The sequence below is a fragment of the Methylocaldum sp. GT1TLB genome (assembly GCF_051027445.1).
Lineage (GTDB): Bacteria > Pseudomonadota > Gammaproteobacteria > Methylococcales > Methylococcaceae > Methylocaldum.
This window is the reverse complement of record NZ_CP194898.1, coordinates 3,287,501-3,345,171: the sequence shown is the minus strand read 5'-3', so window position 1 is coordinate 3,345,171 and position 57,671 is coordinate 3,287,501. Positions and strand designations below refer to the sequence as shown.

The 57,671-nt window shown below is 59.0% G+C and carries 48 protein-coding genes (2 of these 48 running past the window's edge); 19 read left to right on the top strand and 29 right to left on the bottom strand.

Annotated features, from left to right (window positions below; all coding sequences use genetic code 11):
* Positions 1-1,000, top strand: partial view of a group II intron reverse transcriptase/maturase gene (ltrA, locus tag ACR2R1_RS14530; RefSeq protein ID WP_205780748.1) — the 3' portion only. 335 nt of this gene lie to the left of the window's left edge; only the last 1,000 of its 1,335 coding nucleotides appear in the window; its start codon lies beyond the left edge, outside the window; its stop codon occupies positions 998-1,000.
* 230 nt (positions 1,001-1,230) lie between these two features.
* A complete protein-coding gene (locus ACR2R1_RS14525) occupies positions 1,231-2,376 on the top strand; it encodes an IS701 family transposase (RefSeq protein ID WP_434110624.1) in 1,146 nt (381 codons plus the stop codon).
* Positions 2,377-2,561: 185 nt separating this feature from the next.
* Here the strand turns inward: ACR2R1_RS14525 and ACR2R1_RS14520 are convergent.
* The 3 genes from ACR2R1_RS14520 to ACR2R1_RS14510 form a co-directional block, all read right to left on the bottom strand.
* Positions 2,562-3,400 (bottom strand): IS5 family transposase gene (locus ACR2R1_RS14520; protein WP_139841180.1). Its coding sequence is split into 2 segments (ribosomal slippage): positions 2,562-3,034 and positions 3,034-3,400, totalling 840 coding nucleotides; the frame shifts between segments, so codons are not numbered across the junction.
* A 42-nt stretch (positions 3,401-3,442) separates the two neighbouring features.
* Positions 3,443-3,829 carry a hypothetical protein gene (locus ACR2R1_RS14515; protein WP_434110663.1) on the bottom strand — a complete coding sequence of 129 codons (387 nt, stop codon included), beginning with the start codon at positions 3,827-3,829 and terminating at the stop codon, positions 3,443-3,445.
* Positions 3,830-4,279: 450 nt separating this feature from the next.
* Entirely contained in the window at positions 4,280-5,500 is a 1,221-nt protein-coding gene (locus ACR2R1_RS14510) for a PilT/PilU family type 4a pilus ATPase (RefSeq protein WP_077728181.1), read from the bottom strand.
* A gap of 487 nt (positions 5,501-5,987) precedes the next feature.
* On the opposite strand from ACR2R1_RS14510, the gene ACR2R1_RS14505 reads away from it, so the two are divergent.
* The gene (locus tag ACR2R1_RS14505; protein ID WP_347257754.1) at positions 5,988-6,224 is read left to right on the top strand and encodes a hypothetical protein; all 237 of its coding nucleotides are present in this window, start codon (positions 5,988-5,990) and stop codon (positions 6,222-6,224) included.
* A 47-nt stretch (positions 6,225-6,271) separates the two neighbouring features.
* Here ACR2R1_RS14505 and ACR2R1_RS14500 read toward each other — a convergent pair whose 3' ends face one another.
* From ACR2R1_RS14500 to ACR2R1_RS14455, 10 genes are all read right to left on the bottom strand, one after another.
* Complete coding sequence (locus tag ACR2R1_RS14500) at positions 6,272-10,453, bottom strand: chemotaxis protein CheB (protein ID WP_347257753.1); 4,182 nt, start codon at positions 10,451-10,453, stop codon at positions 6,272-6,274.
* An 11-nt stretch (positions 10,454-10,464) separates the two neighbouring features.
* Entirely contained in the window at positions 10,465-12,279 is a 1,815-nt protein-coding gene (locus ACR2R1_RS14495) for a BatD family protein (protein WP_434110660.1), read from the bottom strand.
* Positions 12,276-14,153: a VWA domain-containing protein gene (locus ACR2R1_RS14490; protein WP_434110658.1), complete on the bottom strand. Its 1,878-nt coding sequence runs from the start codon at positions 14,151-14,153 to the stop codon at positions 12,276-12,278. The genes ACR2R1_RS14495 and ACR2R1_RS14490 overlap by 4 nt, the downstream gene beginning before the upstream one ends.
* A gap of 62 nt (positions 14,154-14,215) precedes the next feature.
* Positions 14,216-15,196 carry a vWA domain-containing protein gene (locus tag ACR2R1_RS14485; protein ID WP_347257750.1) on the bottom strand — a complete coding sequence of 327 codons (981 nt, stop codon included), beginning with the start codon at positions 15,194-15,196 and terminating at the stop codon, positions 14,216-14,218.
* Complete coding sequence (locus tag ACR2R1_RS14480) at positions 15,193-15,702, bottom strand: DUF4381 domain-containing protein (protein WP_434110656.1); 510 nt, start codon at positions 15,700-15,702, stop codon at positions 15,193-15,195. The genes ACR2R1_RS14485 and ACR2R1_RS14480 overlap by 4 nt, the downstream gene beginning before the upstream one ends.
* 2 nt (positions 15,703-15,704) lie before the next feature.
* Positions 15,705-16,628 carry a DUF58 domain-containing protein gene (locus ACR2R1_RS14475; RefSeq protein ID WP_434110654.1) on the bottom strand — a complete coding sequence of 308 codons (924 nt, stop codon included), beginning with the start codon at positions 16,626-16,628 and terminating at the stop codon, positions 15,705-15,707.
* 39 nt (positions 16,629-16,667) lie between these two features.
* Positions 16,668-17,816: a radical SAM family heme chaperone HemW gene (gene hemW, locus ACR2R1_RS14470; protein WP_434110652.1), complete on the bottom strand. Its 1,149-nt coding sequence runs from the start codon at positions 17,814-17,816 to the stop codon at positions 16,668-16,670.
* Positions 17,817-17,906: 90 nt separating this feature from the next.
* Positions 17,907-18,242: a hypothetical protein gene (locus tag ACR2R1_RS14465; RefSeq protein ID WP_077728171.1), complete on the bottom strand. Its 336-nt coding sequence runs from the start codon at positions 18,240-18,242 to the stop codon at positions 17,907-17,909.
* Positions 18,243-18,333: 91 nt separating this feature from the next.
* On the bottom strand, positions 18,334-18,858 hold the full coding sequence (locus ACR2R1_RS14460; RefSeq protein WP_434110650.1) for a gluconokinase: 525 nt from the start codon (positions 18,856-18,858) through the stop codon (positions 18,334-18,336).
* Between the two features lie 75 nt (positions 18,859-18,933).
* Complete coding sequence (locus ACR2R1_RS14455) at positions 18,934-20,277, bottom strand: DUF2254 domain-containing protein (RefSeq protein ID WP_077728169.1); 1,344 nt, start codon at positions 20,275-20,277, stop codon at positions 18,934-18,936.
* A 279-nt stretch (positions 20,278-20,556) separates the two neighbouring features.
* On the opposite strand from ACR2R1_RS14455, the gene ACR2R1_RS14450 reads away from it, so the two are divergent.
* The 3 genes from ACR2R1_RS14450 to ACR2R1_RS14440 all read left to right on the top strand — a co-directional run bounded on the left by ACR2R1_RS14450 (position 20,557) and on the right by ACR2R1_RS14440 (position 25,591).
* Positions 20,557-21,294 carry a tetratricopeptide repeat protein gene (locus ACR2R1_RS14450; RefSeq protein ID WP_077728168.1) on the top strand — a complete coding sequence of 246 codons (738 nt, stop codon included), beginning with the start codon at positions 20,557-20,559 and terminating at the stop codon, positions 21,292-21,294.
* Between the two features lie 373 nt (positions 21,295-21,667).
* A complete protein-coding gene (locus ACR2R1_RS14445) occupies positions 21,668-24,748 on the top strand; it encodes a DEAD/DEAH box helicase (protein ID WP_086134408.1) in 3,081 nt (1,026 codons plus the stop codon).
* A gap of 3 nt (positions 24,749-24,751) precedes the next feature.
* Positions 24,752-25,591, top strand: coding sequence for an SWIM zinc finger family protein (locus tag ACR2R1_RS14440; protein ID WP_434110647.1), 840 nt, complete (start codon positions 24,752-24,754; stop codon positions 25,589-25,591).
* A 924-nt stretch (positions 25,592-26,515) separates the two neighbouring features.
* Here ACR2R1_RS14440 and ACR2R1_RS14435 read toward each other — a convergent pair.
* The 3 genes from ACR2R1_RS14435 to ACR2R1_RS14425 are packed head-to-tail and all read right to left on the bottom strand — an operon-like array spanning position 26,516 to position 29,482.
* Positions 26,516-27,958, bottom strand: a complete 1,443-nt coding sequence (locus tag ACR2R1_RS14435; RefSeq protein ID WP_210024330.1) for a DsbA family protein — start codon at positions 27,956-27,958, stop codon at positions 26,516-26,518.
* 9 nt (positions 27,959-27,967) lie between these two features.
* On the bottom strand, positions 27,968-28,591 hold the full coding sequence (locus ACR2R1_RS14430) for a hypothetical protein (protein WP_434110643.1): 624 nt from the start codon (positions 28,589-28,591) through the stop codon (positions 27,968-27,970).
* 6 nt (positions 28,592-28,597) lie between these two features.
* Positions 28,598-29,482: an SGNH/GDSL hydrolase family protein gene (locus ACR2R1_RS14425; RefSeq protein WP_210024328.1), complete on the bottom strand. Its 885-nt coding sequence runs from the start codon at positions 29,480-29,482 to the stop codon at positions 28,598-28,600.
* Positions 29,483-29,896: 414 nt separating this feature from the next.
* Here ACR2R1_RS14425 and ACR2R1_RS14420 point away from each other — a divergent pair, with 414 nt between their 5' ends.
* Positions 29,897-30,982: a trypsin-like serine protease gene (locus tag ACR2R1_RS14420; protein ID WP_434110641.1), complete on the top strand. Its 1,086-nt coding sequence runs from the start codon at positions 29,897-29,899 to the stop codon at positions 30,980-30,982.
* Positions 30,983-31,012: 30 nt separating this feature from the next.
* The gene (locus tag ACR2R1_RS14415) at positions 31,013-31,351 is read left to right on the top strand and encodes a hypothetical protein (RefSeq protein WP_143735037.1); all 339 of its coding nucleotides are present in this window, start codon (positions 31,013-31,015) and stop codon (positions 31,349-31,351) included.
* A 135-nt stretch (positions 31,352-31,486) separates the two neighbouring features.
* Here the strand turns inward: ACR2R1_RS14415 and ACR2R1_RS14410 are convergent, their stop codons facing one another.
* From ACR2R1_RS14410 to ACR2R1_RS14400, 3 genes are all read right to left on the bottom strand, one after another.
* Entirely contained in the window at positions 31,487-31,996 is a 510-nt protein-coding gene (locus ACR2R1_RS14410; protein WP_210024326.1) for a protein tyrosine phosphatase family protein, read from the bottom strand.
* A 9-nt stretch (positions 31,997-32,005) separates the two neighbouring features.
* Positions 32,006-32,671: an FMN-binding negative transcriptional regulator gene (locus tag ACR2R1_RS14405; RefSeq protein ID WP_077728158.1), complete on the bottom strand. Its 666-nt coding sequence runs from the start codon at positions 32,669-32,671 to the stop codon at positions 32,006-32,008.
* A gap of 72 nt (positions 32,672-32,743) precedes the next feature.
* Positions 32,744-33,340 (bottom strand): PIN domain-containing protein, encoded by a 597-nt coding sequence (locus tag ACR2R1_RS14400; RefSeq protein ID WP_077728157.1) that lies wholly within the window; start codon positions 33,338-33,340, stop codon positions 32,744-32,746.
* A gap of 234 nt (positions 33,341-33,574) precedes the next feature.
* Between ACR2R1_RS14400 and ACR2R1_RS14395 the strand changes: the two genes are divergently transcribed.
* Positions 33,575-34,117, top strand: coding sequence for a hypothetical protein (locus ACR2R1_RS14395; RefSeq protein ID WP_156881352.1), 543 nt, complete (start codon positions 33,575-33,577; stop codon positions 34,115-34,117).
* A gap of 402 nt (positions 34,118-34,519) precedes the next feature.
* Positions 34,520-35,479 (top strand): radical SAM protein, encoded by a 960-nt coding sequence (locus tag ACR2R1_RS14390; RefSeq protein ID WP_077728155.1) that lies wholly within the window; start codon positions 34,520-34,522, stop codon positions 35,477-35,479.
* A gap of 91 nt (positions 35,480-35,570) precedes the next feature.
* Here ACR2R1_RS14390 and ACR2R1_RS14385 read toward each other — a convergent pair whose 3' ends face one another.
* The gene (locus tag ACR2R1_RS14385; RefSeq protein ID WP_086133210.1) at positions 35,571-36,023 is read right to left on the bottom strand and encodes a Kazal-type serine protease inhibitor family protein; all 453 of its coding nucleotides are present in this window, start codon (positions 36,021-36,023) and stop codon (positions 35,571-35,573) included.
* A gap of 815 nt (positions 36,024-36,838) precedes the next feature.
* Here ACR2R1_RS14385 and ACR2R1_RS14380 point away from each other — a divergent pair.
* The 5 genes from ACR2R1_RS14380 to ACR2R1_RS14360 all read left to right on the top strand — a co-directional run bounded on the left by ACR2R1_RS14380 (position 36,839) and on the right by ACR2R1_RS14360 (position 43,450).
* Positions 36,839-37,198 carry a hypothetical protein gene (locus ACR2R1_RS14380; RefSeq protein WP_168175317.1) on the top strand — a complete coding sequence of 120 codons (360 nt, stop codon included), beginning with the start codon at positions 36,839-36,841 and terminating at the stop codon, positions 37,196-37,198.
* A gap of 191 nt (positions 37,199-37,389) precedes the next feature.
* Positions 37,390-38,640 (top strand): TolC family protein, encoded by a 1,251-nt coding sequence (locus ACR2R1_RS14375; RefSeq protein ID WP_434110637.1) that lies wholly within the window; start codon positions 37,390-37,392, stop codon positions 38,638-38,640.
* On the top strand, positions 38,637-39,728 hold the full coding sequence (locus ACR2R1_RS14370) for an efflux RND transporter periplasmic adaptor subunit (protein ID WP_347257542.1): 1,092 nt from the start codon (positions 38,637-38,639) through the stop codon (positions 39,726-39,728). The genes ACR2R1_RS14375 and ACR2R1_RS14370 overlap by 4 nt, the downstream gene beginning before the upstream one ends.
* On the top strand, positions 39,728-42,835 hold the full coding sequence (locus ACR2R1_RS14365) for an efflux RND transporter permease subunit (protein WP_347257547.1): 3,108 nt from the start codon (positions 39,728-39,730) through the stop codon (positions 42,833-42,835). The genes ACR2R1_RS14370 and ACR2R1_RS14365 overlap by 1 nt, the downstream gene beginning before the upstream one ends.
* 312 nt (positions 42,836-43,147) lie before the next feature.
* The gene (locus ACR2R1_RS14360) at positions 43,148-43,450 is read left to right on the top strand and encodes a DUF3240 family protein (protein WP_077728150.1); all 303 of its coding nucleotides are present in this window, start codon (positions 43,148-43,150) and stop codon (positions 43,448-43,450) included.
* A gap of 25 nt (positions 43,451-43,475) precedes the next feature.
* On the opposite strand, the gene ACR2R1_RS14355 is transcribed toward ACR2R1_RS14360, so the two are convergent.
* The 5 genes from ACR2R1_RS14355 to ACR2R1_RS14335 all read right to left on the bottom strand — a co-directional run bounded on the left by ACR2R1_RS14355 (position 43,476) and on the right by ACR2R1_RS14335 (position 49,950).
* Entirely contained in the window at positions 43,476-44,312 is an 837-nt protein-coding gene (locus tag ACR2R1_RS14355) for a lytic transglycosylase domain-containing protein (RefSeq protein WP_240502368.1), read from the bottom strand.
* A 332-nt stretch (positions 44,313-44,644) separates the two neighbouring features.
* Positions 44,645-45,238, bottom strand: coding sequence for a DNA-3-methyladenine glycosylase I (locus ACR2R1_RS14350; RefSeq protein WP_434110634.1), 594 nt, complete (start codon positions 45,236-45,238; stop codon positions 44,645-44,647).
* Positions 45,217-46,050 carry a PHP domain-containing protein gene (locus ACR2R1_RS14345; RefSeq protein WP_434110632.1) on the bottom strand — a complete coding sequence of 278 codons (834 nt, stop codon included), beginning with the start codon at positions 46,048-46,050 and terminating at the stop codon, positions 45,217-45,219. Before ACR2R1_RS14345 ends, ACR2R1_RS14350 begins: the two co-directional genes overlap by 22 nt.
* A 95-nt stretch (positions 46,051-46,145) precedes the next feature.
* On the bottom strand, positions 46,146-47,984 hold the full coding sequence (locus tag ACR2R1_RS14340) for an ATP-binding cassette domain-containing protein (protein WP_156881349.1): 1,839 nt from the start codon (positions 47,982-47,984) through the stop codon (positions 46,146-46,148).
* A 10-nt stretch (positions 47,985-47,994) separates the two neighbouring features.
* Complete coding sequence (locus ACR2R1_RS14335) at positions 47,995-49,950, bottom strand: GumC family protein (RefSeq protein ID WP_434110629.1); 1,956 nt, start codon at positions 49,948-49,950, stop codon at positions 47,995-47,997.
* Between the two features lie 516 nt (positions 49,951-50,466).
* Here ACR2R1_RS14335 and fabA point away from each other — a divergent pair.
* The 4 genes from fabA to ACR2R1_RS14315 all read left to right on the top strand — a co-directional run bounded on the left by fabA (position 50,467) and on the right by ACR2R1_RS14315 (position 55,062).
* Positions 50,467-51,006 carry a 3-hydroxyacyl-[acyl-carrier-protein] dehydratase FabA gene (gene fabA, locus ACR2R1_RS14330; protein WP_077728144.1) on the top strand — a complete coding sequence of 180 codons (540 nt, stop codon included), beginning with the start codon at positions 50,467-50,469 and terminating at the stop codon, positions 51,004-51,006.
* A 15-nt stretch (positions 51,007-51,021) separates the two neighbouring features.
* Complete coding sequence (fabB, locus tag ACR2R1_RS14325; protein ID WP_077728143.1) at positions 51,022-52,239, top strand: beta-ketoacyl-ACP synthase I; 1,218 nt, start codon at positions 51,022-51,024, stop codon at positions 52,237-52,239.
* Complete coding sequence (ttcA, locus tag ACR2R1_RS14320; protein ID WP_077728142.1) at positions 52,229-53,104, top strand: tRNA 2-thiocytidine(32) synthetase TtcA; 876 nt, start codon at positions 52,229-52,231, stop codon at positions 53,102-53,104. The genes fabB and ttcA overlap by 11 nt, the downstream gene beginning before the upstream one ends.
* Before the next feature lie 1,037 nt (positions 53,105-54,141).
* Positions 54,142-55,062 carry a TIGR01777 family oxidoreductase gene (locus tag ACR2R1_RS14315; protein WP_077728141.1) on the top strand — a complete coding sequence of 307 codons (921 nt, stop codon included), beginning with the start codon at positions 54,142-54,144 and terminating at the stop codon, positions 55,060-55,062.
* Between the two features lie 44 nt (positions 55,063-55,106).
* Here the strand turns inward: ACR2R1_RS14315 and ACR2R1_RS14310 are convergent, their stop codons facing one another.
* The 4 genes from ACR2R1_RS14310 to ACR2R1_RS14295 form a co-directional block, all read right to left on the bottom strand.
* Positions 55,107-55,601 (bottom strand): Hsp20/alpha crystallin family protein, encoded by a 495-nt coding sequence (locus tag ACR2R1_RS14310; protein WP_077728140.1) that lies wholly within the window; start codon positions 55,599-55,601, stop codon positions 55,107-55,109.
* 20 nt (positions 55,602-55,621) lie between these two features.
* Positions 55,622-55,891, bottom strand: coding sequence for a chaperone modulator CbpM (locus ACR2R1_RS14305; RefSeq protein WP_347257548.1), 270 nt, complete (start codon positions 55,889-55,891; stop codon positions 55,622-55,624).
* A 35-nt stretch (positions 55,892-55,926) separates the two neighbouring features.
* Positions 55,927-56,880 carry a DnaJ C-terminal domain-containing protein gene (locus ACR2R1_RS14300; RefSeq protein WP_156881346.1) on the bottom strand — a complete coding sequence of 318 codons (954 nt, stop codon included), beginning with the start codon at positions 56,878-56,880 and terminating at the stop codon, positions 55,927-55,929.
* A 211-nt stretch (positions 56,881-57,091) separates the two neighbouring features.
* Positions 57,092-57,671, bottom strand: the 3' portion of a protein-coding gene (locus ACR2R1_RS14295) for an OprO/OprP family phosphate-selective porin (RefSeq protein ID WP_166642736.1). Its footprint extends 968 nt past the window's final position; only the last 580 of its 1,548 coding nucleotides appear in the window; its start codon lies beyond the right edge, outside the window; it ends in the stop codon at positions 57,092-57,094.

The following is a 57,671-nucleotide window of genomic DNA, read 5'->3' as shown; positions in this document are numbered from 1 at the left end:
GATCCAGCAGGCCATCGCGCAAGTATTGACGCCGATCTTCGACCCCGGCTTTTCGGAGTCGAGTTTTGGTTTCCGACCGGGACGCTCCGCCCATGGAGCGTTGAGGCAGGCACAAGGTCATCTTCAGGCCGGCTACCGCATCGCCTGTGACCTGGACTTGGCGAAATTTTTCGACAACGTCCGGCACGATGTCTTGATGGCTCGTGTGGCCCGCAAGGTTGGCGACAAGCGGCTGTTGGCGCTGGTTGGCCGGTATTTGCGGGCGGGTGTTCTGGTCGGCGAGTCCATCCAGGTAACGGCGTTGGGGACGCCGCAAGGCGGACCGCTGTCGCCGTTGCTCGCCAACATCCTGTTGGATGACTTGGACAAGGAACTGGAAGGGCGTGGCCACCGGTTCGTCCGCTATGCGGACGACCTGCTGATCTTGGTCAAAAGTCAGCGGGCCGGCGAGCGGGTGAAGGATAGCGTCACGCGCTTCCTGACCGGCACGCTCAAACTGGTGGTCAACGAGCAGAAGAGCCGGGTGGTCAAAACCGACCAGGCCAAGTTTCTCGGATTCAATTTCCGGGGAACCAAGCTGCGTTGGGGCGACCGGGCATTCGAGGACTTCAAACACAACATCCGGACACTGACCGGGCGTAGCTGGGGTGTCTCGATGGCTCACCGGTTTTACAAGCTCGCCCAGTATATCCGCGGTTGGATGGGCTACTTCGGCATTTCGGACTACTACCGCCCGATCCCCGAACTCGACCACTGGCTTCGACGCCGGGTACGCATGTGCTACTGGAAACAGTGGCGCTACGTGCGTACCAAGGTCAAGAACCTGTTGGGTTTGGGGACGAGCAAGCGCCAGGCAATCCTGACGGCGATCAGCAGCAAGAGCTACTGGCATCTGTCGCGGACGCTGGCGACGCAGACCGGGATGACCAACCAATGGCTGAAGACCCAGGGGCTGATCACTATCCGTGATCTTTGGATGAAGGCCCATGGCTACACCTGACATCGTCGTGTGCTCCCTTTTCGTGAACCGCCCGGTGCGGACCCGCATGCCGTGGTGGTGTGGGGACTGGGGGTTAGAAACCCCTGGTTACCCGATTGGGCGGCTCATCGCTTGAAGAGGATAACGAGTAAGCCTGTCGTAACGATAGCAACACCAACGGCATACCACTTAGTACTACAGCCGCATTTATTTAGGTCTAACAAGCATGGTAATCGACTGAGGAGACTGCCATGCAAGACTCGATACGACAGTGGGACGCGGAGCTGACCGCACTGCATGCGCGGATTGGCTCGCGTTTTCGGCGGGCGGAACCGCGGCAACGCGCGTTGGGGTATCTGCGTGGGCTGTTAAGTCCGGTCGCGCGCAAGAACGGCTGGCAGCTGGCGGAGCACTTGGGGGAGCGGACCCCGGATGGCGTCCAGCGGCTGTTGAATGGCGCTGAGTGGGATGCCGATCGGGTACGGGATGACCTGAGGGCTTACGTGGTGGAGCGGTTGGCCGATCCAGAGGCGGTGTTAGTGGTGGACGAGACGGGTTTTTTGAAGAAAGGCACGCACTCGGTCGGAGTCAAGCGCCAATACAGTGGCACGGCCGGCCGCATCGAGAACAGCCAGGTCGGCGTTTTTCTCGCTTATGCCAGTGTGCACGGGGCGGCTTTTCTCGATCGGGCACTGTACCTGCCCAAGGAGTGGGCCGCCGCCCCCCATCGCCGCGCCGAGGCGCACGTGCCTGAAGGGGTGACGTTTCGCACCAAGCCTGGGTTAGCGTTGGAGATGATCGAACGCGCGTTGGACGCCGGTGTGCCGTGCCGCTGGGTGACCGGTGATGAGGTGTATGGGGGCGATCGGCGGCTGCGGTTTTGGCTGGAGCAACGGCGCCAGCCGTTTGTGCTGGGGGTGGCCTGTAACGTGCCGTTGTGGCGTGATGGTCCGGTGTATCGGCCGGCGCAGGAACTCGCCGCCGAACTACCCGCTTCGGCGTGGCAGCGGCACTCGGCCGGAGACGGTGCCAAGGGGCCACGGGAGTACGACTGGGCGTGGCAGCCTTTGTGGCGGTGGCAACCGACCGCTGAGGAGCGGGCCTGGGGCCATTGGCTGGTGGTGCGCCGGAGTCTTGAGGATCCGAGCAAGCTGGCGTATTACGTAGCGTTTGCCCCGCGGGAGGGCACGACGCTGGAGACCCTGATTCAGGTCGCCGGGCGACGGTGGACCATTGAAGTGGGCTTCGAGAGGGCCAAGCAGGACTGTGGGTTGGACGAGTATGAGGGACGGACGTGGGACGCCTGGCATCGGCATATCACCTTGGCGCTGCTGGCCCAGGCGTTCTTGGTGGCTATGAGCACCCAAGCGAAAAAAGGGGCACTGAGGCCGGCTTGATCCCATTTACTGCCCCGGAAGTCCGCCGCTTGCTGGTCCACGTGCTCTGGACCCGGCGTCCCGAGGCGGCGCATGTGCTGGCCTGGTCACTCTGGCGGCGCCGTCATCAGTGGCGCGCCAGGCAGTGCCATTACCGACGCCGCTGTCGTGGTCGTCCACCATAACTGCGACTGTAGTATTAGAGCCTATCCCAATAGGCCGGTGGCTCGCCAGGTGATGATGCCCAGTGTCAGATGCAACAGAGCGAGATAGGTATCCGCCCGCTTTTCCCAGCGGATGAGAATGCGCCGAAAGCGGTTCATCCAACTGTGCGTGCGCTCTACGACCCAGCGCCGCGCTGCGAATCCCGCGTCCCGCTTGATCGCTTGGGCCTCCTCGCCGCGGGTTCGAAGGTGGGCCGTGAACCCGAACGCGTGGACAATATCCCGCACCTCGTCATAGTCATACCCTTTATCCAAACATAATCCTTGGGGCTGTTCCGGGGTCGGTTCGGGCCGCTGGGCTTGAACCGCCGCCAGCGTCGAACGGACCAGTTTCATGTCGTGGCGGTTGGCACCCTCGACCACTACGGCCAGTGGGATTCCATCCGCCTCGGTCAACAGGCTGCGCTTGACCCCCTGTTTGCCCCTGTCCGTCGGATTTGGCCCCGTTTTTTTGTGCCGGCCAGGGGCGCCTTGGTCGTGGCGCCATCCAGGGATAGCCAACTCCAGTCGATGCCCTTGAGCCGCTCGTATTCGAGCAACCCCTCCTGCCAGAAACGCTCGAAAATACCCGCCTCAACCCATTCCAGGAACCGGCGGTGGGCACTACTGCTGGAGCAGATCCCCGTCGCATTCAGGGCATTCCATTGACACCCGGTACGCAGGACGAACACAATCGCATTCATCGCCACACGGTCGTCGACCCGGCGACGATGACATCCCAGGGGATGCGGCTTGGGCACGTGCACCGGAAGCAGGGGTGACATCTTTTCCCATAAGGCGTCGGGAATCCGCCAGCCATCGTCTTCGGTAATGAGTCCCATGGGTCTTCTCCTCGGTTACCGGTTAAAGACGCTTATTATCGCCTATTGGGATAGGCTCTTAAACCAGTACCGCCGTTGATAGGGAGGGTTAAGTGGTCCGTTGGGAAGATAAAGGCCAGGCTCATCAAACCCAAGTGCTGTGTTGATGTTTTTGATCGTTTCGGCGACCTCCTGACGTCGGCAATGCTGGTTGTGAAGAAGCTTGACGGATAGTGCTGCAAGGACGACGTCAATGACTGCAAGTGCAATGCGAATAGTACATGAAGGAACGGGGTTGGCTGATAACCAGCTTGCTAAGACCAACTGTAGAGTGAAGAAGCCGACGAAAATTTTGAAATCAAACTGGGTCAACGAGCGAAGAAGGCTAACCTGGTCTTCGTAACGAAGTTTTAGTGCGTCAAACTCATGTCCTTCGTAAGCCCTCATCATAGTATGTGCCCCCCCACTGTAATAAGACGTCCAACGTAAATTAAACACCCCAAAAGGCGCAAAACTTTACGCCGTGAAGGTGTATGAAAAACCGCGATCCTAAAGCCGATGCGCTGTTCGAGATAATCAAAGCCATTTTTGCATCCTAAATTCCAAATCAACTGCGCCTTCGGTGTCAGGATGGGAGGCTATGCCCGAGGCCGTTACCCCAGAAAGGCCAGGTTCCGGATTTAGGGCATACAGAGAACCAAGGCGCCGCGATAGTGGATTGATATTGCGATGCCCGTCAAGTCAGAGAAGGCTTACAAGTCGGGCTGGTAAATAATCGGATACGAAGCATGGAAAGCAGCGCCGCCGATCTCCGCGCTACCGTCGGCGGCGAGGAGATGCATCGGGCGGCGAGAAGTGTCCTGGCCTGAAAGCTCTTCCAGGATTCGCGATCAGGAAGACTCAATGGGACTCCTCGGTCTTCTCGCTCTCATCGCCGACGGGCTCCAGGCTCAGATTCATCGTGCCGAATGGCGACTCGCCGGTTTGAGCGCTCTCGGTTTTTTCGCTGCTCTGATCTTGAGGAGACTCCGTATTTTCCGGCGATGTGTCCTTGGGAGCACGCTGCTGGCCCAGGCTGATTTTCAATCTGACGTTGTTGGCCGAGTCCGCATTGCGGATGGCTTCTTCGGCGGTAATCCGGCCGGCCTGGTACAGCTTCACCAAATGGCTGTCGAAAGTTTGCATGCCCAAACCTTCGGATTTCTCCATGACTTCCTTGATCGCGTGGACTTCGCCCTTCCGGATCAAATCGCAGACCAGGGGCGTTCCGAGCAGAATCTCGATGGCGGCGGCTCGCTTGCCGTCCACCGTCGGCACCAGGCGCTGCGAGACGAAAGCCCTCAGGTTGAGGGACAAATCCAATAACAGCTGATTCCGCCGTTCTTCGGGGAAGAAATTGATGATTCGGTCGAGCGCCTGATTCGAGTTGTTGGCGTGCAGGGTCGACAGGCACAGGTGGCCGGTTTCCGCGAAATTGATGGCGTACTCCATCGTGTCCTGGGAACGGATTTCGCCGATCAGGATGACGTCGGGCGCCTGCCGGAGCGTGTTCTTGAGGGCGTCTTCGTAAGTCTGGGTATCGACGCCGACCTCCCGCTGATTCACCAGGCACTTTTTATGGGGGTGCATGAATTCGATCGGGTCTTCGATGGTGATGATGTGCCCGGCGGAGTTGCTGTTGCGATAGTCGATCAGTGCCGCCAGCGAGGTCGATTTGCCGGAACCGGTGGCGCCGACGAACAGAATCAGTCCCCGTTTTTCCATGATGACGTTTTTGAGGACTTCCGGCAGACCCAGATCATCGACCTTGGGAATGTTGACCTTGATATTCCGCACCACCATCGCATGCGCATTGCGCTGTTTGAAGATGTTCACGCGAAAACGCCCCACGCCTTCCTCGCTGATGGCGAGATTCATTTCCGGACGCCGCTCGAAATCCCGCCGCTGGCCTTCGTCCATGACCGAATAGGCGGTCTCTTTGATCATGTCGTCGGTCAGTTCAATGGTATCGACAGGCGTCAGCTTCCCCTGAAATTTGGCTGCGGGGGGAGCGCCAGCGGTGAGATAAAGATCCGAGCCGTCCTTGTAGACCAGGAGCTTGAGGTAATTCTTGAACTTCATAGGCATTCTTCCTCGGCTGAAAGGGTAGTTTGATAACGACCGCGGATTTGCGTCCCGCATCATCGAAACGCTGTCGTTACGCCGAGAACCTCGTTTCATGTATCGCAGTCCGGCGCCGACACTCCAGTGATCCAAGTATAGATACCGAATCCTGCCCGACCGTGAACTGAGCCGCACAAATCAAGCGGCTTCGCGCCTCATTTCAAAAATCAATTCGTAACCGGAATACGGGGGTTGACACCGAAATGAGAACGATTATCATTTGTGGCGTGTTCATTAGTTTCGGGAGTCGTGCCGTGAACTCCGTCGACAGCATGCGACTGCAACGTCCGCCATCGAACTGGTCAGACTACTCGAGAACGGAAATTGGCACGCCGAGGATTTTCACTGTCTGGATCTGCCTTCGAAAGATTTTTCCAGACGCCTGTTGCTGTCGGCCGGCTTGAATACGGGTCGGCACATTTGTTGAAACGCCGGGGAGAGATACATGATCGTCGAAAGCCGCGCATGCGCCGATGCGGCGCCATCACCCGATTTGCTGGAGGAGAGTTTGCGTTTTCTGCTGATGCGGTATGCGAGACATCCGTCGCCATCGACAGCCGGGCATATCGCCGCCTGCTTGGACGGACTGCTCACTCATCCCGAGTTTAAAGCGGCTCCGGACGACCGCTGCACGTATCGTCGGATGCGGTGCTATTGGCGGTTGGTCGAGCGCCTGGGTTGAGACAGGCGATACCCTTTTGGCGGACTGTAACGAACGGTGTTATCGGCTTAGATAGGACCGATTTCGGGGGTCCGAGATTTTTCCGCTACGGTGGCCAATAAGCCGGCCAGCGCATCGGGATCTACGGGTTTGACCAAGTGGCAGTCCAGGCCGGCTTCCTCCGAGGCGCGGCGATCGTCTTCCGTGCCATAGCCGCTGATTGCTACCAAGAGCGCCTTTTCCATGCCGGGCAAGCTCCTAAGACGCCTGGCCAGTTCATAGCCGTCCATTCCGGGCAATCCGATGTCCAGTAACGCGACCTCGGGTTTGAAGTTTGCCGCGATATTCAGCGCCATGGGCCCGTCGTAGGCGACCTCGACCGTATGTCCGGAGGCGCTGACGATCAGCGCGGTACTCTCGGCGGCGTCGTGGTTGTCGTCGACGATAAGAACCCTGCGCGGCACCAATACCATTTCGGATTGCAGCGCGGTGATGTCTTGGGGGCTTTCGTCGATTCCCTGCCATAACGGCAGATACACCAAAAATTCACTGCCGAGGCCGAGTCCGGCGCTTTTGGCTTCCACCCGGCCGCGGTGCAGTTCGACCAGCCGGCGCACCAGCGTGAGCCCGATTCCGAGCCCTCCCTCCATGCGGTCCAAACCTCTCTCCGCCTGCACGAAAAGGTCGAAGATATGCGGCAGTGCCTCGGGGCCGATGCCTCTGCCGTCGTCGCGGACCCGCAGCACGGCTTCATCGTTGACGATATGGAGGCTGACCTCGATGTGGCCGCCCGGCGGAGTGTATTTTGCGGCGTTGGCGAGCAGGTTTTCGACGACCTGCTCCATGCGGGTGGGGTCCACTTTGACGAACAACGGACGCCCCGGCAGATCCAGGGCGAGCTTGTGCTGGCGCGAGTCGAGCTGATATCTGACGATTTCCAGAACATGAACGATCAGAGGCACGAGATCGATCGTTTCTTCGCGCAGCTCGATTTGGCCGCGGGTGATGCGCGCCACGTCGAGCAGATCGTCCACGATGCGGGTGAGCTTGGTGAGCTGCCGGTCCATCATCGCGTGGATCTGCTTGACGGGAGTCTTGTCGGGGTTGGCCCTCTGCAGGATGTGAAGCCCGTTACGGACCGGCGCGAGAGGATTGCGCAGTTCGTGGGCGAGCATGGCCAAGAATTCGTCCTTTTGCCTATGGGCTTCGCGCAAGGACTCCTCGATATCCTTGCGCTCGGTGATGTCGCGATTGGTCTCGAGCACGAGCGGCGGCTTGTTGCGCTGGACGACGACGGTGTTGCGGCTGTCGACGATGATGCGTTTTCCGGTGCGGGTGGTATGGACCACTTCGCCGACCCATTGCCGGTCCCGGGCGAGTATGCGTTCGAATTCCTCGGAGCTGATGCCGCGTTCGGTTTTCAGCAAGGTGTGGCTGATTTTCCCTATCGCCTCGGAACGCTTGTAGCCGTACAGTTCCTCCGCGCCGCGGTTCCAATACCGGACCGTGCCGCCGAGTTCCCACATCAGGACAGCTTCGTGGGCCTGGTCCAAGATTTCGCTCCGCTGCCTCAGGGCCGCTTCGATACTGCGACGCTCGGTGACATCCTGAATCGTCAGTAGGATCAGATCGTTCAGATGATCCTCTCCGAGCAGTTTGTAGGCGCTCAGGTTCAGGATGCGTTCGCCGATTTCGGGATGCGCCTGGATGATCTCATAATCCTCCAGGGTTCTCCCGCCCTGCGACACGATCTGGAGCGACTCTTTGATCTCCCGCCTATCCCACAGCCCGTTGCCGGTGTCGTAGAGGCAATTGTTCTGGATGGCCTCCGGTTTGGTCCGGAACATTTCGAAATAGGCCCGATTGGCGCGTTTTACCCGGAGATCCCGATCGAGCACCACCAAGGCGTCGCGCATGGTTCCCAGAATGGCCTCGTTGAATTCCTGCGCGTTCTTCAAGGTGAGATTGACCTGGCTCAACTCGTGATTGCGGACCCTCAGCTCTTCATTCGCCGTGGCGAGTTCCTCGTTGGCCGACTGCAATTCCTCCTTGGCGGTTTCGAGCTCTTCGTTCGTGCTCTGGAACTCCTGGTGAGCGGACAAGAGTTCTTCTTCCAGCGACCTCAGTTTTTCCTGGCCGGCTTTGTGGGCCTCGATAACGGATTGCAGATGGCGTTGCGTGGCATCGAGTTCTCGTCTCAACTCCGAGAATTGGAACTGCCCTCCAGCTTGCGCGGACTTGAAAAGCAGGCCCACTTGTCGCGTCAGAACGGAGGAAATTCGCCGAAGCCAATCGGCCGGGGCATGGATTGGAAGCCGGGACGGCGAATTTTCGAAAAGAATCAGGAAGAATTGCGCGGTGCCCTCGGCGTCGTTGAGCGGCAGGACCTCGAATTGAACATACCGTTCTTTCCCGTCGGTGCGGATGCGGATGTTTTCCCGTCGGACGGATTGTCCGGTCGACCGCGTCTCCTGAACGGCCTCCGACAGTTCGATGAAGAGATAGGTTTGGGTCAGGCTTTTTAGGTTCAGGCTTGCCGAACCCTGTTGATGCTCGAGAAACTGTCCGGTATGGCCGCGAAACTGGAGAACGTTCAGATCGTCATCGATCAGCACGCCGGCCGGCGCGTAACGTGCGAGCAGGATGTTGTCGGCCTGTCGCTGAACCAATCCGGGGTTTTGCAGTGGCGCAGCCGTTTCTGTCAGCGTTTTTTCAGGCTGAAGTGTCCTTTGTTCCTTCCCGCCGAAGTTCAGCAACATTCGGCCGGGAACGTTCTTCCTCACGTAGATGCTCCAATTTTTGTTTAAAGGTTCGAAGAGATGCGAACCTTGGGGACCGATATTTTCGGATGGCCCGAGCGCGAGAAATTTACCCGGATTGAGCGCGTAATGAAAGGTCGACATGACATGTCTCTGCAGTTCCGGATCCAGGTAGATGAGGAGATTGCAGCAACTGATCAGATCGAGCTTGGAAAAGGGGGGATCTTGCGCCACGTTATGTTCGGCGAAGACGCACGATTCCCGGATCGCCGGAATGACTTGATAATGAGCGTCGGCTCGGATGAAGAAGCGTCTGAGCCGCTTTTCCGAGATATGAAGCCTGATGTTTTCGGGATAGCGGCCGGCCCGTGCCAGGCTGATGGCCTGCGAGTTGATGTCGCTGCCGAAAATCTGTATCGGGATACTGACCTTCTTCTCGTCCAGAAACTCGATGAGCGCCATGGCGATGGAATAAGCCTCCTCGCCGGTCGCGCAACCGGGCACCCAAATACGAATCGGATCGTTCGGAGACCGGCCTTGCAGCAGCCGCGGAAAGACTTCTCTCGTCAATCCACGGAATGTCTCCGGGTCCCGAAAGAACGCGGTAACGCGGATCAGGAAATCCTGGCACAGCGCCTCGACTTCGGTCGGTTGATTCTGCAACAGGGCGAGATAATCGGAGAGGCTATGGATCTTGTTAAGCGCCATTCGGCGCATGAGCCGCCGTAAGATGGTCTTGCGTTTGTACTGGCTGAAATCGAGCCCGCAAGTGACGAGAACGACACGGAATATCTGCTTCAGATCCTGTTGCCGGATGGCCAGGGTCTCCAGATCGCCGGCGGCGGTCCCGGCTCGCTGGCCGAGGTTTGTGAGCTCCCGTGCGATCTCCTTGGGCGGCAATACGTAGTCGACGCATCCCATGCTGATGGCGCTGCGCGGCATCCCGTCGAATCTGGCCGAGGACGGATCTTCCGCAAACGCGATTCCGCCGCCGGTCTTGATCGCCTTGAGCCCCTTCGCTCCATCCGACCCGGTCCCCGACAGCACGATTCCGATTGCCTTTTTCCCCAGCTCGCGAGCCAGGGAAAGAAACAGATAATCGGCCGGCAGATGAGGCGACGGACGTCCGTGCCGGCGCTGAAGGTTCAGGCAACCGACCGAAACGCTTATATCCGCATCCGGAGGAATGACATAAATATGATCCGCCTGTATCGCCATCCCCTCGCGCGCTTCGATAACCGGCAATCTGGCGGTATTGGCCAGGATTTCCGCCAGCTTGCTGTCATGATCGGGCGATAAATGCTGGGCGATCAGGAAGGCGAAGCCGATGCCGGGCTCGATGGCTTGGAAAAGATCCAGCAGCGAGTTCAGACCTCCCGCCGAAGCGCCTATACCCACCATGGCCGGAATAGTCTCGGGCGATCTCAAGCAGCCACCGTCCGGTCTTGTCGTGTCGTGTCGTTTCTGGCGTTCATCCGTCGTATAGCGCACTCACTCACGGCCTAGAGCTTGTACAACGGCTCCAGATCCGCGGCTACGGACGGTTTGCCCGCCTTGGACGAGATCATCGGGTCGGATCGAAAAGCCGCCCAAAGGGCCTGCCCTTGCCAACCGGGTTCCGGGTGTCGGTAAAGTGTGCGGTTCAGCCGCTCGATTTCACGACCCAATTCGCCTTTGCAACGCCGCTCCAGGTCCTCCAAACCCATAACGCGAGCCGAAGGCCAACGCTGTCTCGCCCAATCCAAGAGAGCCTGCCGCGCCGCGGCGGGGTCGTTCTTCCGGCAGGCTATTCTCAAGGCGTTTGCGGCCGAGCGCTCGGACCGACCGTCGTCGTATGACTGCGGGACCGGCGTCTTCCGGGGCCTGCCGCTGAGCCACCAGGCCGCGGCGGTTCCAATCCAGCCCAGCCCGAATAACAGAGCCAGCCAAAACCAGAGCCCGCTTGCAGGACCTGCAGGTAGCGCCTCGCTCGGCAGCGAAGATTCCGGTCGTGCCGGAGCGGCGGACGATCCCGAACGTGTCGTGGGCAAAGCGGGTGGGGTGGATTCCGGCGATTGGGCTCCCGGCAGCACGGTCAGGGTGCGCTCGGGAACCCGCGCGGCCTCCATCCGCTCGGTCTTGGTGTTCCACCAGGGGATTTCGATCGGCGGAATCCGGTAGGTTCCGGAACGCGCGGGAATCAGGGCGATTTTTTCCTGCCGGACGCTGGCCAGTCCGGTCGTCAGTTTTTCCTCGTTCAGCAGCGGTTGATCCGGGTAACGCTTGATGTCCGCCGGGGATCGTCGAGAGGCTTGCGGCTCCAACTCGGGCAACAGGCCGACCGTCGTTCCATCGGCCCGCACGGTGATGGTCCGGGTGATCGGTTCGCCAACCGTGGTTTGAGGGGCATTCTGCGACCAGGAATCGTCGATTTCCAGGTGTTCCGCCGGCAGCCAGTGTTTGCCGGAAAAAGCCGCCGGAATCGGCCGGACGTCCAATCTCACCGAATCCGAATGCGCGCGCAAAATGTGAGTCGAGTGATTGAAAAACTGATTGAAGAGGGATCGCCCGCCGGCCGCGCTTCGGGCTTCGAGCGTCAACGGTTCCAAAAGGAGAGTCCCGCTCTTCTGCGGAAAAATCGCATACTTACGTTCAATTGCCGTGTACTGGAGGCCGCTGCGATGGGTGGTATAGCGCCGGTCGTCGCCCAGCCTTTGAATCAAGGCATCCTCGGCCGAAGGCTCGCTGAGATTTGCAGCGCTGAAATGGACGCGGCTCAACACTCGAACCGTGTAGATCACCTGGGCCTGGACATAGGGATTCTTCGGTTCGGCCTCGACTTCCAGGAAAAAATCCTCGCCGTTGCCACCCGCCAATGGCGGGGGCGATCCGGCGACCTGGAGAGTCAAGGGTTGGGATCGGTCGGTTCCGAAGGCGATGGGCGGGACGGTCAGCGTGCCCGTCCGTTTCGCCATGACCGTGACTTGCCATTCCGTCCGCTTGCTGAAACGGCCGTTGATGAGCGAAATCTGGCTGCTTTGCGATTGACCGAGGACATGGAAATCCTTTTCCAGTGGCGCGAAGTCCGGATCGTCGTCCGGCGTTTTTTCCGCCGAAAAGATGAGCGTGAAGGATTCGCTCACCGGTACCGGGTCGCGGTCGGCGGTCACGCTGATCGCCGCGGCCGAAGCGCTTCCCGCATGGAACAGAAAGATCAAGGGCCATAGGCGAATCAATCGGCGCAGAACGGATAACACCCGATTGGAATCCGGGTTCAACCTTGGGTCAGAGCGATGCGCCCAGAGAAAACACGAATATAAATAAAAGAGTTCGCTCATGGTCTAGGCTCCGCGCCTTGAGTCCTTTGTCGTTGACGGTACTGGTAATAAAACTTGCGTTTTAGAAGGCCGCCGGGATCGTCCGGGATACGCCGCAGCCATTGCTCCTCGGCCTGGCGGGTTTCATCGGTCTTACCCGTTTCCGCTGTCGCCGCAGCGGCCTCCCGCTCACCGCTTTCGTCGGGCCGTCTATCCTGTGCTTGGCCGGCGGTCTGTTGCGGGTCGGACCCGTCGTCGGGCGTTTTTTCGCCATTCTTATCCGGCCGATCTTGCGCCTTGCTTTCCGATCCGGAGGCGGCGTCGGCGCTTTCGGGCGAATTGTTTTCACCGTTCGAGCCATTGTTCCGCGGCTGGGCGTCCTGTTCCTTGCCCGCTTGTTCGTGTGGTTTTTCCTCTTCGTTTTTTCGATCCTGACCGTCCGATGGCCCTTGCGGCGATTGCGAAGACTTGGATTCGGATTCCGAGCCCGAATCCTTCTGACTTTTCTGCTGTTCTTCGTGCTGCTTCTTCTGCTGTTCCAGGGCTTTTTCGACGAGTTCCTTGTTGTAGCGGGCGTCCGCATGGCCAGGATCCAGCTCCAGGGCTTTCTGGTAAGCCTTGATGGCCTCGTTGTAACGTCCCTGCCGGGCCAGGGCGTTGCCGCGATTATAATGGCCGGTCGCCGAATGCGACTCCTCTAAGAGTTTGGCCGCGTCCTCATAGCGTCCGGCCTTGTACTGGGCGGCCGCTTTCCATTCGGAATCTTGAAATTTTTTCGCCGCCTCGTCGTAATTCTCGGCTTGAAAGGCTTGCCGAGCCTGTTGGTCGGGCCTTTGCCACAGGTTGTGCCAGTCCAGCGCCTGGGCATCGTTCGGAACCGGGGCTGCCAGAACCAACAGCCAGGCGGCGAGCCATCCGCGCCGGAACGACAAGGCCGCGAGCGGCAGTAGGGCCAGCAGCAGCCAGACACCCTGTTCCTTCCATTGGTCCACGTTCAGGGTCTTTTCGTTCTGCGTATCGGCGGCGGCATGCTGTTCGAAAAATCCCAATAGCGCATCGAGATCGCCCGCAGTGGCGGTGAGATTCCGATAGATGCCGCCCCCGGCTCGGGCCAGCTTCCGCAGCGCGTCGGTATCGAGCCGTGGAACCACGATATTGCCGGTATCGTCCTTCAAGAATCCGCCTTCGGGCATGGGAACCGGCGCGCCCTCCTCGGTGCCGACGCCCAGCACGGAAATGCGATAACCCTCGGTTTTCAGCCGGTGCGCTGCCTCCTCGGCCTCCGCCGCCCGTTCTCCGGCGGTGACCAGCAGGATATCGCCGGACCGCAGGCCGGCTTGCCTCAAGAGCCGCGCAGCGGATTCCAGCGCAAGATCGATGCGAGTTCCCTGTACGGGCATCAGGCCGGAGTTTAGGGCGAAGAGTTGCGCGGCGATGGTGGCCGCATCGTCGGTCAGCGGCGTGACGGTGAACGCATCGCCTGCATAGACGACCAAAGCGGTTTGACCGTCCTTGCGCGTCTTCAGGATATCGGCAATCTTGTAGCGGGCACGCTCCAGACGGGTCGGCTTGAGATCGACCGCCTCCATGGCCGAAGAAAGGTCGAGTACGATGACCACGGCCGCGATATTGCGAAAAGCCGGTGCGGGCAGACGCTCCCAAACCGGCCCCGCCAAAGCCATGATGGCGACGATGCCGCCCAAGGCCGCGGCGAACAGCGGATGGCGGCTCGCTCGGCCGTCCCCGCCGATGAGTACGTGGGGCAGCAGCGCATCATCGCAGATGCCCTTCCAGTCTCCGGTGCTCCGGCGCCGCCGGTACAACCCCCAAAGTATCGCCGCGAGCGGGAGGACGGCCAAAAGCCACCAGGGCCTCAAGAAATGAAACTCGTTCATCGGCAATCGTTGTCGCGATTCATGGATTCAGCGTCGCAGCCCATCATCTCCGGCCCAAGCAGTCATTCCCGCAATTTGCTTACCCCCAGCACAGCCGCCAATAGCAGCGCGGCGGCCAGGGGCCAGTGATAGAGCTCGGTCCTCGGCCGGTAAAAATGCTTTGTCCGTTCCACCGGCTCCAGTTCGTCCAACAGTGCGTAAATATTCTCCAATTCGTTGGTATCCCGCGCCCGGAAGTAGCGACCGCCGGTTTTTTCGGCGATGGCGTTCATGGTTTCCTCATCGAGGTCCTGAGACGGATTGACGCGCCGTGTGCCGAAAAGATCGTTGACGATCATCTGATCGGCCCCGACGCCTATGGTATAGATTTTTAGCTTCTCGCGCGCCGCGACTTCGGCCGCTTGCAGGGGGGAAACCGCGCCGGCGGTGTTGGCCCCGTCGCTGAGCAGTATCAGAACCCGCTGTTCGGCGGGATTGTCCCTAAGGCGCTTGGCGGCGAGGCCGATGGCGTCGCCGATGGCGGTCTTGTCGCCGGCGAGTCCGATGACCGCTTCGTCCAGCAGGATGTGCACCGTGGTGCGGTCGAAGGTCAACGGGGCTTGCAGGTAGGCCTGCTCGCCGAACAGGATCAGCCCGATGCGGTCGCCCACGCGCCGTTCGATGAACTGGCCGGCCACCCATTGGGTTGCGGTGAGGCGATCCACTGCCCGGCCATGGAGGAAGAAGTCCTCGATTTCCATACTGCCGGAAAGATCGACCGCCAGCATCAGATCGCGGCCGCTGACCGCCTGCTCGATAGGCTCGCCGAGCCACTGCGGGCGGGCCGCGGCGCTGACCAGCAACACCCAGCCGGCGACGGCGATCCAAATGGCATGCGGCTTGGTTTTCGTTACGCCCTGGCTTGACGGAAGGCTATCGAATTCCTCGAGAAACGGCGTCCGCAGCGCCGCGCCGCCCGGCTCCGGCGCGGCGGGCAGCCAGCGGCGCATCAGCCAGGGCAAGGGCAAAACCAGAAAGACCCAGATCCAGGCGAATTCGATCATGGTTCGGCGGCGGCCTGCTGAGGCGCGGAATTTTTCCGGGGCGGCACGACGGTTCGAGGCAGGGCCTTAAGCCAGTCGCGGCAAAGCGCGATCAGGCGATCCATATCCGCATCGCCCACCGGGCGGTACGGCGCATCCAGCAACGCCCGGCCGACACCCCGAGAAAAGCGGGGCGTTCCGAGCGGTCGGTCCAGCCATTCGAGCCAGTCCTCGCCGGTCAGCCCCGCCACATCTTCTCGAGGGTAGGCGCTCAAACCGGCCCGGCGCAGCAGGATGGACAGTCTTCTCAATTTTTCGGTCATGCCCAGCGTCGAATCCTTTTGCAGCGCGTCCAGCTCCCGCAAGGCGAGCTTCGCCACCGTGACCTGCCGCCAGCGGCGAATAAGCCATATCGCAGTCGCGATCAGCAAAACCGCCGCGACCGATACGATCCACCAGCCGATCGCGGGCGGCCACCAGCTTATCGGGTCCGGCAGATGAATATCGCGTAGCGGCAAGGTTTCCATGATCAGGCGTGGAAAAGCGACGGGCGGCTGCTCTGCTGCAAGACGAAAAAAGGCTCGTCCGTGGTGCGGCAGGCAACGAAGCGTATGCCGTGCCGGCGGGCCAGCTCGCGCAGCCGTTCCTCGCGGACCCGGAACGAATGTTCATAGACGTCGGCGGTCCGCGCATCGGCATTCAGCAAAACATCGCGGCGGCCGTTGCTGAACCGGTGAGGTCCCAGAGGCAGGCGTTGCTCCAACGGATCGAAGATGAACACCAGCACCAGATCGCAGTGGCGGGACAACCGGCTCAGGCTCGCCTCGCCGGCGGCGGTCAGATGCCGGAAATCGCTGAACACGAACACCAGGCTGCCCGGTCGCGCGTGGCGCGGCAGACGAATCAGTGCGTCTTGCAAGGCAGTCTCCGGCGTGCCGTCGCTTCGGGGGGACGCTTGGTCGACCAGCATTTTGAGGAGTCTCAACACCGCACGGTGGCCGTGCTCAGGTTTGAGCTCGATGCTTTCCGCCTCGGAGAAAATCTGTCCGCCGACGCGATCGCCATGCCTTCGGGCGCTCCAGGCGATGAGCGCCGAGAGCCTGGCCGCCATCGCCGATTTGAACATGCCACGGGTTGCGAAGAACATCGCCGATCGGTAGTCCACCGTCAGAAAAACCGGCCTTTCGCGCTCTTCGCGGAAAAGCTTGGTATGCGGCTTGCCGGTGCGCGCCGTGACGCGCCAGTCCAGGTTGCGGACATCGTCGCCCTGGGCGTAGAGCCGCGTTTCGTCGAACTCCATGCCGCGCCCCTTGAAAGCCGAGAGATACTGCCCGCTCTGCAAGGCGCGTACGGTCGGCCGGGCCAGCGTCAATCCCGCCGCGGGCTGGCTGAGCCGGATCAAATCCTCGAGCGTCGGCCGGACCAGCGAGTTGTCGGGCTTCGTCGTCGCCACCGAGCTTCCGGATGATGGGGTGGGCATGGAGGTAAAGGGTTAATTCAGAAAACGCTGCAACACATTATCCAGGAAATTCCAGCCGGTGTCGGTGCAGCGAATGGCACCGTCGCGCCGTTCGACTAATTCGGCGGCGATGCAGTCGGAAAGTTCCGGTTCCAGGGCAGCCAAGGGTAACCCGGTGTATTTGCCGAACGCCGCTTCGGCGAAACCTTCCCGGAGGCGGAGGTGATTCATCAGAAATTCGAACGGCAGGTCTTCCCTCGGGACCGCGGCCCGCCCGCCCTGCCGATCCGGTCGGCCGGCGAACTCGAGATAATGCTGCGGGTGTTTGATCTTCCAGGTCCGCATTATGGATTGCTCCGCCGCGTTCGTAATCTTGCCGTGAGCGCCCGCGCCGATGCCCAAGTAATCTCCGAAACGCCAATAATTGAGATTGTGCCGGCAGCGGTACCCTTCCCGAGCATAGGCGGATACCTCGTACTGGCGATAGCCATGATCCGCCAAAAGCGCCTGACAGCTTTGCTGCATGGCCCAGATGCGATCGTCCTCCGGCAGGCGTGGCGGGTACTTGTGGAACACGGTGTTGGGTTCCAGGGTGAGCTGATAGAACGAGATATGGGTCGGGTTCAGGCCCACCGCGGTTCGAATGTCCGTCAGCGCCTCGTCCACGGTTTGGTTCGGCAGCCCGAACATCAGGTCCAGATTGAAGTTCTCGAATCCCGCTGAGTGCGCGATTTCGGCGGCGAGCCGCGCCTCTCGGCTATCGTGGATGCGGCCCAGTTTTTTCAGATGCGTGTCATGAAAGCTCTGGATGCCGATCGACAAGCGGTTCACCCCGGCCTCGCGAAAACCCTGGAATTTGGCGATCTCCGCAGTGCCGGGGTTGGCTTCCATGGTGACCTCGGCATCAGCCGCTATGTCGAGCCGTAACCGAATCCCCTCCAAAAGAGCGCGGATCGCGGCCGGACTAAAAAGGCTGGGGGTGCCGCCGCCGATGAATATCGTTTCCACCCGTCGCCCTGCGACGGAAGGCGCTTGTTGTTCGAGATCGCCGAGCAGCGCCTTTACGTATTCGTGTTCGGGCAGCGCGGTGTCTGCCGCGTGCGAATTGAAGTCGCAATAAGGGCATTTTCTTACGCACCAAGGCACGTGGATGTAAAGGCTGAGCGGGGGTGTCGAAAGCATGGTTTGGGGGTATTTTAACCCGAGATCCGAAGAATAAATGGGCGGGAGGCTGCGTCGGCACCCCGGAATTCGCTGTGCCGACTGCCCGGATCAAGTCCGCAGTGCGTAATAGGCAAGCAGTCCGTAGCAAGTGGCGGCGGTTCCGCCGTGCAGCAGAATCAAGGCCCTAGGCTGAATGCCTTTGGCCCGTTGAAACGAAATGTACAGTCCGGCGGCGATAATGACCAGCGCCAGGCCGATAATCACGTAGAGCCGGGTATCGCCTTTCAGGGCGACCATGATCACCAGAGTCGATCCCAGCAACGCCAAGCCGCCGTGTATCAGGGCGTACAACCGGGAACTGCCCCTTCCCTTGAAGGCGTCGATTCCCATGCCCGCCCCCATGAACGCCACCAAAGTAAAAACCGCAACCGACAACATCAGCATGATCTTCTCCTTGACAACCGGATGTTGGACAAGGTTTCGATTGTAGGGAGGGGACGATTGAACGGCAAGTCGCGCCGGCCGTTCAAATTACTTATTCCGCGGAAAGCCCCGTGAGTCGGTCTTCGAGACGGCGGACGATGGTCTCCACGATCGCTTCCGGCGTTTGCCGAATATCGATCGTGATGGCGTCGGAGGGTTCCTCGAGTGCCGCGAACTGGCTGGGAAGAAGGTCTAGCGGCATGAAGTGCTCCTGCCGGCGCGCGAGTCGTTCGCGGATGAGTTCGAAAGAACCTTTCAGATACACGAAGACCACTTCGCGGTGTCCTCGCGCGAGGCGCTCCCGGTAGGAATGCCGCAGCGCGGAGCAGGCGATGACGGCGGAACGCCCAGTCGCTATGGACGTTTCTATCAGCTCGGCGAGCCGGTCGAGCCAGGGTTCCCGGTCGGCATCCGTCAAAGGCTGGCCTCGCGCCATTTTCTCGATGTTTTGCACGGGATGGAAATCGTCCCCGTCGAAGAACGGCCAACGCAGGCGCTCGGCGAGCCGCTGGCCGATGGTCGATTTTCCGGAGCCCGAGACTCCGAGGAGTACGACGATGGCGATTGGACAGTCCATTATTAAGCTTGACGAAGCACGATGGCCATCGACGGCTCGACGAAACCAGCGGTAAAGGAGTCCACCGTTCTTGCCTCAGTTCGCCTGCGAACCGGAGTCCGGAAGCGTTTGCAGCACTTTCCCATAGCGTTCTTCCAGATCGGCGCGGTCGCTGGCGTCCGGCAGATTGGTCAGCGTGTCCTTATAGATCAAGCGCGCGTGCCGTGCCAGAGCGTTACGATAAGGCTCGGGTAGTTCGGCCTCGGCCAGAACGGCGATCATGTCCAGGAGGCGAATCGCCACGGCCTCGTTCTTCCTGGCGTGCTGGCGCAACTGATTGAACGCTGCATCGAGGATGCCTTCGTAGGTGTAAGGATCGGTCACAACGCAGATGCGCCCGTCTGCACCGCGGCAGAGCGGGGAAGTCAGCTTCCGGCCGGCGAGAAACGACAGCGCCGCTCCCAGCCAATCGATACAGTTGACGGCGGTGAAGGGATCGTTGATGCCGGGCGAAAGAGCGCGGACCGCCACTTCCACCAACTGGTCGACGGCAAACTCGGCATCCTGGATCAACGTGCGCTGAGGTCCTAAAAGAAAGCATTCTCCGATCTCTTCGACGATCGCCTCCGTTACCGCTTCGCGCGGCGAAGCCAAAGCCAGCACATGGCCTTCGATGATGAACTGGCCCGGCCGTTTGAGCAGATGCACGAGCAGATTGTGCCGCTCGGCAATGTCCCGAATCCGCTCCAGTTCGATGGCGTCCAGGTAGCCGTTGCCGGGCGCCGGAATGCCGGAGGCGTGCTCCGCAAAATCGGTCGGCAGTTGCCGCTCCTCGTCCGCGGGATTATTCCGCCCGCCGGGATCGGAAGCTTCCGGAAACAAGTTGCCGAAAGTCTCGATCAAGCGTGCGCCGACATTCTCGACGATGTTCGGCGCCTGTATGAATGTGGCGACCCGGTGGATGAAATAGATCAGCAGCCCGAAACTGAGCACCCCGAGCACCAGAGCGACGCTGACCGAAAGATGGGGAATTTCCGCCCCGTCATCGGTCGAACGGACTCGGGTCAGCACCAGAATGGCGTAGATGAAGGTCGCGATGAACCCGCCGAAAACGATCTGCGTACCCCCTTGCCGCATGAAGTTCGGCAGCAGGCGCGGGCCGAATTGCGACGAGGCGTTGGAGAGCACCAGCATGGCGATGGAAAACACCACCCCCGCCACCGTGATCGCCGAGGACGCCAACGTGGACAAAATCGCTTGAGCCCCCGGTGCGTCCATCACGTAAAGATCGGAGAGAAACGGCAGATATCGCTCGCGGGCCTCCTGATCGACCAGAAACAGCAAGACCGCCAGGATCGCGGCCGTAACCGACATCAAGGCGGGGACGAACCAGTAGCTCGAGCGGAGCGTCTCCCAGAGCTGGACCAGGCGAAGTTTCATGGTTGTTTGGACCGCGCGGGAGCGCCCGCGATTCCGTAACGGTCTGGCAAGCGCTTCATCGGATGCATCGATACGTCCCGGTTTCGTTGTATCCCATACATGGTACGATCAGACTTTTGTCCTTGTCTTCATCGCAAGGAGCTCGATAAGCGCCGGATCGACCGCCAATAAACGATCCTTCCGAAGATCGCGCGAACCAAGCGCGCCGTTTCCTGTCCATCGAGTGGACTTGCTCGCCGGGTCCAATTCCTTGCTGAACAACAATAAACGAGACATCTGATGGAAATTGCCGGAATCTTCATGTTGCTCATCCAGATCGGATTCGCCGTTCACGCGATCCGCCACGGCCATCCGATTTTCTGGGTATTTCTAATTATCTTCCTGCCCTTGCTCGGCTGCATTCTTTATTCGGTGATGGTGCTGCTGCCCGAAGTGATCCAAAGCCGCACCGCCCGGCAGGGTTCCAAGGCCCTGCTGAGAACGCTCGATCCACAAAAGGAGCTCCGAAAACGCCGCGAAGCATTGGAGGTCTCGGACACCATAGGCAACCGGAGCGCACTGGCACACGAATATCTCAGGCATGGCATGCTCGACGAAGCCATCGAACTTTACGAGAGCTCCCTCACCGGGATGTACCGCACCGATCCCGACCTCTTGCTTGGCCTGGCCAAGGCGCTGGTGGAAGCGAACAATTTCGGACGGGCGCGGGAAACGCTCGAAATGCTGTTCGGGGCTAATCCGGAATTCGAAAACCAGGAGGCGCATCTGCTTTACGCCCGCTCGCTCGAAGCGCTCGGCGAACTGGATCGGGCCTTGGACGAATACCGGGCACTGGCTAAATATTCCGCAGGCGCCGAAGCCAAATGCCGCCATGCCCTGCTGCTGAAACGCATGGGAAAAACATCGGAGGCGCGGGCGCTGTTCGAGGACATCCTCAAGGACGCAAAGATCGCATCCAGGCACAGCCACCGGTTGAACAAGGAGTGGGTGGATATCGCGAAGCGGGAGGTGGCGTAGGTCAATCCGGTTCGAGGGCTCGAACGATGCGTTTCGTGCCTCAGGTCATAGGATGCGCTTCCTTCGTCAGCACATCCTACGCAAGGTGGTTTGAATTGCCACCGCCGCTTCGTTTCCCTCACCGACCTGAGGCCTAAAGCCTCCGATTCGATCGTCACGCTTCCTCGCGTACCGGCAATACTGACGGCAACCGACACCTTGCCATCGACCGATTGCTCCGATGAATAAGCGTTGCGCTCGATCGGACATGATGGTTTATTGTTAGGCCGGGCTGATGCGGGTTGACCGCGGATGTAACAAATAATTAACAGATCGGCGCAAACCCGCTCCGGCTGGGTACAATAGCCGATTTTCGGCTTGCAACATACGCGACATGAAAGTCCTGCACTGCACATGGATTCCCGAGTGTACCGACGAGTTCGTCCAGCCGGGCGATTTTTGGCTTTGGATAGAGCATGACGGCGAACCCGCCGACGTCTCTGGAGCCGCGAACCGTCATCCTCGGCACCTCACCAAAGCGGAGCTGGTGGCTTTTCTCGAAGGCGAACTCGGGCTGGACGTTTCACCTTATGAACGCCGGTTTCATTTCGCGCCGCAGACGGTCCTTTTGCCGACGGTCGACGGTCGGCCGCTGCCGGGCCTAGAGTTGGAAAGCGGAGTGGACGAAGAGCCCATCGAAGCGGCTTTGACGGGCTGGGAAGTGGACGGCTATCGCCTGGCTCACCCTTTCAAACAGCTCGGCGAGTTGCGTTTTCTGTCGGCTTACCGGACCTCGCAGACCAAGGCGGGCATCGATCTGCTGTTTTGGCATTACTTCACGCAGTCGCTGAAGTCGGTGATCGTGAAGGATCGCTATATCCCGGCGCTGCTCTATCGAACCATGCCGCCCGAAGGCTATGAAATCTACGCCGGCTGGGAAATCGTTTCCGACAGTTATGAACGCCTGATTCGGGAGGCCGTCGAGCGGATGCCTCCGGTTTGTGCGTCGGCCGGCGGTTTTTTTTACGAGAGCGCCAGTCTGCTCAAGCATTGCGCCGATGTCCTGGTGCATCGCACTATCGTCCAGGCGGCGTCTGCCACCAAGTTGGGCCGCAAGATCGAGGGCACGCTGTTGAATGCCTGCCGCAACGGCGCGCCGGCCGGGCATCCGTGGAAAACCGACGAGGGTATCGAGCTCTACCGGCAATGGCTCGGCTGGCGGCGCAATCTGCTCGGGCGCCGCGAGGAAGCGGACCTGGAGTTGGTGTTCCGCTTGCAGGAAGCAGTCTCCGAGGACGATGCCTGGCGATTGGAAATTCTCCTCTCGCCGCGCCGCGATCCCGCCCTGCGCCTGCCTTTGGCCGAATACTGGGGGCTGCGCGCCGAGGAGAAACAGGCTTTCGCCAAGCCGGTCGGTCCGGAGTTCGAGAAAAACCTGCTGCTCGGCTTGGGCCAGGCGGCTCGCATCTATCCGAAATTGTGGGAAGGCTTGGACGAAGAGCGCCCCACCGGGGTCGATCTGGCTTTGGAAGAGGCCTTCGCGTTTCTCCAAGAGGATGCCTGGGTATTGGAAGATGCCGGGTTTACCGTCATGGTGCCCACCTGGTGGACTCCGCAAGGGCGGCGACGTACCAGAATCCGCCTTTACGCCAGCCGCCGCAGCCCCTCGGATGCGGGTACTCGGCGCGATTTGGGCTTGCAGAACCTGATCGCATACCGCTACGAGCTGGCGCTGGGAGCGGAGACCATCGACGAGGCCGAATGGGAACGCCTGGTCGAAAGCAAGACGCCGCTGGTTCGCTACCGCGGTCAGTGGCTGACGCTGGACCGGGAAAAGATGCGCACGATGCTGGAGTTCTGGCGCAAGCACCGGAGCGAGGACGGCGGCATGAGCCTGCCGGAACTGATGCGGAAGACGGCGGAGGATTCGGATCTTTTCGAGATCGATCCCCAGGGAACGTTGCTGGAAATGCTGGGGAAGCTCCGCGATCACAGCCAGCTGCAGCCGGTGGACGACCCGCCGGGCCTGGTTGCGCGGCTTCGGGATTATCAGCGGCGCGGGCTCGCCTGGCTCTGTTATCTCGAAAGTCTGGGGTTGAACGGATGCCTGGCGGACGACATGGGCCTCGGGAAAACCGTGCAGGTAATCGCGCGCTTGGTTCACGAGCGGGTCGAGACGAATCAGCATGCCCCGACCTTGCTGGTCGTGCCCACGTCGGTGATCGGCAACTGGAAGAAAGAGCTCGAGCGCTTCGCGCCCGGCCTGCGCGCCATCGTCCATCACGGCGGCGGACGTTTTCGGGATGTCGGACGTTTTCGGGAGATCTGCGCGGAGCATGATGCGGTTATAACGTCCTATGCCTTAGTGCGACGGGACGAGAAACTGTTTTCTCAGATCCGATGGGCGCGGATCGTGCTCGATGAGGCCCAGAATATCAAGAACCCCTTGTCCGCCCAGACCAAGGCGGTTTTGAGGCTCAATGCGGAGCATCGCCTGGCCTTGACCGGAACCCCGGTGGAGAATCGGCTGCTCGACCTGTGGTCGATCTTCAATTTTCTGAATCCCGGTTATTTGGGCAAGCAGACCCAGTTCCGCCAGCGTTACGAGCTTCCGATCCAGCGCGATAACGATCCGGCTCAGACCGAGACCCTGAAACAGCTGATCGAGCCGTTCGTCCTGCGCCGCGTCAAAACCGATCCCAATATCATCAAGGACCTGCCCGACAAGGTCGAAAACAAGCAGTTCTGTCATCTCTGCAAAGAGCAGGCCTCGCTCTACGAGGCCGTGGTGCGGGACGTGGAGCAGCGCCTGACGATGGCCGAAGGTATCGGTCGGCAGGGCTTGATGCTGTCGGCACTGATGAGGCTCAAGCAGGTGTGCAACCATCCTGCCCAATTTTTGCGCGACGGCAGCGAGTTCACGCCCGAGCGTTCTCCGAAACTCGATCGGTTGCACGACATGTTGACCGACGTGATCGCCGAGACCGAAAGCGCTCTGGTGTTCACCCAGTTCGCCGAAGTCGGCGAGAGCCTGTACAAATACTTGCGCGATGCCTTGGGCTGCCCGGTATTTTACCTGCACGGCGGAACGCCGCCGGCAAAGCGCGAGCGGATGATTTCCGAATTTCAGGATCCGGATACCGAGCCCGGCGTGTTCATATTGTCCTTGAAGGCGGGCGGGGTGGGCATCACGCTAACCAAGGCCAACCACGTTTTTCACTTCGATCGCTGGTGGAATCCGGCGGTCGAGGACCAAGCCACCGACCGCGCCTTTCGAATCGGGCAGTGCAAGAATGTTTTCGTCCACAAATTCATCACCATAGGGACGCTGGAGGAGCGTATCGATCGTATGATCGAAGACAAGAAACAGGTGGCTTCGCTGATCGTCGGAAATGATGAATCCTGGCTGACGCGACTCGACAACGAGGCCTTCAAGGAACTGATCGCCCTGAATCGTCAAGCCGTTATGGAGTAGCCCATGAGCAAGATCGGCAAGACCTGGTGGGGCCAGCGGTTCATCGAAGCGATGGAAACATTCACCGACCCGAAGCGGCTGATGCGTGGGCGCCAGTATCTCAGCACCCACCGCATTCTCGGATGGCGGGTGGAGCAGAACAAAGTCCTGGCGCGGGTGCGGGGACGGATGAGCCCCTACCTCGGATTTTACGAGGAGCCCATCTATGAGATTCACATCGAGTTCCTGTCCCTGCCGGCGTCCGCCTGGGATAACGCCATCCGGCTCATCGGGAGTCGTGCGGGATTTCTGGCCCGCTTGCTTCTCAACGAAATGCCGGACGAGATCGAAAAGCCGTTCGAGAATCTGGAAATCGATCTCCTGCCGCGGAGCCGCAAAGACATCAAGACGCGCTGTTCATGTCCCGATCCGGAAAATCCGTGCAAACACATTGCCGCTTTGTATTACCTGCTCGCCTCGCGGCTGGATCACGATCCCTTTCTATTGTTCGAACTCCGGGGACTTCCCCGCGCCGAACTGGCCCGGCGACTTCAGAGCACGCCCTTGGGGGCGGCGCTAGCTACCGCCTTGACGGAGAACGGGGGCGAATTGTACCCGGCGGAGCCCTACTTCAGTCGTCCCGTGCCCAGCACCGTGCCGGACACAGTCGTTCCCAGGGACTACTGGCGCGGCGCGAAGAAACTGCCCTCCGGCGTGGAACCGCCGGAACCCGCTCCGGTTTCGGGCATTCTGGTCAAAAAAGGCGGCGATTTCCCGCCGTTCTGGCCCAAGGACGTGTCCTTCGTCGACGTGATGGAGGCCTTTTACGAGCAGGTCAGGAAAAAGGCGAAGGATTGGATGTGAACGAAGCGAGCGACAATCGGGAAAATCCATCGATGTTGTCGGCCGTCCACGCAAGTTCCTCATATGCTTTTTCGTCAGCCGGGGCATTCAAGTCGCCGGCGAAATCATGGAAGCCTGATCCCATTTGCCAAGCGGGCTAGCGGCAGTTTGACCCGAAGCGTTTGCTAGAGCGTTCTCATCTCGCTCGTACGGCAAAACAGGCCTGCTGGAGTCGTTGGCGCCTTCGGCCAGGGTAGCTCGACTCAAGCTTTCGTAGGTCGGCAATCCTTTCCCAATCGCAAACGGTCGCTTTAGTCGCGACCCTTCCGACGAAGACGCTCGGCGGGACGTGTCGTCGGGAAGGGCGGCTTCGGCGCTCCAATCGCAAACGGTCATCCCAGGAGCGCTGGGATGACCCTTCCAATCGCAAACGGCCTGGCCGGGAGCGCCGGCCACGCCCTTCCCGAAGACGCCGTTTGCGATTGGGAAGGGATTCCCGACCTACTCGCGAGTGCCCGTACAGTCGGTATGAAAATGCTCTAGCTCCCAAGCCTCGTCCGGAATCGATTTCGCTTGCCAATGCATGATCCTAGAAACGGCAGTTGACCGCTTCGATGCACCTGAAAAGCCCGATGAGTCCTGAACGTCCCGCCCTGCATCAATCTCACCTTTTGGGTGAAGCCGCTACGCACCCGATTGCACGGCGGGCGGGCCACCTGGCGGCGTTGCTCCTTCTTGCGGGAGACTACCCCGCGGCGGCGTCGCGCCTTGCCAGCCGACCCGCCCGCCGCACACTCCGGCACGTCCAACTGCCGTTTCTAGGATGATGCGATTCCAACATGGTCGATCCAGCTCAAGTGCTCGCACGCGTTCTCAACGATCGAGAGGCCCGCCGTCGCGGCTTGGTCCCGAACGGAGAGCCATAAGCCGGCCGGTCTTTCAGAATCAGTGTGGATTCGCTCCCTGCCTAACCGGATGCCGCGCATCCCGCGATATTCTCCGATGGAGTACTTCAGCCAGGCTTTCGGCCGACTGCATGCCCGAGAGGGGGATGCCTTGGACGATAAAGGAAGGCGCTTCCTCGAAACCGAATTCGAGCGCCTCCGCGGTGTCCGTGGCGATGGCCTCGCCGATCTCCTCGGAGGAAAGGCACTGTACCAAGGCGGCGGGATCGATACCCAGCCCGCGAGCGAGTACCGGGAGGGTTTCGTCTTTGTACCAGGCTTCTCCGAAAGGCGGCGGATCCAGCGTCAAAAGCTCCTTGCGCATGCGCTGGAAGGCGCCCAGCCGGCCGGCGCAGCGCGACAAGCGGGCCGCCTCGCTCGCCACGGGATCGTACACGGGAATGAAATCGCGGAAGACGACGCGCACTTTTCGGTCGCCGGCCAGGAGCCGATCGATTTCCCGATGGGAGTTCCGGCAAGGCGTGCAGCGGTAGTTGGTGTAGACGACGAGACGCAGTCCTTCCCGTGCGCCCAAGACGGGGGCATTCGCCTCGATCATGGGAAGACGGGGTGGAGCGGGTTCCTTAAGCAGGATCTCGATGCGGGCCGAGGCCCGCAGCCTCTCGACAAACGCGGTGCGACGGGCATGGGCTTTACGGAAAGCCAGGTATTGTCGGGCACGTTCGGGGTCCGATACCGGCCGGCCCGCCGCGCTTTCCGACTGGATGAATGCATTCAACTCCTCGTCGCCGACGGCCGCGTCCTGTGTCGCTTTTGTCAAAAGATTCTCGGTGGTAATGCCGCGTCGCCGGGCCTCCTCGCTCAGCAGCCGATTTTCGATGGCCGTCTCGATATTGCGCCTGCGTTCAAGATGGATCTCCTTCCTCAGCCGATAGAGGCGAAGCGCTGCGGCTTGCTCGAGTTTCCCGGCCGGGATGGGGACACCATCCACCAGCGCCACGGTTCGCTTAGCGGGCTGCGGCTGTTCGAGCTCCCGCGCTTCCGGGATCAGGATTTTAATGGCATGGCCTTTCCGGAGATCGCGGCGCGTCTCGGCGCTTCTGGCTTCGAGCGCTTTCTGCTCCAGATAGTGCCGGATCGCGGGCTGCGCAGCACTCGGATGGCGCCTGGTCTCGGCGGGCGCGAAAGGCCCCTCGAAATCTTCCGCCCGTGACGAACGAAAGTCGCGGATCGCTTCATCCATGACCGGCTTGGACGAAGGGGATTTCATTGCCGCCGAGGACGTCCGAAGGTGCCGGTCGATCAGCCGATCAAGCGTCCGGGCAGCCTGGTCGACCAAGGCTTGGTGCAATCGGACGATCTTCGAGCGCGAAGGCGCGTCGATCTCGGATAACAAAAGCGTCTGTCCGTTTATTCTGGCCGCCGCCTCGTCGCCAAGAGCGGCCGGGCTTCCGGCCAAGAGCATCAGGAGGATGATCCACATTGGGCGATGTTATCGACGCGATCCGCCAGGCTCCGCCGGATGGACTTCCTCGACGGGATTGCCGTCGAGTCCCCGCAGGAAGTCCGAGAAGCCGATGCCGAGCTCTTCGCGAAAAAGGCGATCCGATTCCACCAGCACCAGCGTGCGCGCCAGGTGATCGCGCAGGGAATCGGGATTTTGGGGATCGAGAAATTCCGAGCGCAATCCGGCCGAGGCATCGCGCAGCCGTCGTAGAGCCTCGAGCAGCCGCGCCGTCCGATCGGGGCTGAGCCTTTGGCCGAGGCGCTGCTCCACTTCGCGCTCGAGCGCGCCGCTAACCAGGGCGTCCCATTGCTCGTGGCGCACGGGATCAAACTCGACATCGGGATCGGGAGGCGGCGGAGGGATTGTTGGCGAAGAAATCGGACCAGGGGTTGTGACGGGAATGGATGTGGAGGAGGCTGTCGATTGCCGCGCGGCGGAAGATTCCAGCTGAGTCCGCAACATCGTGAGTTCCTGTTCCGCCTTCCGAGCGCGCGCCTGCCATTGCTCGACATCTTCGCCGACCGGAACCGGCGGCGAATGAGTAGTCAGAAGTACCGCGATCGCGCCCGCCACTCCCGCGCCTGATAAGAATGCGGCGACCCGGCTCATAACGGCTTAGTCAAGTTCCTGATGTTCCCTGAACGGACCGCTATTCCAGGTCTCCCTCGATAGAGCCTTTTGTCCTTCCCAGGAACTATGGAAACAGTCGAGGTTGGAGAGTTCGCTCTGCGTGAACGGATAGGTGAAGCTCACATCGGTAAACGAGATGAACTTGTCCTGATGCTGTGCGGCCTTGTTCTCGGTGATTTCCCGGAGCATCTGGTTGTACGCCATGATCCGGGACAGCGCAAAAGCACGGTCCGAATCGGTCGCATCGGGCGAAAGCACCGAGCCGCAACTGCCCGACGTCGCCCAAACCTCCGGGCAATCGACCAGCCCCAGCGATTGTTTGACTCGGCCCTGGTTATAGACCTCGACGATATTGGGGATTGCCACTACCTGCACGGTAGCGCCCGCAGCCAAATTCGCGAGCAGGGTATCCATGCCGCCCTCGAATCGCGTTCTGAACTGCTCGTCGGTGGGAAGATCGGCGATCGAGTCCTTGCACACATCGTTCGAACCCAGCAGCACCGTGGCATAGGTTACGTTCTTGCCGGCCGTGCCGGACGCTTGAGCCGCCAGATTGCCCATCGTCGCACCGTTTTCGGCCGCCGTCTGATTGCTGCGATCGCTGTCTCCGAAATTGGCATCGATGCGCTGGTTATGCGACTCGACATCCGGCAAACCGAAGAGATCCTCCCAAAAGCCGTGATAACCGTTGACCCAGCTCAGGTGCGGATTGTCCAGGGGAGTGTTGGCATTGAAACCCCGCGTCATGGAATCGCCCATCGAAAAGAGCCGTTTCGGCTCGTCCTGACCCGGTTCCAGGGCGAGTATCGAGCGCGCCGTGAGGAGTGTCGTCAATATTGTCCCTAATGTGACCAGGCTATGAATTTTCATAGCGATCTCCTATCCGATGAGGTTTCCTATTAACCCGGCCTATAAATATAGGCCGGGTTAATCCGGGGCAGGGACGCCCCGGCGCGGCGACAAGCCGCGTGAGCCCAGGCCGGGCGTGTACCAGCCTGGGCGGCGGCCCGAAATACCAGGAGGGTATTTACGGGCCTGATTAATAGCTGACTAAAGGCAGGCGAGGAAGTTCATAAACGGCTCGGTCTGGCGCGACATCCGGTTTCTTCGCCGTCCCGGCTCGTTTCAAAGTCGGTCCAGTAAAGCTACTGGCCGGCCAAATTACTTATCCAATCGGAAGGATCTTTTCGTCGGGCACGGAAGATACGAACTTTGGAGGCGGGGCGCTATCGAATGCAATAAATAGCAGGTGCCGCGTGTCGTAGCAGACAGCAGGGAAAAGGCATGGCAAGCAATCAACAGACAAGTGACCCGTTCCTTTGTTGCGGCGATACCTTGAACCGCTCCTACGCACATTGGCGCGGGACGAAGAAAGTCGGAAGGTTTGCTTTCCGAGGCATTGCTTGGCGCGTTGGTTTACCAGCACTGCTGTCGCTCGGTGCGACACTCGGTTGCAACGATGTCCAAGCGCAGGAATGCGAAGATACCCCGGAAGGTCGCATCTGCCGAGTACGACAGCCGATTGGTGCGGGAACGGAGGTTGATCTCGAGACCCAGCGCCAACTGGGGCTCGTGGCGATTAATAACGGCTGTTCGGGCACCCTGCTTAACCAGTATTGGGTATTGACCGCGCGCCACTGTGTCACTCAGGACGGCCTGATTTCCGGCGCCCTTGTGCCGCCCGACCAGGTGCGCATCACTGCCGACTGGGCACCCGACCGCGTCGGCATCGCTTCGCGCATTCATGATTTCACTATTAACGCGGCTCCAGGTTCGGTGCCTAGTCGCGACATTGTCCTCGTCTACCTAGGGGCCGCCGATCTCGGCCCGGTGGACAGCCAGCGGATCCACGTCGTCGCACGTGACCAAGGTGGCGGATCGGTCGTGCTCAGCGGCCGACTGACTACCTCCGATACGGTCACCCAATATGGCCAGGGCTTTTCGACTTTCGCGACCGGCGTATTCGGCACGCCCACCGCACAGCCATCCGATGGCCAAGGTACCTATCGCAGCGCGCCCTTCATGCCTTCGTCTATCACAGATACTGGTTATGAGCTTGTCATGAACAGCGCGAACCAGGTGGGTCACGGCGGTGACAGCGGAGGTCCGACTGTGGTCACCGTCAACGGATTCGGCGTCGGCATCGCGGGGGTCCAGTCCACCTGCACACCGAGAGGATACATTCCCAACACGCCTGCCACCTCGCAAAATTGGTTTTGGGCGACGGGTGCCAGCGCGTGCCAATACGTGTCGACCGAGCCCTTCGTCAGCGAGATCAGCAACGCCGTCAAAGAGACGGCGGAGTGCGCGCTCGGCCCCGCCTGCGCCATTACACCCATCGTTCGCGGCGCCATGCGGACGGCCGACTGACACCATCCACCCACCTCAACGGAGGACTACATGCGCCCTATAGCCATAATGCTCGCCGCGGTCGCCGCCGGATTATCCGCGCCAGCCGTCGGTCAGCCAGTTCATCAGCCCGGATCGATCACCATGGTACGCACCGGCTGGAACGCCGATAGCTTCGCCGTCGTAACCGCCGAGCCGATCGTCAACCCCGCCGGTTGCCCCACTCCGGACGGCTACATCTCGGATAAATCGTTTCCCGGCTATGAGACGTTTTATTCCGCCGCGCTTACTGCGTTCGTTGCCCGCCGCCGCGTGATAATGGTCGTGGACGAGGCTCAATGCTTCAACGACCGGCCGAAGATCGTCGGTATCAATATTACTTCGGAGTAGCGCTGCGAACGCCATCTTCCGGGACCTTGACTGCACCGCGCGAGTCGCATCGCAAAGAATGCCAAGGAGCGGTGGGGCGAGGCGCACGCGTGCGTAGGGGTCGGGCTTCGATAGAGCAAAGTAGGTGCCGCTTCGTCAATCTTCCCGAGGTCTATCTTCGTCCGCCGTATTCTCCCGATTATTCGTCGGCACCAAACTATCAGCTGCCGGGCGAGAGGCATCGAGGAACCTCGCCCAAATTTCGTTCGGCTCCCATACGCGTCCGATATGCGCACGGGCCTGGTCGAGAGACCAGCCCAGCCGCGCTTGGCCATACAGCGCGATGAAGCAGGAGACCCGATAGTTGCGGGCGCAATGGACAAACACTTTCCGGCCTTCCGATTTGTCCATAAGCTCGAGGAACTGCCGGAAGTCTTTCCACTCGGGCACCTGAAAATCGACCGGAATGTGGTGATACGTCATGCCCAGTGATCGGACGAGACCGGCCTCGTCCGCCAGGCAGTAGCGCGGGTCCAGCAACCCGAGATTGATGACGGTCTCGAAGCCTGCCTGCGCCAGCAGCCGAAGTTGCTCTTCCGTCGGCTGACCCCCGGTTGCCAGTTCGTCGGAAAGAGCGACATAGTTTTTGATCTCATCGATTGCCATTGATGATACCTACGTGTCTTCCATTTTGGCGGCAGACGAGTGTTTGTCGAACTCCTCGACCAAGGCAGCCATCTCCTGGGCATCATGGTTTCCATATTCCCTGAGTCCCCGGATCACGCCCGCTCGATTAGGCTCAGGCTGATTCTGGCTTACCTTCCATTTTCCCACGAGTCTGGTGATGACGATCTCGACGCCGACGATCGCTTCGATCAGACGGTCGGTGAATTCGCGAGGAGCGTCCGATACGGACCACGGTTCGCTGAACGAGGCTTCATGCCGGTCGGTGAGCGCTTCGAGCTGGCTCCGCAGCCAGACCGGGTCATCGATAATGCGAAGCGGACCGTAGGCATGCACGGCCACGTAGTTCCAGGTCGGAACCACCTTGCCATGCTCCCGTTTCGTGGCATACCAGGATGGGGTGACGTAGCTGTCGGGGCCGTGGAATATCGCCAACGTCTCGACATCCGAAACCAAGTCGCGCCATATCGGGTTCGAGCGCGCGACATGGCCGCGTAAGGTGCCGAATCGGCTCTGCTCTTCGGAGAGATGTAAAGGAATGTGATTCGCGTCGATTCCGCCGGACGACAATGTGACAAGCGTGGCGAGCGGATGAGTGCGAATCAGTTCGTGCAGGACCTCGACTCGCGATTCTTCGAAATGTGGTGGAACGTACATGGCCTTGTTCGTTGATGTGCAATGGACGGCAAAACGCGCCGTTTCCTAATCGGTCCACGCCAATGAACCGTTCTAGGCCGGAAGCGCATAAGAAATCCTGGTGTTGTTGACCGTGACCAGGCCTTGCTTTTGCAACTCCTGGAGCAGGGACGCCAGTTCTTGTTCAGAGAGTTGCTTCTGAAAAAGGGAGTTGATCGTACTCGATAATGTCTGGGCGGTTCTCGGCTTTGAAGCACCGCGCCGCTTAAGATCGCTGATGATGAGGTCGAGTTTCTCGGTCGCGGGCATCGGATTGACTGCCTTTATGATCGGTATGTCGGTGACGTCCCGCGATCGACACACCAAGATCTTCTTGCTCTTGAGATGCTGAATCAGCGGATCGAAGCCTGTGTCCTTAGAGACGATGTGAAAATACGCGTCTGGCTCGGACACCGCAAGCCGGCCGATGTAATAAGCAATGTGGAAATCCAGCGCATTCGAGCCGTTGCTGGCGATCTTGACGTACTCCGCTCGATCTCCCATGCGCTGGAGCGTGGCAGCGATCTCGAACGCAAGCTTCGACTGATTGGCTCCGACGAACACGATAACCTTGAAATGCTCCTTGTCGAGAACGGAGATCGCCTCCGGTTGCACATTCTCGTAGTCTATGAGTACGTAATTCGTCTTCACGTGGCGGCTTCCCCCCGAATTTCCAGATGGCTTCATGTCGGCCTTCCCGCGTCTCGTTATGGGGTGCCGGCAAGCTCCATGACTAAAGCGTAGATGAAAACGCCGGAACGTCGGTTCGGCTCCGTGCCTGCGGGAACTTTTCCGGAATAAATCGACCCTGAGCAATAAGCGCTGCCGAGTTGCGCTGCATAGGCAGGATATTCGAAATCCAAGCCACATACTTGGGGAGGCGGTATGCACGACTGGAATGTCGTCGTTTCGGTGTTCGAGCATGGGTTCAGGCGTGCCCGCGATCTGCTCGAAACGCTCGGTCCTGTCCACAAAACCGATTATTTCAATGTGCTGGTGATGAAGCTCGAAGATTCGGAAGGATTTCTCAGGACCCTAAAGGAGTGGTCCGACAGAGATCCCGAAATCTTCACGCAGTGCATTTCCCGCGCGATTCCCCTCACGGCTCTGTTCGGTTTTCAGACCCCGCCGGAGTTCGAGGCAAAAGCGCGCGAGGCCACCGCCCGTTGGCTGCGAGATCTAGCTGGCGCTCGATTCCATGTGCGCATGCACCGCCGCGGATTCGCCGGGCGCCTGTCCAGCCAGAACGAGGAGCGTTTTCTCGACGAATTCCTGCTGACCAAGCTGGATGAAGCCGGAATGCCGGCCTCGATCGACTTCCAAGATCCCGATGCCATACTAGCCGTCGAAACGGTCGGACAGCGAGGCGGGCTTTCGCTGTGGACGCGCGAGCAATTGCGGACTTATCCGTTTCTGGGTTTGGACTGAGCAAGACCTGCCGTTGGCCGTCAACATTTTTGCCTGCCTCGTGATACGAAGCCGCTCGATGCGTGTCAAAGGCGGGTAATGGGGCGATGTGCCGATCGGCTTGGCGGATCGGGAAGCCCTGAGTGCGGTAGGTCGCCAATCCCTTCCCAATCGCAAACGGTCGCTTTAGTCGCGACCCTTCCGACAAAGCTCCTCGCCGACCCAATGTGTCGGCAAAGGATTGCCGACCTACGAATTTCCCGATTCTTACCGCTAAACTACGGTGAAAAACGCTTTAGCCAGCAAATTTTTTCCCGCCTCGTGATGCGAAACAGCCGGATGCCTGTCAATGGCCAATGGTGTTATCTGCTGATCGATTTTGTGATCGAGAAGCCCTGAAGATTATTTTTAAGTCGCATAGCCATGAATCCAGCGGAAAACCTCCCGGAAGGCTTTCAAGCCGGTTATCTCACACTGCTCGAAAGCGGCGAATTGGAGCAACGGGTCCGCATCGCCCGTCAGCATCTTAAATCCTGCGATCTCTGCGCGCGCTATTGCCGGGTAGATCGGCTGCGTACGACCCAAGGCGCGGTGTGCCGGACCGGAGAGCGTGCCGTCGTCTACAGCTACGGTCCTCATTACGGGGAAGAAGACGTCCTGCGCGGCTGGAACGGCTCGGGAACGATTTTCTTCAGTTGGTGCAATTTGCGCTGCGAATTCTGCCAGAACTGGGAAATCAGCCAAAAAGGCGAGGGCCGCGAAGTGGAGCCGGACGAACTGGCGGCAATGATGCTGGACTTGCAGGCCCGAGGCTGCCACAACATCAATTTTGTCACCCCCAGCCATGTGGTGGCGCAGATTCTCGAAGCGACGCTGATTGCCGCCCGGCGGGGACTCACGCTGCGCCTGGTCTACAACACCGCCGGCTACGACAGTCCCGAAGCTCTCGCTCTGCTGGACGGCATCATCGACATCTATATGCCGGACATGAAATACGGCGATTCCGTCATCGCCCACCGATATTCGCATGTGCGGAATTATTGGGAGGTCAACCGGGCGGCGGTCAAGGAAATGTACCGACAGGTGGGCAACCTTCGGTTGGCCGAGAATGGCTTGGCTTACAGGGGGTTGTTGGTTCGACACCTGATTCTGCCGGCCGGCTTGGCCGGAACGGAAAAGGTTCTGAAATTTATCGCCCGCGAGATTTCCACGGAGACTTATGTCAATCTGATGGGACAGTACTATCCCGGCTATCGGGCCAGCGACCTGCCGGAGCTATCCCGCCGCATTGCCGCGACGGAATACAGAGAAGTGCTGGATATCGCCCGGCGTCTAGGCCTGACGCGGCAGGACCGACCGTCACCCGTGAACCGTTTGCTCTGAGCGTCATGTTACTGATCCAGCTTCCGCGCATGCGGAAGCAACATCCGGGGCAATAGCCGGCAGCCATCGCACCCGAATGTCGGCATTTCCTCTATTTGGCTTTACATATACCTGGACAATCCGCGCCGCCCTGGGTGGGATCGCAGTCGTCACTCGGATCATCGACACAGACTTGATCATCGGGGCACTTGGTTCCCGCGATCCCGCCACAGGCTACGGGTTCAGTTTTCGGGCACTCGCCCTGATGGTCGATGGAAACTCCAGCGGCAGCTGCCTCACAGGCATTGCCATAAGTTTTGCCGTCGCAACCGCAGACGGGATCGAATTCCTTGGTGCAAGCGGTTGGTTTGGTTTTGCAGACCCCTTGTGCATCTGCAACTTTGCACTGGCCGACGCCAAGATCACAGTATTGTCCCTCCGGACAAGACAACCCGCGGATAGTACCGCATACGGTTTCGGGTGGTTTGGGCGGAGTCTCGCGATCGCAACCAGCAAGCAAAGCAAGTAAAGAAAAATAAACCAGCAGTGTGACAAGCCTTTTCATACTCTAATCTCCATGATGTTCAACATCGTTCGATGTTGTCGTAAGGCATGTGAATAGCGCGGTTTTGCGGCGCCGGATTCCCTGAATTTCCATCGAGTCCTCCTTGCACACCCTCGATGAGGGCCGGCTAAGTATATGTACGCTATGGAAAAGGCGTAAAGCTCTGGATGTGCAAGGCATATGGTTGGTCGCCGGTCTATCGGCTCCAGACTGAGAGAATGTCTTAGAACCACCCGAGATCGGAGCATCGTAGATTAGGCAGGAGTCGCATTATACGGTGCTCCCAACAGGCCTGACCGGGATGGAAAGGATTCTGGTATTCACGGGATGCGAGAATTTCGATGAGACTCAATTCGAGATTTTTCCCTCTGCTTCGATACGAAATCGGTGACTAGACAGTTACACTGGCACTGGCAAGCAGCGGGTCCGCCTCGATCCGAATATCGTGATAGCCAAGCAGACGGATATTAGCCGTACAGCCAAAATCTCAGCTGAATGCGGCGCAAATCTCTTCTTCGGATGTTCGAAACACCGCGTCGGCATTAGCTCCAAACCACAGTATCGGCTTTAAGGTCGCGATAGAGACATGCGGGCTCGGCATTTCCTTTCGAGTAGCTGTCGAGGAAATCCGTGACTGCGGCCGGTGTCAAAGCCTATACGCTCCACGCATCGGTGTCGGGATTCTTTTGTACAGCCATGGCGCATCACTGGATTTTTTCGGCCTTCCATAAGGACTATACTGTACAAGTTTTTACCATCCGTACTATTGTCGAACTGTGACAACGCTCGCTTCCCGTACGATCCTGCTAGTTCTCTTGACGCTGATGCAAGTCATCGCGCCGTGGGTTCATGCGCACACCGGGGGCGAAACGGGCGGCTTTCTGCATGTTCCGGGGCTGGAATTCCTTTCGAAAAGCGGAGAGACATCGGTTCAAGCCGATGCGCCGCCGCTCGATCAGGACGTCATTATCAGCGTTCAGGCCGGATTCTGGGGCGAGGCCGGCAAAGCCAAGTTTTCGCCGATCGCCGATGATCAGCCTTGCCTTCCCTCCATCGCCGCGTCGATTCGGCGATCACAACTAATCGCGACCCCATCTCTTGTCGAGGAATCACCCTCGCCGGATTCGTGTTTCTACCGCAATACCGCCCCGCGCGCCCCACCGTTAAACGCTTGACCAAATTCGCCTTTTAAAGGACTTTCGCTCTCTGTTCCCGGCTTTATCGGGGGCCTGCCCTGTGTGGGCGGGTGGCCTTTAACGAAAAGAATTCAGTGTGGACATCGGGCAATGGGCACGGGAGCGTTTCCCGTCCAGCTTGAGCAGCGGTCACCGTCGTCCCGGCTCGTGACTTTGGGAGAAAAATACCAATGAAGCTTTTAGTGTGTGTGGCAGGCGCGGCTTGTTTTTTCGCGATCGCGCCCGTCGCCTCCGAAGAGCGCTTTGTCGATCATTACGATGAGCTGGTGTTCGACGAATCGCTGAGCCTTGGCCAGGTCATCGAGGCCACTTTCGAAAAATACCCGCAAAGCGCTCTCATCGCGGCTTTCGAGAATGAGGCTAAGGCTCTGGAGCGCCGCAGTGCCAGTTGGATAGCGGGTTACCCTGCGGTCTATCTGCAATGGATCGACGATCGTGCCTTTAACGATCGCGGCGCGGTGGAAATACAGACCGGCTATCAAATTCCGGTATGGATGTGGGGCCAGCGCGCGGCGAGCAGGGCCGTGGCCGAGGAAGCGACGCAGAGCACCGCTTTGCTCGCGCGGGCGATAAGGCACGAGGTGGCCGGCCTAGTGCGCGATGCCCTATGGAACCTTCGGCTGGTGGAAAACCGATATGAGCTTGCCGAGCGTATCTACGAGGTTTCCAGGCAGTTGACCGCCCTGGTGCAACGGCGTGTCGATGTCGGCGACCTCGCGCGGGCAGACTTGCTGCTTGCGGAAAGCGACGAGCTGGAGAAAAAGACCGCGGTTGTTCAGGCCGAAGCGGAGGTGATGCATGCCCGCAAGAGCTATTCCAATCTGACCCGCCTGGAGCGTGCGCCGAAATTTTTCGAGGAGGAGCAAAGCCCCCGCAGCACGTTCGACGAGAGCCATCCGGCCCTGGCCGTCGCCAACGCATTGATCGAGCGCGCCCAGGCCGAAGTCGAGTTCACCCGCAAGTCCAAGCAGGGCAACCAGCCTTCGATTCTGGTCGGTACCCAGCACGAACGGGGCACCCGAAAAGAAGGCTATAACAACGAAACCAACTTCGTGCTGCAAATCCCCATCGGCGGTGAGGCCTATAACGCGCCGTTCGTGGCCGAGGCCAATATCGTCCTGACCCAGCGCCTGACTGATCGGGACATCCTGTTCCGGCAGTTGGAGAAGGCGCTGCATGAGGCGATACACAATCTCGATGTCGATCGCGCCGCCCTGACGATCGCCGAGAGGCGGCGGGAAATCGCCGAGTCCCAGCTCAAAATGAGCCGGCTCGCGTTCGAGACCGGGGAGATTTCGCTGATCGATTATCTCAAGATCCAGGCCACCGCCCAGGCCGCCATTCGCGATGCCGCCGAACGGGCCATCCTGTTGCAGCGGGATATCGCGGTCTACAACCAAGTGGTCGGAGTCACGCCATGAGACTCGTCTTTTTGTCCATGCTTTTATATTTTTGCGCGACGGGACTCGCGGCCGAGAATGCGGTTCAGGTTACGGCGGAACAAGCGAAACATTTGGGAATCCGCACGGTGAAGCCGGAAGAGGTTGCAGCCATGCCGCTGGCGCGGGCGCCGGCCCGTGTCGTTTTACCGCCGCAGAACGAATTCGTCGTCAGCGCCCCGCAAGCGGGAGTGATCAGCAACGTCGCCGTACCCCTGGGCGTAAGGGTGAAACAAGGCGAAGTGCTCGCCCGTATTCAGAGTCCCGATTTGCTGGCCCTGCAACGGGAATTGCTCGATGCCGCCTCCGAATTCAATTTGGCCCAGGCGCGGCTGAGACGGGACGAGACTCTGCTTAAGGAGGGCATTATTTCCCGGTTGCGCTGGCAGGAAACCAAGAGCGATTTCGACAAGGCTCAGGCAGCGCTGCGGGCAGCGGAACAGACCCTGGCGGCGTCAGGGCTGGGCCAAGGCGAGATTCGGCGCCTTAAGACTAATCGGCAGCTGAGCAGTCTGATAGAAGTGCGTTCCCCGATAGACGGCGTCGTGCTCGAACGCATGGCCGTGGTGGGGCAGCGGGTGGATAGACTCGCGCCGCTGTTTCGGGTCGGCAGACTGGACGAATTGTGGCTGGAGGTCGACATGCCTCAGGAACGGCTGCACGAGGTGAGAATCGGCGACCGCATCAGCCTGGAAAATTCTCGGGCCACCGCCCGCATCATCGAGGTCGGTCAGCACGTGGATCCCAAGAGCCAAAGCGCTTTGGTACGGGCCGTGGTCGACAGCCCAGCAGAGGATCTGCGGCCGGGCATGCACATAAACGCGCAACTGATGCACAAAAGCACCGACCTGATTTTCCGCCTGCCCGTCGCCGCGTTGGTCGGCCACGAAGGCCGAAACTACGTGTTCGTGCAAACGCCTGAGGGTTTTGTCGCGCGCGAAGTGGCGGTGGCCGGTCTGGAAGCTTATAGCGTCGTCATTCACGAAGGCTTGGACGCGGGCGAGGAAGTGGCCGTGCAAGGCGTGGCCGCGCTGAAGGCCGCCTGGCTCGGCATGGGAGAAGAAGAGTGATCGCACGTTTGATCCAGTTCGCGCTGACCCAGCGCCTGTTCGCCTTGCTGAGCGCCCTGCTCCTGGCCGGCGCCGGCTGGTTCGCCGCGGCCAATCTGCCCATCGACGCCTTTCCGGACGTTTCGCCGACTCAGGTCAAGATCATCATCAAGGTGCCCGGCATGACCCCGGAAGAGGTGGAAGCGCGCGTCACGGCGCCCATCGAGGTGGAAATGCTCGGCATCCCCAGGCAGACCATGCTCCGCTCCATCGCGAAATACGCGCTTACCGACATCACCATCGACTTCGAGGAGGGCACCGATATTTATTGGGCGCGCCAACAGGTGGCGGAGCGCCTGAACGAGGTTTGGGGAAATCTGCCGGGCAACGCGGAAGGCGGTATCGCACCCATGACCACGCCTTTGGGCGAGATGTTCATGTTTACGGTGGAAGGCGATGGCTTGAGCCTCTCCGAGCGGCGAACCCTCCTGGACTGGGTGATTAGACCGGCGCTGCGCACGGTGCCGGGCGTCGCCGACGTGAACGCATTGGGCGGGATGGTGAGAAGCTTCGAGGTCATTCCCGACAACATGCGGATGGCGGCTCGCGGCGTGAGTATCGGAGAACTGGCCGAGGCGCTCAAGTCCAATAACCGCAACGACGGCGCCGGCCGTTTGGCCCAAGGCGAGGAGGCGCTTCTGGTGCGTACCGAGGGGCGGATCGTCGACCTGGACGACGTGCGCACCATCGTCGTCGCGGAGCGGAACGGCACGTCCATCACCGTGGGCGATGTGGCCGACGTCCGCATAGGCGCCCTGACCCGCTACGGCGCCGTGAGCCAGAACGGCCAGAGCGAAGCGGTCGAGGGCCTGGTGCTGAGCCTCAGGGGAGCGAATGCCCGGCAGGTGGTGGAAGGAGTCGAGAAGAAGCTCGAGGAAATCCGCCCGGCTTTGCCCAAGGAGGTCAAAGTCAGCGTGTTCTACAACCGCGGCGACTTGGTCGGGAAAGCAATAAACACCATCGTCCGGGCCTTGGTGGAGGCTACCATTCTGGTGCTGATCCTGCTGGTTCTGTTCCTCGGCGATCTCCGGGCCGCGCTGACCGTCGCCTTCATTCTGCCCATGGTGGCCCTGTTCACCTTTCTGCTGATGAACCACTTCGGCCTGACGGCCAATCTCATGAGCCTCGGCGGGCTCGCCATCGCGATCGGCAAGCTGGTCGACCCGGCGGTGGTGGTGGTGGAGAACATCACCACCCATCTCGCTGAGCAGAGCAAGACGAATCGAGTGCCGCGACTGCACGCGATCTACCGCGCCATGCGCGAAGTCACCGCGCCCGTGGTCTCGGGGACGATCATCATCGGCGTCGTGTTCGTGCCGCTGTTTACCCTGGAGGGCCTGGAAGGGAAGATGTTCAAGCCCTTGGCCTTCACCAACGTGTTCGCCATGAGCGGATCGTTGATCTTCTCCTTGGTCGTGATCCCGGTCGTGGCCTCTTTCCTGATGAAGCGCGTCAAACACGAGGAGCCCTGGCTGGCGCGGAAGCTCTCGGAATGGTACCGCCCGGTCCTGATCTGGTCCCTCGCTCACGGCCGCACCGTGTTGCTCGGCGCGGGACTGCTGCTGCTGTCCACTGTGGGCGTTTATTTCCAGATCGGCAAGACCTTCATGCCCACCATGGACGAGGGCGACATCATCGTGCAGGTGGAGAAACTGCCGTCCATCACGCTGGAGCAGTCGGTGCGGCTGGACCAGCAAATCCAAAAGGCTATCCTGGAGCACGTGCCGGAAGTGACGCGGGCCGTATCCCGCGTCGGCGCGGACGAGATCGGCCTCGACCCCATGGGACTCAACGAGACCGACAACTTCTTCGTCCTCAAGCCGCCGGACGAATGGCGCATGGACAGCAAGGAAGCCCTGATCGACGAAATCCGTAAGGTTCTGGATACCATTCCCGGCATCGCTTACGGCTTCACTCAGCCGATTCAGATGCGGGTCACCGAGATGCTGACCGGAGTGCGCGGCGACGTGGCGGTCAAGCTGTACGGCCCGGAACTCGCTGTGCTCAACGCCAAGGCGGAGGAAATCGCCGCCGTGATGCGGAAGATTCCCGGCGCTTCGGACGTGTTCACCATCCGCAACGAAGGCATGCAGTACCTGGTGGTGAAAGTGGACCGGCTGGCCGCGGGACGCCTGGGGTTGGATGCGGATTCTCTGGCCGACACCTTGCGGGCCCAGATCGAGGGGCTCAAGCTCGGCATCGTCCAGGAGGGCATCCGCCGCACGCCGTTGCTGCTCAGAGGCTCCGGAGAGCCGGCCAATATGTCCACCCTGCAGATCGCCTTGCCCGACGGGCGCCGGGTGCCATTGTCGGTAGTCGCCAAAATCGAGCCGGTGGAAGGCGTGGTGGCGGTCAACCGCGAGCGCGGCCAGCGCTACACATCGGTGCGCAGCAATGTCGAGGGACGGGATCTGGTGGGCTTCGTGGAAGAGGCCAAGCAGGCCGTGGCCGGCCAGGTGCAGTTGCCTACCGGCTATTACATCGAATGGGGCGGCCAGTTCGAAAACCAGCAGCGGGCCGCCGCCCGCTTGGCCGTGGTTATTCCGGTGTCGATCGGGCTGATCTTCCTGCTTCTGTTTTCCACCTTCGGTTCGGTGCGCCAGGCCATTCTGGTCTTGGCCAACGTGCCCCTGGCGCTCATCGGGGGCGTGTACGGCGTCTGGATTTCCGGAGAATATCTCTCGGTGTCGGCCTCGGTGGGCTTCATTTCCCTATTGGGCATCGCGGTGCTGAACGGCGTGGTGATGGTGAGTTATTTCAATCAACTGCGGGTACTGGGGCTACCCATGGATGAAGCGGTGGTGGTAGGCGCAATGCGTCGGCTTCGGCCGGTGCTGATGACCGCCGGCATCGCCGCCTTCGGACTCATTCCGCTGTTGTTCGCGACCGGTCCGGGCTCGGAAATCCAGCGGCCGCTGGCGGTGGTCGGCGTCGGCGGACTCTTCACGTCGACGCTGCTGACCTTGGTGCTGCTGCCCATTCTCTACCGTCGCTACGGCGAATCCAGAGTCGGGTCCAATCTCCTCTCCCTCTGGGAGAAGATTAGGGTGGGGGAGCCAAAACAATGATTTCATTCTTATTCCATTCGGCATTCGAGTGAACATTCATCGTGGCATGGGTAGAGCGAAGCGAAACCCCTCGATGGCGGGATAGCCCTTCGACAGGCTCAGGACAGGCCCCTCGGCTCCGCTCGGGACAGGCCCTTCGACTGGCTCAGGACAGGCTCCGCGTAACCCGCCGATTGGAGGTCGCTTGGTGGGTTACGGCGCACGCGAAGCACAGTGATCGGCAGTCGGTCAGTGCTGATGTGCGCCTAAGCCACCCTACGAAAATGAATGCCTGATTGAAAGCGATTTGGAATTACCCATTCGGAGCATCCCATGAGCGAATTCTTTCTTCTTACCTTGATCGCCCCACCCGGTCACGAGGAACCCATAATCGATTGGCTATTGCAGTACGAGCATCCGAGCGGATTCAGCAGCTTTCCGATCAGCGGCCATTCGAGCCATCCGGAAAGCTTGACCCTGGTTGAGCAGGTGACCGGACGCAAGCGGCAGGTTCGCTTCGATGTGCAGCTCGCCGGCTCCGACCTGGAGGTGTTGCTGGATCGATTAAAGACGGATTTCGCAGGATCGGCGATTCACTACTGGGTTTCGCCGATTGTCGATGCGGGGCGGCTTTGATGGACGGAGAGCGGCTCCGGGCCGATTAGAACAAACGATCGTCCGATCGCGGCGGCGGTACCGGATGAACAGTCTTTTGGTAGGTCGCCAGAATGCGCTGAACATAGTTGCGGGTTTCCCGATAAGGGGGAACGCCCTGATATTGTTCAACGGTTCGCTCGCCTGCGTTGTAAGCGGCCACCGCCCATTCGACGTTGCCGCCGAAATGCCGCAACAGCCAGTGGAGATATGCGGTTCCGCCCTTGATGTTTTCCACCGGGTTCCAGACATCCTTGATGCCGAAACGCTCCGCCGTGGCGGGAATGAGCTGCATCAGTCCCTGGGCGTTCTTGCTGGAGAGTGCGGACGGATTGAAACCGGATTCCGCCTGGATGACGGCTAATACCAATCGCGGATCGATGGAATATTGCGGTGCGATCTGGCTGACCCAACTTTCGACGAGTTTCCGGCTTGGATTTGAACTGGGCTCGATGCTGGCTGTAACCGGTGCCGGTTCGGGCTGGCAGTCGGAGTCGTCCGCAGGGGTTATGCCCTGGTAGCGCACCAGCATCCGCGCCGCATAAACATCGCCGGTCTTGGCCGCACGCATGAACCAGCCTACGGCGACGTCCGCCTTGCGGGAAAGTCCTCGGCCGTTGAAGTACATCCAGCCGAGGTTGTACGCCGCTTGCGCATCCCCGAGCAACGCCGCTTTGCAGTAAAGGCGGTAAGCCTCGGCGTAGTCCTGTTTGACGCCTCGGCCGTGCTCGTAGCGCAGAGCCAGGGTGCGCAGATCGCTTGCCGTGTCGATGCTGTCCTGCGCCAGGACAAGCGTCGCGCTGATACTTAGCAGCCAACCAAGCAGGAGTCGAATTGCAATCAAATTGGGCTCTCCAAAACCGACGGCACTGGTTAAGCAGCGTATGTGCCAATCGTTTGGAATGCGTGTGTCGCCTGCAAACTTGGGGCAAGCCCGCGGCTCGGACGCCGCAACTGTAAAATTTTTCGACAAATGGACTGTGTCGTACAGGGCGACACCCGATACGGTTCAGACGCGGACCGCACGGTTATGGCTATAAGTCATTGAAGGGCTGGCGGAAATTGGAGATCTCCCGCCTCCGATACGTAAAAGCCCCTGGAATGGCGATAGCCTCGAAGGAAGCATTTCGAGGCGGAAAGAGCGGGAAGATTAGTCCGGGGAGTGTAAAGCAGGTTTTACGGCGACTCGGCCGGATGCAAATGCTTCCAGCGGAAGCAATCGACGGTGTGGTCGTTGACCATCCCGATCGCCTGCATGTAGGCGTAACAAATGACGGAGCCGACAAAACGAAATCCGCGTTTCTCGAGGTCCTTGCTCATCGCGTCGGACTCGGGCGTTCGGGCCGGCACGTCCGCCATGCTCCGCCAGGCGTTTTGCTTGGGACAGCCGTCGACGAAGCGCCAGAGAAAGGCGTCGAAGCTGCCGAATTGTTCCTTCACGTCCAGAAAACGGCGGGCATTGTTTACCGCCGCGGCGATTTTGAGGCGGTTGCGAACGATGCCGGGATTGGCCAGCAGTTCGGCGGTCTTGGCTTCGTCGTAGCGGGCCACGTGTTCGGGATCGAAGCCGTCGAAAGCCGCGCGGTAGGCGTCTCGTTTACGAAGAATCGTGGTCCAGGAAAGGCCGGCCTGTGCGCCCTCCAGAATCAGGAATTCGAACAGCAGGCGGTCGTCGTGGACGGGCGTTCCCCATTCATGATCGTGATAAGCCTGCTCCAGCAGGCTGCGCTCGGCCCAGGTGCAACGAGTCAATGGTTCCAATGGGTCCATACCGGAGTCAGATCGGACGGAAGCGGGGGTAATCGGCCCAGTTTCACCCAGGCTGTTTCCGGGCTGTGAAAGTCGGAGCCGCTGGAGGCGCGCAATCCGAAACGCCGCGCGTATTCGGCGCTGGACTGGGTATCGCTAGGAGAGGCCGTTCCCGAGACGACCTCGATCGCCTCGCCGCCGCATTCCTTGAATTCCCCGATCAGCCGTCGCATCCAACTGGCGGTGAGTTTGTAGCGCTGCGGATGGGCCAGCACGGCGCCACCGCCTGCTTCGCGAATCCAAGCGATGGCATCCGCCATTTCGGCCCACCGGGTCGAAACATAGCCCGGCTTGCCGCGGGTCAAGAAACGCTCGAACACGTCTTTCATGCTTCCTGCCAGACCTAGCTCCACGAGATGGCGAGCGAAATGGGTGCGTGTAATCATGCCGTCGCCGGCCATTTCCCGCGCCGCTTCAAAGGTGCCAGGAACACCGTAGCGGTCGAGGCGCCGGCCGATCTCTTGCGCCCGTTCGAGGCGCGTTGCCTGGAGGCGGCTCAGTCCCTGTTTTAGGACGTTGCAGTGACGGTCGATGCGCAAACCGACGATGTGGATGGTTTTGTCCGCCCAGGTTACCGATATTTCGACGCCGGGAATCAGTTGAATGCCGGCTTCGAGGGCGGCGGTCTCAGCCTCGTCTAGGCCCGCGGTGGAATCATGATCGGTGAGGGCGAGCACGTTTACGCCGGCTGCTGCGGCCTGGCGAACCAATTCGGACGGCGAATAGGCGCCGTCGGAAGCAGTGGAATGGGTGTGGAGATCGTACAAAGGCACGCCCGAGGTTTGAGTCCGGAAAGCCGGGTATTGTACCCGATTTACGGCTGGCGATTTTCGGCTTCCCTCCGGCGAATCGAGCCGTAGGGCACGGCTTAGGAGGTGAACGATAGATCCCGTGCGCGCCGCACCGCGGGTTTCTGGCCATAGAGCCGCGCGTACAAACCTTTGCCGGAAACCAGGGTTTCATGATCGCCCTGCTCGCAAATGCGCCCGTCCTCGAACACGTAAATGCGGTCGGCGTGTTTGATCGCGCTCAAGCGGTGGGCGACGATGATCGTCGTGCGGTCCGCGAGGAATTCGTCCAGACCTTCGTACAAGCGGGTCTCCGTTTCATTGTCGATGGCCGAGGTCGCTTCGTCGAGGATCACCACCTTGGGATCGGCCAGGATCATGCGGGCGATCGCCAGCCTTTGGCGCTGACCACCGGAAAGCCGCATGCCCAGCCGGCCGACGACGGTATCCAGCCGGTCGCGGCTGTCTTCCACCACGTCCCTGAGTTGGGCGATTTCGAGCGCGCGCCAGAGTGCTTCGTCGGGCGCCGGACGGCCCAGGGTCAGGTTGGCTCGGACGGTGTCGTTGAACAGCACCGGGTGCTGCAATACCGTGACCACATGTTCCCGTATCACGTCCATCCCGATTTTGTCCATAGGCGCGCCGTTGAAATAGACCATGCCCGAAGTCGGGGGATAAAGGCCGATCAATACTTGCACCAAGGTCGATTTGCCGCCGCCGCTTGCACCGATCAACGCGACTTTCTCGCCGGGGCGGATGTCCATGGAGATGCCGCGCAAAACCTCGTTGCCGTTCGGATAGGCGAAGTGAAGATCGTCGATGAAGATGCCCACTCTCCTATCCTTTTCGAAGGGATCGATCAGATGCGGGTACTTCGGCTCCTGCTTCAGGTCATTCAATTGGTTGATCCGCTCCAGCGCCGCCTTCGCGCCGAACCAGGCGTACTGTATTCCCAGAATCTCCTGCACCGGGGTCATCATGAACCACAGGTAGCCCGAGACCGCCATCATCTCGCCGACGGTGAGGTCGGAGTAGATCACCATAAAAAAAGCCAAGGCGCGGAAGACGTCGAACCCGAACAGGAAGACCAGAAAACTGACCCGGTTGGCGGCGTCGCTTTTCCAGGCGTAGGCGGCCGAATTCTCGCGAACCGTCCGTGCCGCTTCCATCAGCCGCCCCATGTAGTGCTTCTCCCGATTGCTGGCCCGGATTTGATGGATGGCATCCAGGGTTTCGGTGAGTGCGAGCTGAAAGGCGCCGATCGCGGAATTTTCTTCGCGCTTCAGATTTTTTACCCGTTTTCCCAGCGTTTTGGTGAAAAAAATCACGATTGGATTCAGGAACAGGATGAACAGCGCAAGCTGCCAATGCATCCACAGTAGAATGACGGCGGTGCCGGTCAAGGACAGTAACGCCACCACGAAGCGCGCGACGGTTGTGCCGATGAACGTATCGAGCGTATCGAGGTCGGTGACCAGATGGGTCACGACGGAGCCGCTGCCGAGATTTTCGTATTCCGCCATGGAGATGCGCTGCAGCTTGCCGATCAGCCGGCAGCGGATGCGATAAATGGTGTCTTTGGCAATAAAGCTGAACTGCCGCGTCTGCCACACGTTAAAGATCGCCGCGATCAGGCGCAGGAGCAAAGTAAGCCCCAGTATGGCCGAAATATACAGGGCCGGCCCATGCCATTCGGCGGGAAAAAGCCGGTCGAGCAGGCCGACGGCCATGCCGGGCTTGTTCAACAAGACCTCGTCCACCAGCAGCGGCATGAGTAAAGGCACGGGGACCGCGCTCAAGGCTGCGAACACGGCGATCAGGTGAGCGGTGAACAATTCGCGCTTGTGCTCCAATGCGACGGATCGGATATAGGCCCAGGTGAAGCGGTGGGAATTCTGAGGACTGGAATCGGAAACCATTTCTAAGTCGTTAGGCCCTAAGAGCGGGATAAATCAGCGGCACGCTTTCGGCAGGCAATCCAGGACCGGGTGGAGAAAAGCGTCCGTAGCCAGCGAGCGTTTTCGCCGGCAGCGGGCCGACGATACGCTCCAGTTCGGACAGCCGAATGCCTTGGCGGACCAAATAACTAATATAAGTGTGGCGCAGGGCGGATGCATCGATCGTTTCGGGCTGCGCAAGGCCGGAATCGACGGCCGCGCAGGCGATCAACGATGCCGGGTCGTCTGTTTCCAAGCTGGGAAAGTCTTCGCTTTCGGCCAACCAAAGTTTAAGGCGCCGAGGAATGGGCACGGCCCTAGAATTTTTGCCGTCGATACGCAGCGTATCACCGGCGTGTTCGAACTGCTCGGCACGCAGTTCCGCGATTTCCTCAAGGCTCAGACCGGATAGAAACAGGCCTATCGTCCATTTGGTGCTGCGATTGGCCGCTTCCAGTAATACGCGGACCTCCGGCTCGGTCAGTTCTCGTATCGTCGGGCTTTCCAAAGCGGGAAATTGTTCTGCGGGAAGGGCCGACGGCGTTGTCATTCGACGCTCAAGCAAAATTTTTTCCGGCACCGAATAAACGTGGATATCGGGTAAGACTGTCGCAGGCGGCGGGGTTTCCCGGCGCGTGAGGTATTCGTAAAGCCACACGGTGATCAGGCCGAGGCCGAGGCTGCCGCCGAAGACGATACCGCTGTCGCGCCAATAATTCGGCCAGATTGGTCGAGCCGGGGCATAGCCCCGTTCCAAGACCTGGAGTTGAGGGAGGTTTTCGTAAGGTTTCGCTTCGACCTGTGCCAGCCGGATTTCGGCGTCGCGGTAAACCTCTTCAAGCTTTTCGAGGTTTGCGCGCATAGCCTCATGCTCGGCGAAACGGCTTGTGAACTCGGTCGCCTCCTGCTCATGCGCCTCGATTTGACGGCGTATTTCCCGGACGGTCTGTTGAGCGGACGCATAAGCCTGTTGTGCTTCGCTCAATGCGTTCTGTTTCCCGTATTCGAGCTTTTTCTTGATCTCGTCTTCGGTTTGTTTGAGCTGTTCCGGAATAAGCTTGAACTGAGGCTGTAGCGAAAGGTATTGAGACGTGTATCGGCGTTTCAAATCCTTGAGCTGCTGGCGCAGGTCGTGCGCTTTCTTTTCCAGACTCGCCAATCCTTGCTCATCGCTGGGCGGCACCACGGGCTCGCCTCGGGCGATGGCCTCTTTGATGGCGTCGAGCTGGGCTTTCGCTTTGACCTCATCCTCGGTGGCTTTGTTGAGTGCGGTGTTGAGACCGGAAAGCCGGGCCATGGCGCGGTTGTCCGCGTCGTTTTTCGAAACGATGCCGTGTTTACGGCGAAATTGATCCAGTTCCCAGCGCTTTGCCTCGATTTTTTGGGCGAGCTGTTGAAATTCGAGCTGCAAGGCCGTGGCGGTGCCGTCTTTCGTTTCGCGGGTCTGTCGTTCACGGCGCGCTTGATAGGCATCGATCCAAGCGTTAATGACCGAAGCCAGAACCTTGGGGTTCGATCCTTTGGCGTGCAGCTTAACGATGTTGGTCTCGGTTATGACATCGACCGAGAGCAAGGCCTGAAGATCGCCGACAGTCAAGTCGGACAATTCGGGTGCGTCATCAGCGGCTCTTAAGTTTCTCAAAGTTGCTTCAAGCAAAGGGACGCCGAGCAGGATCTCGCTTTGTACAGTAACGTGCTGGACGCTGGCTTTCGCGTCTGCTTCGTCTATGGCGGTAGGCGCTACCGTAAGCAATGCGGCCGTGCTCTCATAGACCGGCTCGCGCAGCCACACAAAAGTCGCGCCGGTCACGAAGGCGAGCAAGAACGCACAGGTAAACACCATGAGACGGTGGGATCTTGCGGGTGGCAGGTCTGCGCCGGAATACCCCAAGAAATCCCTTGGCGGCTGTGAGCTGCGCAAAATTTCGATCGACGGTAGATCCTGCATGGCTGATTTCCCGCGAAGGTTGCTCGTTGTCGTTTACACGCTCGGTATTCTAGCCCGTGTAGGCTCGGGCCGGTCTATAAAAGCACATCACCGATTGGATCAGCTTCCGGGAATGATAACCCGACCGGTATGTCGAACCGTGTTCTCTGTGTCGGCCAACTTTGACGAGATGACGGCCGATGGCCAAAGCATCGGCTGTGAATTCCGCGTTGGCGGACGTGTGGATAGATTTCATTTCTTGTTGGGAAATATGACGGTGTCTCAATACCGACTTTGCCGCACGCTGCTGGAATTCATGTTTTCCTGATACAATAAGCCTTTTCTTTGCTAGGCCTTGACGGGAAATAAACTTTCGTGCGTTCCGAGGGTGCTATCCGGAAGTTCTCATCGATAAATGGATTTTCGCCCACGATAAAGTTTGGCAATCGGCTTGGAATTTTGGTACGGCCTGGTCGCCCTCGGTAACCAGTGGGTGCCGAGGGGCAACATAAAACAACAGCGATATCGGGCACTTTTATGATTGTTAAGGAATCTAGATTACAACAGAGACAGCACAGTTACAGTCGGGACGAACTGATTCAATGCGGACGCGGTGAAATGTTCGGCCCCGGCAATGCCCAGTTGCCGCTTCCTCCGATGTTGATGTTCGATCGCATCACCCGTATCAGTTCCGATGAGGGGCTTTACGACAAAGGTATGATCATCGCCGAGTTGGATATAACGCCGGACCTTTGGTTTTTTTCCTGCCACTTTCAGAATGATCCTGTGATGCCGGGCTGTCTCGGCCTTGACGCCATGTGGCAGATGATCGGATTTTACCTCGGTTGGATGGGCGGGTTAGGGCGCGGGCGCGCGTTAGGTGTGGGAGAGGTCAAGTTTCGCGGCCAGGTACTGCCGCATCATAAGCTTGTGACTTACCGTATTCATCTCAAGCGGGTGATGATGCGCAAGTTAGTCATGGGGTTTGCCGACGCGGAAATGGAGTGCGATGGCAAGGTCATCTATGAGGCTAGCGATCTTCGGGTCGGCCTGTTTACCTCTACAGATGCGTTCTGAGCGAGCTATACAGATATGAGACGCGTTGTTGTAACCGGCATCGGTATCGTTTCCAGCATAGGCAGCAATCAACAGGAGGTAACCGAGTCTCTGCGACAGGGGCGTTCGGGTATTCGGTCCAGCGAAGAATACCGGGAGATGGCATTCCGCAGTCAGGTCTACGGTCCGATCGATCTGAATTTGGACGATCTTATAGATCGCAAGATTCGCAGATTCATGGGAGATGGCGCAGCGTACAATTACCTCGCCATGCAGGAGGCGATCGCCGATTCGGGCTTGGACGAATCCGAAATATCGCATTCTAGAACCGGCTTGATCATGGGGTCGGGCGGTCCTTCCACGGCGAATCTCTTGCTTGCGTTCGACAACTATCGTGAGAAGGGCGTTAAGAAAGTTGGGCCTTATATGGTGCCCAGGACCATGTCCAATACCAATTCCGCCTGCCTCGCGACGCCGTTCAAGATCAAGGGGGTCAATTACTCCATCAGTTCCGCATGCGCGACCAGTGCCCACTGCATAGGAAATGCGGCGGAACTTATTCATCTGGGCAAGCAGGACATCATTTTTGCCGGCGGCGGCGAGGAAGTGCATTGGACGATGACCGTGCTCTTCGATGCGATGGGAGCGTTGTCTTCGCAATATAACGACAGGCCCGAGATTGCATCGCGTCCCTATGATGCCGACCGGGACGGATTCGTTATTTCGGGAGGCGGCGGGGTACTGGTTCTTGAGGAGCTGGAGCATGCCAAGGCCCGTGGAGCCAAGATTTACGGCGAGCTTATCGGATACGGCGCGACCTCCGACGGTTTCGACATGGTGCAGCCTTCCGGCGAGGGGGCTGCGCGTTGCATGAGGCAAGCCATGGAAAGTGTGCGCAACAAGATCGATTACATCAATGCGCATGGAACGAGCACGCCGATCGGCGATATTAAAGAGCTGCAGGCCGTGAAATCCGTTTTCGGCGATGAGGTTCCGCCCATTAGTTCGACAAAGTCGTTGACAGGCCATGCTTTGGGCGCTGCGGGCGTGCACGAAGCGATTTATTCCTTATTGATGATGAATGGCGGTTTCATTTCCGCTTCGGCCAATATCGAAACGCTGGACCCGGGCGCGGAAGGCGTTCCCATCGTGCGGAAGCGGATCGACGATGCCCGCATCGACACGGTCATGTCGAACAGCTTCGGGTTTGGCGGGACTAATGCTAGTTTGATCTTCGGGCGTTATGGTGGATAGGGCGGCAGGCGCTCTGACCGAAAAGCAGCGTTACGAATTCAATAAGCTGCAAAAGAGATTGCGCCGTTTAGTCGGCGAGGCCATCGCCGACTATCGAATGATCGAGGACGGCGACAAGGTGATGGTTTGCCTCTCGGGAGGAAAGGATTCCTACACGCTTCTGGATGTCCTGCTCAGTCTTCGGCTGAATGCCCCGGTTCAGTTCGACATCATTGCTGTTAATCTGGATCAGAAGCAGCCGGGATTTCCCGAGCACGTGCTGCCGGAGTATCTCGCCGGTCGCGGGATTCCTTACCATATCATTGAGCAGGATACCTACAGCATCGTCAAGCGGGTAGTACCGGAGGGCAAGACGACATGCGGTTTGTGTTCCAGATTACGACGCGGGTTGCTTTACCGATATGCCGCTGAGCACGGCATTACCAAGATCGCGTTGGGTCACCATCGCGACGATATCCTTGAAACCTTCTTTCTCAACCTGTTTTACGGCGGCACCCTTAAGGCAATGCCGCCCAAACTGTTGAGCGATGATCGGCGCCATATCGTTATTCGGCCACTTGCGTACTGCCGGGAAAAGGATATTGAAGAATACGCGCGCATCAAAGCGTTTCCGATTATCCCGTGTAACCTCTGCGGCTCGCAGGAAAATTTGCAGCGTAAGGCGATGAAGGAAATGCTGCAGTCATGGGAAAAGCAGTTCCCAGGGCGCTTGGAAACTATTTTTACAGCGCTGCAGAATATAGCGCTATCTCAGCTTGCGGATCGCAATTTGTTCGATTTCATCGGGCTCGATCAGGTACGAGGCGATGTGACTGGTAATCAGGATGCTTCCGTCTCCGCCGGGCTGGAAGTGCTTTTTCTCTGAATGATCCAATCGGTACCTCGTGTTTTCTGCCCGTGCTAGGCGGGTGCGTGGGTTCAAACGTTCCGCCCTTTCTGCCCCTTGCATTTTCGGGAAATCTTCTTTATAAAAGATTCCGTGCTACATGCACTACCAACTAAAAAATCTTAAAGCTTTGGAAATTGAGGAGGATCTTATGAAAAAATTGGCATGCGTTATCAGCTTGGTCATGGTAGCTCTGGGAGTGATTGCTTGCGGTAACTCTCCTGACGGTGACAAACAGAAGATCTCGACCACCGTATCCCCGAGCCTTTAATTTTTTTTTTGATAAGTCTTTCTGCCCTTTGTACGAAGCGGCAGTAGCTTTTAATAATTAGCTTTTAGCCTTTAAAGGCACCGATATTAACCTGGATGAAGGTTTCTTCATCCAGGTTTTTTTGTGTCACTGAATCATAAAGGCGCGGCTGGTTTACGTACCGTTTTTGTTGCTACGATTAACGGATCGATCCGTTGGGCCGCTCGTGACAGACGTCCAGCGACTTGACAGCGCTAGCTCAGACGGTAAGATAACCGGCGCGATAGCATTGTTCTGCTATTAAGATTTTCGATAAAACCAAATAAGGTAGGTTAAGAAATGGGAGCCATACTAGATTTAGTTGAAAAAATGAGAACCCCGATGGGTATGGTGGTCACTATCGTAGTTATAGCTGCTGCCGTCTTCTTCGTCCGTTGGGTTTTCAGCGACGACGACAAGAAATAGGCCACCAAATGTGGCAAGCATAGGCGTTACCTTATAAGTTTTTAATCTTAGTTAACAATCCTATCCTTGCCACTTCCTCGTAAGACTTCTCCTCCACCGCTCGTCTAGCTGGGCAAATAGCCTAGCCATTCCCGAAACCAATCGATTCTGGTGCCCCAAATCCACCACCCGTTATAATTGCTTGCCCTCTTTTTCTACGAGAGCTGTTTTTCGGGTGCGAAGCTCGCGCCCTCTGGGAAAGCAGTTCGTCGATAGGAAATAAGGGGTTGTTTACATCCTTGCCAAGGGAGGGGGAGGAAATATGCGAATATTCATCACTGGCGGAACTGGGTTTATCGGCAGGAGCTTATGTAAAGCACTGCTTGGCGCAGGTCATCAGTTGACCGTGCTTAGTCGAAAGCCTGAGACAGTGCCCGGAAAGTGCGGGATCGGAGTGGTCGCGCTGAAAAGTTTAGCCGAATGGACGTCGGATCAACATTTCGACGCTGTGATCAATTTAGCGGGAGAACCCATTATCGGCCCCCGTTGGAGTGAGCAACGAAAACAAATTCTATGGAATAGTCGAGTCACCCTGACCGAGCATCTCATCGACGCGATCCGTAATGCCAATTCCAAGCCGACGGTGCTTATCAGCGGATCAGCGGTTGGAGTCTACGGTGATCAGGGGAACGAAATCCTTGATGAAAATTCGCCCCCGGTACGGGGCGAGTTCGGCCAAGAACTATGCGAGGCATGGGAGCGTGTCGCATTAAGTGCAAGGGAATACGGCGTTCGGGTATGCCTGCTTCGGACCGGATTGGTCATCGGCAAGAATGGCGGATTTCTGCAAAAAATGCTGCTTCCGTTCAAGCTTGGGTTAGGTGCGCGGCTTGGCGATGGTAAGCAATGGATGTCTTGGGTTCACATAAACGATCACGTTGCGATGACTCAGTATTTATTGGAGTCGCCGGCTCTCGACGGAGCGTTCAACCTAACGGCACCTGAACCGGTGCGCAACGATGAGTTTACTCAATGTTTGGCAAACGTTTTGAGACGGCCCGCGCTACTAACCGTTCCGGCATGGCTTCTCAGGCTGGGTGCCGGCGAAATGGCGGAGTTGATGCTGGGGAGTCAGCGGGTGATTCCCAAGCGTTTTCAGGGCCAGGACTTTAAGTTTTTGTATAACACCTTAGGGCTGGCGTTGCAGGATACGCTTGCGTCAAACAAACCTCATGTTCCCTGAATTTTTGCACGCCGGTAGTAGTGCGAAACTGATTGGTATGCTTTTCATGCTGTAGTCACCGTTATCCGTTGCGAATGGTTATGGCTGGATTTGGGCAACGAAATCGATAAAACTCCGCGCCGGTAACGCGCCTTTATGTTGTCCTGGTCAATCTCGGCAGGCAGATGTATGACCCGCTCAAAAAAACCATAGGCTCGTTCCAACAGAAAATAACGTTCGCCAATGCTTCCCTCGTGCGCATTTCGCTTTTCGCCCCGGACGATTAGCTGATCTTCGAGGATTTGTATTTCGAAATCGTCGGCCTCCATTCCCGGGATTTCTATATCGATCGTAATCCGATCATTCTCCTCCCGCACTTCCGCTGGCAATAAACCCCATCGCGACGCTCCCTGCGTCAATTTTCCCCCTTCGTGAGGAGGCTCGCGAAGTGTAAAGCGCGTGAGTGCATGGGACGCTCGTTGTTTCAAGGCAGACCAGCCTTCGGCAAGCGAATGCAAAGTATGGTGTAGACCGTGGTGTATGTGGTTCAGCGTGTTCATAGAAGGCCCTAAAATGTCACTTACAGCGCGCGCCGGCGTAAAGCCTCGAGTTCTTCGAGTAAATCCAATGCCAGTGCCGCGCCGGGCAGGTTAACCCCGAGATCGCGTTGCAGATGTAACGCCGTTTGCAAGCGCCGTAACGCGGCGGTGTTGAATTGCCAATTCATCGGCTCCGAGCCTTCTGGATCGACAATTCCTTCGTTAACCATTTCAAAAATGGATTCCGCGTCGACTCTGCATGCCTCGCATACATCTACCAGAGATAGTTTAATCGTTTCGTCCAATACCATACCGGACGAGGAGGTAGCGGTCCGATTCGTCATGTTCACGCTCCCATATGCGCCCGTGGATTCATCGGCATGACCTCGGCCATCTTTCTATAGAGAGACTTGGCCTCCGCGGTTGTGGCCTCCGGAATCACGATGCGCAGAGTTACAATTTGATCTCCTGGTGGAGTGCAGGGCAGCCCGCGGCCTTTTAAGCGCAGCCTCTGCCCACTTTGAGAGTTAGGAGGGAGCTTGAGTTCGACTTTGCCGCCTAACGTCGGTGTGGGAACCGAAAGTCCGAGAGCGGCCTCCCAGGGCGTTACTGGCAACTCCAGCGAGATATCCGCGCCTTCGGCGCGAAAGAATGGATGAGGCTTAAATCGTATTTCCAGATAAAGATCACCCGCCGTGCCGCCCAACCGACCCGATCCGCCCTGCCCGGACAGGCGAATGCGTTGTCCTTCTTTGACGCCTTTCGGTATCTTGACGTTTAAGGTGCGGGTCTTGTTAACAACCCTGCCTTTTGCATCGATTTCCGGGCTCGCAAGAGTAACCGTTTGAGTCCCTCCCGAGAATGCCTCGTCGAGGCTGATGTAAATGTTGGCATATTGATCCTGGCCAGATAGAGGTCCGGTCCAGCCGCTACGGGGTTCTCGCCGCCCGCCTCGCGTAGCCCGGCCGAATAGGCTGTCGAAAAAATCGCTAAATCCGCTTGCGTCGCTCCCCGTAAAACCGCCACCACCAAAGTCGAAGTCAAATGCCCAGTCGGGTGGAGGCGTAAAACGTTCGCCGTGCTGGCGACCGGCCGCGATTTGATCGTAAGCCGCGCGCTTTTCCGGGTCTTTCAAAACTTCATAAGCCTCGCCAAGTTCCTTGAAGCGCTCCTCGGCATTACGTTCCTTGCTGACGTCCGGATGATATTTGCGGGCGAGCTTACGATAGGCTCGCTTTATATCCTCTTGCGAGGCGTCTCTGGATACACCCATGATCTTGTAATAATCCTTGAATTCCATGAAACAGTGTTCCCTGTTAGATTTTGGATAAGGCTACCGCTGCGGGGTAAGTTATGACATTGAAAAGCCTTAGAAATCATAACAATGTAAAGCAAGCAAGCACAGCTGCGCCGGTCAGGTGGCATGCTTTGGAGCAGGTATCTGCGGCGTATCAAAGACGAACCCCGCTTTCGCGGGGTTCTCGGTTTGACAGACGAGCTAAATGGCTCGTTTAGAAGGCCAGAGAGCCACGCATCTGAACCGTGTCGAGATCTGACGGATCCCCTTCGAGAAGTGCTCGACTTGTCCCGGCGGTGCCGAGATCTATATCGATCACATGGGTGTAGTCCAGCATCAACCGGAACCACGGATTCAGATACCAGTTGACACCGAGGGTCGCCGCTGTCTCGCGTCCGCCACGTTCGCCGGGCGTACCGATCTTGTTCATGTTGACTTGCGAAATGCGGCCTTTGAGTTCCCAGGCGCCCCAGCCGCCGGCCAAGTCAAAGTTTCGATTGGGCGTTAAACGCTTAATGACGGCATCTTTCGGATCGTAGGCGGCGGCCCGCGATTCGCCGGTCAGGCTATACATCACGTCGAAGTGCCAACCGTCGAACTTGGCGTCTTCGGTTCCATCCCCGTTCCGTTGCAAATAGGCCACGTTATATTCGCTTTCGAACGAGACGGGGCCGTAGGCGCCCGTTGCCTCGGCGTTGAAAAACACCTCATCGTCGATATTTCCGATATTCCCGGTATCGATCGGATAGAAGTGATCGATGTGAGTGGGGCGATTGCGATACCGAACGGTTTTG

Excerpts from the sequence above, each read along its gene's own strand:
- ACR2R1_RS14525 (WP_434110624.1), top strand. The coding sequence starts at position 1,231 with ATGCAAGACTCGATACGACAGTGGGACGCGGAGCTGACCGCACTGCAT.
- ACR2R1_RS14515 (WP_434110663.1), bottom strand. The coding sequence starts at position 3,829 with ATGATGAGGGCTTACGAAGGACATGAGTTTGACGCACTAAAACTTCGT.
- ACR2R1_RS14510 (WP_077728181.1), bottom strand. The coding sequence starts at position 5,500 with ATGAAGTTCAAGAATTACCTCAAGCTCCTGGTCTACAAGGACGGCTCG.
- ACR2R1_RS14505 (WP_347257754.1), top strand. The coding sequence starts at position 5,988 with ATGATCGTCGAAAGCCGCGCATGCGCCGATGCGGCGCCATCACCCGAT.
- ACR2R1_RS14495 (WP_434110660.1), bottom strand. The coding sequence starts at position 12,279 with ATGAGCGAACTCTTTTATTTATATTCGTGTTTTCTCTGGGCGCATCGC.
- ACR2R1_RS14490 (WP_434110658.1), bottom strand. The coding sequence starts at position 14,153 with ATGAACGAGTTTCATTTCTTGAGGCCCTGGTGGCTTTTGGCCGTCCTC.
- ACR2R1_RS14485 (WP_347257750.1), bottom strand. The coding sequence starts at position 15,196 with ATGATCGAATTCGCCTGGATCTGGGTCTTTCTGGTTTTGCCCTTGCCC.
- ACR2R1_RS14480 (WP_434110656.1), bottom strand. The coding sequence starts at position 15,702 with ATGGAAACCTTGCCGCTACGCGATATTCATCTGCCGGACCCGATAAGC.
- hemW (WP_434110652.1), bottom strand. The coding sequence starts at position 17,816 with ATGCTTTCGACACCCCCGCTCAGCCTTTACATCCACGTGCCTTGGTGC.
- ACR2R1_RS14465 (WP_077728171.1), bottom strand. The coding sequence starts at position 18,242 with ATGCTGATGTTGTCGGTTGCGGTTTTTACTTTGGTGGCGTTCATGGGG.
- ACR2R1_RS14460 (WP_434110650.1), bottom strand. The coding sequence starts at position 18,858 with ATGGACTGTCCAATCGCCATCGTCGTACTCCTCGGAGTCTCGGGCTCC.
- ACR2R1_RS14455 (WP_077728169.1), bottom strand. The coding sequence starts at position 20,277 with ATGAAACTTCGCCTGGTCCAGCTCTGGGAGACGCTCCGCTCGAGCTAC.
- ACR2R1_RS14450 (WP_077728168.1), top strand. The coding sequence starts at position 20,557 with ATGGAAATTGCCGGAATCTTCATGTTGCTCATCCAGATCGGATTCGCC.
- ACR2R1_RS14445 (WP_086134408.1), top strand. The coding sequence starts at position 21,668 with ATGAAAGTCCTGCACTGCACATGGATTCCCGAGTGTACCGACGAGTTC.
- ACR2R1_RS14440 (WP_434110647.1), top strand. The coding sequence starts at position 24,752 with ATGAGCAAGATCGGCAAGACCTGGTGGGGCCAGCGGTTCATCGAAGCG.
- ACR2R1_RS14435 (WP_210024330.1), bottom strand. The coding sequence starts at position 27,958 with ATGTGGATCATCCTCCTGATGCTCTTGGCCGGAAGCCCGGCCGCTCTT.
- ACR2R1_RS14430 (WP_434110643.1), bottom strand. The coding sequence starts at position 28,591 with ATGAGCCGGGTCGCCGCATTCTTATCAGGCGCGGGAGTGGCGGGCGCG.
- ACR2R1_RS14425 (WP_210024328.1), bottom strand. The coding sequence starts at position 29,482 with ATGAAAATTCATAGCCTGGTCACATTAGGGACAATATTGACGACACTC.
- ACR2R1_RS14420 (WP_434110641.1), top strand. The coding sequence starts at position 29,897 with ATGGCAAGCAATCAACAGACAAGTGACCCGTTCCTTTGTTGCGGCGAT.
- ACR2R1_RS14415 (WP_143735037.1), top strand. The coding sequence starts at position 31,013 with ATGCGCCCTATAGCCATAATGCTCGCCGCGGTCGCCGCCGGATTATCC.
- ACR2R1_RS14410 (WP_210024326.1), bottom strand. The coding sequence starts at position 31,996 with ATGGCAATCGATGAGATCAAAAACTATGTCGCTCTTTCCGACGAACTG.
- ACR2R1_RS14405 (WP_077728158.1), bottom strand. The coding sequence starts at position 32,671 with ATGTACGTTCCACCACATTTCGAAGAATCGCGAGTCGAGGTCCTGCAC.
- ACR2R1_RS14395 (WP_156881352.1), top strand. The coding sequence starts at position 33,575 with ATGCACGACTGGAATGTCGTCGTTTCGGTGTTCGAGCATGGGTTCAGG.
- ACR2R1_RS14390 (WP_077728155.1), top strand. The coding sequence starts at position 34,520 with ATGAATCCAGCGGAAAACCTCCCGGAAGGCTTTCAAGCCGGTTATCTC.
- ACR2R1_RS14385 (WP_086133210.1), bottom strand. The coding sequence starts at position 36,023 with ATGAAAAGGCTTGTCACACTGCTGGTTTATTTTTCTTTACTTGCTTTG.
- ACR2R1_RS14375 (WP_434110637.1), top strand. The coding sequence starts at position 37,390 with ATGAAGCTTTTAGTGTGTGTGGCAGGCGCGGCTTGTTTTTTCGCGATC.
- ACR2R1_RS14370 (WP_347257542.1), top strand. The coding sequence starts at position 38,637 with ATGAGACTCGTCTTTTTGTCCATGCTTTTATATTTTTGCGCGACGGGA.
- ACR2R1_RS14360 (WP_077728150.1), top strand. The coding sequence starts at position 43,148 with ATGAGCGAATTCTTTCTTCTTACCTTGATCGCCCCACCCGGTCACGAG.
- ACR2R1_RS14350 (WP_434110634.1), bottom strand. The coding sequence starts at position 45,238 with ATGGACCCATTGGAACCATTGACTCGTTGCACCTGGGCCGAGCGCAGC.
- ACR2R1_RS14340 (WP_156881349.1), bottom strand. The coding sequence starts at position 47,984 with ATGGTTTCCGATTCCAGTCCTCAGAATTCCCACCGCTTCACCTGGGCC.
- ACR2R1_RS14335 (WP_434110629.1), bottom strand. The coding sequence starts at position 49,950 with ATGCAGGATCTACCGTCGATCGAAATTTTGCGCAGCTCACAGCCGCCA.
- fabA (WP_077728144.1), top strand. The coding sequence starts at position 50,467 with ATGATTGTTAAGGAATCTAGATTACAACAGAGACAGCACAGTTACAGT.
- fabB (WP_077728143.1), top strand. The coding sequence starts at position 51,022 with ATGAGACGCGTTGTTGTAACCGGCATCGGTATCGTTTCCAGCATAGGC.
- ttcA (WP_077728142.1), top strand. The coding sequence starts at position 52,229 with ATGGTGGATAGGGCGGCAGGCGCTCTGACCGAAAAGCAGCGTTACGAA.
- ACR2R1_RS14315 (WP_077728141.1), top strand. The coding sequence starts at position 54,142 with ATGCGAATATTCATCACTGGCGGAACTGGGTTTATCGGCAGGAGCTTA.
- ACR2R1_RS14310 (WP_077728140.1), bottom strand. The coding sequence starts at position 55,601 with ATGAACACGCTGAACCACATACACCACGGTCTACACCATACTTTGCAT.
- ACR2R1_RS14305 (WP_347257548.1), bottom strand. The coding sequence starts at position 55,891 with ATGGTATTGGACGAAACGATTAAACTATCTCTGGTAGATGTATGCGAG.
- ACR2R1_RS14300 (WP_156881346.1), bottom strand. The coding sequence starts at position 56,880 with ATGGAATTCAAGGATTATTACAAGATCATGGGTGTATCCAGAGACGCC.